The following is a 54447-nucleotide window of genomic DNA, read 5'->3' as shown; positions in this document are numbered from 1 at the left end:
CAATGTTTTTGATAACTTGTGCTCGAAAATCTGCTGAGTAGGTCATCTTTTATATTTCTCTTTGCTTGGTTTAAAAGCATTGTACCTTTTCTATTTTGGACTGACTATAGGTTAACTTACCCTTCAAATATCTAATAAGAAAGTCAAATATAAAAATTATTCCAATTAACTATAAATCCAATTTTCAACATATAAATAGATTGAAATTTGAATTGAAAGTAGCGTTATTATATTTTTGTATTGTATATAACTGGCAATAATATTACTGGATAATTTTCATTTGTAATAAAAATGTATCAATGCATTTTATAGTGTTTGTTTTAGCACAGTTATTATTGCTTTTCCAGTAATTAGTAAAATTATGTTCGAACTCATTAGTATCACAAATAGCTGTTCTTATTTATTAAAGGTGTAACTTCAACTTTCCTTAATACTTGAATTATCAGCTTTCTTAAGTTTAGTAAATATCTTACAGTCGTTCCACCGCGTTACAATTCACTATATAATAATATGACGATTACAATGGTGACTGCTATGACAGCTTCTAGACATTTAAGAAAAATCCTCTATTTATTCAGCGTACTATTTATCGCAGCTTGTCAGCCGTCACCTGTAAATGAATCGACTGTTACTGACACTGAAGCAGAGACCGCTGACACGCCACTTATCATCACAAGTGATAGTGTCACAATGACGCCAGAACATATCTTGAGTATCAAACCTTCAAGGTATCAGCCAAGTCTCGGATTACAAGGTAATATCGAACCTATCAAGCAGACCACATTTGTTGCGGTACATCCGATTCGTATAGAAAAAACACTGGTTAGTGAAGGTCAATGGGTAGAAAAAGGCACGCCATTGCTTGTCTTTAGACGTACGGGCACGGCTAGCAAAGCTGAAGATTTGAAAAAGCCTGAACAAGGTAATTCAGAATCAGGGGGTACTAATCAAAACAATCAAGAAGATACGCAAAACTTCGATGCTAAATCTGCACAAGCTGCGCCAGACGCAGACACTGCTGTTGTAAGAAAAACTGATAGTGAAAATGATAAAACATTAGAAGCAAATTCTGCGATAGATACTGATAGCAATACCTCTACTAATCAGGGTGCAGACGTTAATACTGCTAAACAAGGTGCACCGTATAATTCGATTACCATTCATGCCAGCTTTTCGGGTCGGGTAGAAAACTTATCTGCTGATGCAGGACAACAGCTAGCGGCGCGCGCGTCTCTACTACAGATCAGTGACGAGACCAAACTGCACTTTATGGCTACCCTGCCTATACAAGCCAAACCACAGCTTTCCGTTGGCCAAACAGTCAATTTTACCGCCGAAGGTATCTCAGACAAGTTTACGGGACAGGTCAGTAAACTGGTATCGACCAGTCAGCCCAAAAAGCTCTTGGTCTATGTTAATGTCATCGACAATGAAGTTAGTCGTGATAAGTTACTGCCAAATATGAAAGTCACAGGGCGCGTCAACTATGGTCAAATAGATGTAGGCACTATCGTACCTAAGCGCGCGCTACATGATGTTGATCTGACAGAGTTGCAAACTCCTCCTTATATGCCGCTACAACCATTGACTGCTAATGTTTGGATTATAGGTCAAGATCAGCGTTTAACACGCCAACCTATTGAGGTAGTTGAATACGACCCTACTACGCAGCAGTATTTGATAGCAGGTGTGAGTAATGATAGCTTAATTTGTTTGGCTGACTTACCTGTAGATTCTAAAGGTAAAAAAGTTATTGTGTCGTAATAGTTTACGTTGACAGTTACATTGCGTAGAAACATTAACAAAGCTTCTCTTGTTTTGTAACAGCATAATTAGGCAATATGACCCTACTATATATAGCATTATCCGAGTATTAAAATACGACTCACATTTAATTATGCGCTATTCTGTATATTTGAAAACGTAGAGGCTTAATAGTTTAACTATTTATCATTACCAACAACTCGTTATTACCAGAAACGTTATACTTTTTATAAATCACAATAACAATTAGAGGACACTCCATGAGTAAGCAGATTTTATTGATTGAAGACGATCCAGATTTGGCTGAGCTGATCAGCGATTATTTGACCATGAACTATTATGATGTGCATCATGCTGGTCTTGGTCAAGAAGGTCTCGACTTATTAGACACCAAAGAGCGCGATATTGACTTGGTTGTATTGGATCTTATGCTACCTGATATGGACGGTATGCAAGTGTGTCAAAAGATTCGTGGCAACAAGAATAACATGACCAATAAAGTACCTATTATCATGCTGACCGCAAAAGGCGATACAACCGATCGAGTGTTGGGGCTGGAGATGGGTGCTGACGATTATATCGCCAAGCCTTTTGAGCCACGTGAGCTATTAGCTCGTATCCGTGCGGTTATTCGTCGTCATGAGCAACCAAATCAAGCCGATAGCCAATCAGACAGCTTAACTTTTGGTCGTTTGAGTGTGTTCCCTGATAGTCATGAAGTCACTATCGATGACCAACCAGTACGTTTAACCACGCATCAGTTTCAGTTGTTACACTACTTTGCCACTCATTCTGGCAAGGTGTTGAATCGTGAGCAACTCTGGCAAGCGATGCCAAATGATGACAGCTCAGACAATATTGACCGTGCAATTGATGTACATATTTCGCGTCTACGTGCTTTGATCGAGGACAACCCACGTCAGCCAAAGCGTATTATTACCGTACGCGGCGTCGGCTATCAATTTGCCACTGATCAGGTGTAATCGTAAAGGATGCCTAATTAGCTGACTCATGGTGTAAACTCTGTACTATGAGTCGGTACAAGCGTTTAATAATAGAGATCGTTTAATGCAGCAATTGGGTTTTCGTTCCGTATTTGCCAAACTATTTGCCAGCGTTATGCTGGCACTTACTTTATTTGCAGTGGCAATGGTGCTGTTGACCCAACTTGTTCATGATAAAGACGCTGGTATTCGCTCAGAAATATTAGCCACACAGATTCTGGGTCAAATCGATCCATTCCTGCACGAATTAAATATCTCCATCAGTAAAGACAATCGTTTGCAGTCTCGTTTTATGCTGGCTGTCGTTAAGAAAAGTTTCGATATTTTTGATGAATCACTGCAAGCAAAAATGGGATTGTATGACAGCGAAGGTCGGCTACTCATGCAAACTGACAATAGCGATCTTCCCCTAGAGCTTCCCCCTACCCCGTCTTTGTTCTCGCGCGTTTTTCCATCACTTGCAGACACGTCACCTACCAAGCAAGCCCAAGTGTATAGCAGTACGGGTTACACCTTATTATACGAATCACGTCTAACGCCTAAAAAACCTGTCCTTTCTGCAGCCTTGAACTTGTTCACTGGTACGCTACTACTTTTGCTCATTATGGCAGGTGTACTATGGTTGATTGCACGGACGATGACATGGCGTATTGACCAGTTAAGCCAACAAATGACTCAATTGGGTGATGGTGATTTTACGGTGCGAGTGAATGCGCGTGGTAATGATGAAATCGCTGCATTAGCACGCGGATTCAACCAAGCGGCACAAAAAATTGAACACTTAATTGATGCCAATAACTTGCTACTGGCACATGCTTCTCATGAGCTACGCACACCTATTACGCGTATCCGTCTACAGATTGAAATGATGGATATGTTGGCTGGTGCACTACCAACTGATACCAAAGCAAAGTTTGATAAACGGGCACAAGCGATCAATAGAGACTTATCAGGTCTTAATGACTTAGTAGAAAGCATATTACTGGTTAGCCGTTTGGATGCGGGACATGCCTTACAGCAAGTTGAAAACCTCGATTTATACGATTTGGTAAATCAAGAACGTCAGCACTATCCTGAAGCTACTCTGATTGGTGAGCACATCGTGATAGATGGTCAGTCATCAATGTTGACTCATTTGATTCGTAATTTACTTACCAACGCTATGCTACATGGCAAGCCACCTGTTACGGTATTGCTATACGGTGTTCAGAGCATGGAAGAAGCTGGAACTGTGCCCGACTATCTATTACAAACAGTGCTATGCAGCAGCTTTGTCGATTACAACAGTTTAGACTTTGACGATTATGAAGAAAACGCTGATGCTAAAGTAATTGAGCACCACACTGCTAAACATGAAGCCACTAGTGCAGTTGATAAAAATAAATCAGAAACGACTGACTCAATAGCAGAGCTACCAACGCCGACTATCTATAAAAACGGTGAAGACATAGCTGCTCGCCACGAGAGCAACGAGAGCAATGATGAAGTCAGTATTGATAACGGCCTTTCAGATGAAAGCTTGATAGACAGTGCTAGCAAACCCCAACCCACTACTAGCGAATCATCACTACTTGCTGACTATTACAGCTTTACCAGTGAGTTAACTGACAGAATTAAGAAAGTTATTTGGAAAGCTGTTCCAGATTCTACTGAACCTGCTAGCGACACTGATACTACTAACAACGCTAGCTTGACTGAAGTAGCATCAATAAGATCTATAAGCAACGTAGAAAGCGAGAATACTGGCACTCTTATCGAGAACAGTGTTCAAAAATCAGATAGTTCTATTACTGATGCCGCTACTAAAAATAATGGCTCAAACAATACGAAAGATGACGCCAAATCTAACAGTTCAAACCATGAGAGCTCAGGCGCAGTTGTGCGTAAAGAAGGCTTATTTGCCAAGCATATGAAAAAAGCCAAAACTGAACCTGAACGTCCTCTGCCAAAATATGCCGTGCTGGCTGTAATCGACGAAGGCACTGGTATCCCTGAAGGCAAACGAGAAGAAGTCTTCAGTCCATTTGTACGTTTGCAGCAAAAAAATAAAGGCTCTGGATTAGGGTTATCGTTAGTCTCACAAATCGTTACCGCTCATCAAGGGCGCATTATTACAGATACGCTAAATGGTCATACTAGATTTTTGGTAACCATCCCAATTCATCATGACCCTCATTACAACTATCACGAGTAATCAATCCCCATCATTATATAGATAGCTATCACGCTGTCACCTTCAAATTTGCCATTTTAACTGCTTATTCTTAATAGCTATTAATCATAAGCCGGACACGTATGTGCATATCCAAAGTGCCTGATAATATGCTATATTACCGCCCCTTATTATACGGTTATTGACTGTTGTCGTTTTGACGAGCTTCTTACATATTGAAAGAGGCCTGATGACGCGTTTTTGACCATTAAAAAATTTATTAAATTTTGAGCCCTCCATGAATGACATGATTGTCTTAAACGATGTGACCAAAAGTTTTTTAAGCGACCGATCAATCAAAGACAAAGACGGCAAACCACATTGGTTTACCGCTGTTGAGCCGACATCTCTGACTATCAAACAAGGCGAAATCTTTGGTCTAATGGGTTATTCAGGTGCAGGTAAATCTACCTTATTGCGCCTAATCAACATGCTTGAACGTCCAGATTCGGGTCAAGTCGTGATAGACGGTACTGACCTAACCACGCTGTCTGCCAGTGAGCTGCGCATTGCCCGTCACAATATCGGTATGATTTTTCAGCAGTTTAATCTGATGTCTAATCAAACTGTTTTTGACAATGTGGCATTTAACTTAAAAATCTCTGGTTATCCAAGTCGCGACATTCATAAGCGCGTTATGGATTGTCTTGCGATTGTTGATTTGACCGATCGTGCTGGTCACTATCCTGCGCAGTTGTCAGGTGGACAAAAACAGCGTGTGGGTATTGCCCGCGCGATTGCCCCTAGTCCAAAAGTATTGTTGGCCGATGAGCCAACCAGTGCGCTTGACCCTGCAACGACCCGTAGTTTGCTGACTTGTCTGCGTGATATCAATGAGCAGCTTGGCGTGACTATCGTCATCGTGACCCATGAGATGAGTGTTATTCGTAGACTTTGTGATCGCGCAGCGTTATTGCATCAAGGACAACTATTAGAAGTTGCGGATGTGCGAGATGGTCTGATTCAAGCAACCACCCCGATTGGCAAAGGCTTAGTCGTTGAGGACTAATGAGGCAGGAGAAATAGATATGTTAACTGGTACTGAATTATCCGCCTCTATAGACAAGTTGCTTGCCCTACGCAAAGAGATCGTGAGCGCGTTTATTGATACGTTCGTGATGCTTGGTATTTCAACTACGGTCGCCATCCTTATCGGTGGGCTCTTTGGCGTATTCTTGTTTTTGTCTAGTGATCGTCAGTTTTTGCAAAACAAAACACTATATGGCGTACTCGGCGGCATTACTAACTTTATGCGCGCCTTCCCTTTCGTTATTTTGATGATTGCGATGAGTCCATTTACCAAGGCCATCGTCGGTACTGGTATTGGTCCGATTGCCGCATCGCTCGTACTGGCGATTGCAGGTTCATTTTATTTTGCGCGTTTGGTCGAGCAAAATTTGCGTGAAGTGCCGCGCGGTATTATTGAAGCGACCGAATCGATGGGCGCCAGGCCTTTTACTATCATCAAAGTGCTGCTCAATGAAGCGCGCTCAGGGTTGGTACTCTCTGTCACCATTTTGTGTATCAGTTTGCTCTCTTACTCAGCGGCGGCTGGTATGATTGGCGGTGGTGGTTTGGGTGATTTGGCCATTCGTTATGGCTATTATCGCTATCAGACCGAGGTAATGGTTTTTATCGTGATTGTACTATCCATCATGGTTATATCGATTCAAGCCTCTGGCAACTGGCTCGCCAATCGTTTAGACAAACGTTAAACCGCTTTAGAGAATACTTGACATTGCGAGCGACTAGGTTTATTTTTGGCAACACTCAACCCTTATCTCAGCGCTCATAAAAAGCAGCATTACTATTTATAATGTTGCTTTTTTAATGTTCAGACGATAAACGTTTTACTCAACCCCATTCATTATTAAGGACATATTATGAAATTAACAGATATCAGCCGTCAGTTAGCTACCGCATTTGCTGCTGTTGGTGTATCAGGTCTAGTCTTAGTTGGTTGCAGCAATTCATCAGCGCCAGAAGCGACTAAAGAGCCAGTAACCGAAGGTGCCACTGCAGAAACTGCCGCTAGCGATATCGATCCTGATCATACCAAAATCGTTATCGGTACGACTGAAGGCGATTTTGCTGATATGGTTCGTAACCAAGTAAAGAGCACGCTTGAAGCTCAAGGTTATGAAGTTGAGTTGATTGCATTTACTGATTATGTTCGTCCTAACCTTGCTTTGGCTGAAGGCGATTTGGATATCAACATCTTCCAGCACAAGCCTTACCTTGATACCTTCAAAAAAGAGAACAACCTTGATCTTGTTGAAGTATTCCAAGTACCAACCGCACCACTTGGTATCTACTCAGGTAAAAAATCTAGCCTAGATGAAGCATTTAAAGGCATGAGTGTGTCTGCACCGAACGATCCAAGTAACTTTGCTCGTGCGTTGGTCATGATGGACGATCTTGGCTGGATTAAGCTAAAAGACGATATCGATCCATTGACAGCATCAAAAGCAGATATCGCTGATAACAGCAAATACGATATCGAAATCGTTGAACTAGAAGCTGCTCAATTACCACGCGCGCGTGATGAAGTTGACTTCGCAGTTATCAACGGTAACTATGCTACCGACTCTGGTATCAAATTGACCGAAGCCTTGTTCCAAGAGCCAAGCTTTGCTTATGTAAACTGGTCAGCGATCAAATCTGCTGATACTGGTAAAAAATGGGTTGAAGATGTGACCAACGCTTATAACTCAGAAGCTTTCAAAAAGTATGCTCATGAAACGTTCCCTGGCTACAAGTACCCAAAAATCTGGGGTACTGATCATAGCGCACATACGGACACTGCTGCTAAAACTGAAAGCGCTGACGCTCCAGAAACTGCAGAAGCTGCTGCTCAATAAGACTTTAAATCAAAGTACCTAGTTTTTTAGGTGTTATGATTAATAGAAACGCCCTTTACTTAGAGTGATGGGCGTTTTTTTGTCTTTTATTCTAGGAATGCTGTTTTCCAATAGGTTATCAAAAGACTAACTGTGCATTGAATAACTATCAAAAATCACGTTACAGCCTGTTTGCCCTTTGTAGGAAACCGTCACTCACGCTTCCACTTGTCTTTAGTTTTTCTTATAGTGGACAGGCTCAATAGTAATTTACTCGTTAGACCATACTATTGATAACATTTAAAACGAATGAAAATTATAAGATACACATAACAAGGATAATAATATGAGCGCTAAAAACTATAATATTCGTACCGCTGGACAAGCAAATATCCCAATCCTAGGGCTAGGTACTTGGCAGTCAACTGGACAAGATTGCGTAGACGTGGTCAAAAAAGCGTTAGAAATGGGTTATGAGCATATCGATACCGCTCAAGCTTATGGTAACGAAAAAGAAGTTGGCGAAGGTATCAGACAGTCAGGCGTGGCTCGTGATAAGTTCTTTTTGACTACCAAGATTTTTCCAGATGATATGAAGTTTGAGCCAGAAAAACTGGTCGCAGCAGCAAAACGTTCTTTGGAAGATTTGGGTACCGATTATGTTGATTTATTGCTATTGCATTGGCCTGATGACCGCGTGCCATTATCTGAGACCATTCCTGCGCTGTGTGAACTCCAAAAGCAAGGCTTGACGCGTCATATTGGTGTTTCAAACTTCAATATTGCTAATATCATTGAAGCCAAGAAATATGCTGATGTGCCTATCGTCGTGAACCAAGTAGAGTTTCATCCGTTCATTAAGCAAAACACATTGCAGACCTTTTTGAATAATCATCATATTCTACTAGAAGCCTACTCGCCATTAGCACGTGGTGATGTATTTGATAACGAAGTAATTAAAGAGATTGCAGATAAGCATAACGTAACACCAGCACAAATCTCACTAGCTTGGATCTTGTCAGACAAGCATCGTGTAGCCATTCCAAAAACGTCTAATCCTGATCACTTGCAAGGCAATCTAGATGCCATCAAGGTTGAGTTAAGTGCAGATGAGTTAGAAAAAATCGGTAACCTAGCCAGCTCTGACGGTCGTAAAATTGAACATCCTGACTATAGCCCAGTATGGGATGACTAACAGGGTTAATAAGTACGATTAGCTGATTAGCTAAACACAGCTCAATAAAAAGCCACCGATAATCGGTGGCTTTTTTATATGGTATGAAAGCTCAAAATCATTACTGTTGTAGCGTTTCGGTCTCATGAATCTTTTCAGCAGGATTATACTGTTCAGAAGTAGGTATCGCTCCGCTGCGATTATTTTCTTTCATAGATTTAGCAACTTCTGGTGGCATATAGTTTTCGTCATGCTTAGCCAGTACTTCCCCAGCAACGAAAGTATCGCCCTGCATTTTACCCGTAGCCACGACACCTGAGTTTTCAGCAAATAAGTCTGGCAGGATACCTTGGTAAGTCACTGGCACGGTCGATTGAAAATCAGTAATCGCAAACTCAACATTTAATGGATTGTCTGCTGCACGCTGCACACTACCGGCAACCACCATACCACCAGCACGAATACGTTTGTCTTGAGGCGCTTCACCTTGGGCAATCGCAGTTGCATCAAAGTAGTAGTCAGTTTGCTGCCCGATGGCATAGATAACCAACATAACTGCTACTGCCGCACCTGCCAGCGTAAACATAACCCACGTCAGTTTTTTCCGACGAACTGCATTCATACCACTACCCCATTAATGAGTCACTGTTTTATAAACCATTATCAATCTACAAAACAGAAAATTTTGAAGAAACTACCATTAGAAAAACGTTCTAAAAATGTCTTTCTAATCGTACTCTTCTAATTGCTATATGGTAGCATTTTTCAGACAAATCAATAAGCCTCATCACTGCCTATAAGGTCATATTTTTGTCAGTGTAAGGATACGGTTTCTTACGCTAAAACCATGATATTAAGATGATTTTTATTCAGATTGCCTAATCACAGAAGTCACAGGCGTTGAGGTTTTGGTCGTCCGTTGTGCTTGACGCGCTTGCTGGATGGTCAGCTGTTTGATAAGTGACTGTCGCTGTCTGCGGCTATAGATAATAAATGCCAACATCACGCCGATCGTTATCGCCCAGCACGACCACACAAAAACCCCATGCTTACCCATGGCGAAAAACTCAGATACGCTATAAAAGTAAGGCTGCATAGTATTTTCCTAGCCGTTATTTGTGTTGACCACGAATGTATTCTTTAACCCACGCTTTGCTTTGATCACGGTATAGAATCAGCGTGTTGGTACGATAAATCGCTAATGTCGCAACCAGTAAATAGCTGCCGATAATCATCAGTAACAATGGCATCCACATATCTGCCGACATCTTCGGTGCGGCGGTCAAACTAAAGGTCGCGCCTTGATGCAAGGTATTCCACCACTCTACTGAGTACTTGATAATAGGTAGGTTCACTGCACCCACGATAGATAAAATAGCAGCTGCTTTACCACGATTGGCCGTATGCTCAAAAGCAGCAAACAATGCCATCACGCCCGCGTACAAAAACGCCAATATCAGCATTGACGTAAGACGTGCATCCCATACCCAGTAAGTACCCCATGTTGGCTTTGCCCAGATAGAGCCTGTAAGCAAACTGATGACACACAGCAAAAACCCCATCGGAGCAAGTGCCTGCGCGACCAGACTGGCCGTCTTAATCTTCCACACCAAATAAATTACCCCCAAGACCGCAAGGGAAAAATAGATAGAAATGGCAAGACTGGCCGCTGGCACATGGATAAATATAATGCGATAGCTATTACCCTGAAGATAATCAGGCGGCGCAAAAGCAAGGCCCCATACGCTACCAATGAGCAAACAGAGACTGGCTAGTATCGCTAACCACTTGACCCAAGGGCTAAAGATACGAAAAAACTGCTTGGTACCCACAGTGGTCAAGAAACCCTGCCAAATGCGCTGCCACAAGCTAGGGGATGAGACGTTATTCAGGTTGGGCATGGGAAGAAACCTATTACACAGCTTACTGGCGATAAAGGATGCGGTCTATAAAAGCACCACTATCAACTCACCTGCTGGCGTTAAACACTGGATAGAATCTACAAAGAGCTGTTTACGTATTCAATTGACTATTATAGCAAAATTGCCAGTTTTCACCACGATGTTAATACATGTGATGCAGATAACTAGATTTCGATGGCTATGCTTAGATAACTAGATTTATATAACTGGGTTTAGATAATCAAATTTCGAAATCTGGATTTTAAGATTGCAACAAGCAAATCGTTTAATTAAGCCATGACATCTTTAAAGTGGTAGCAATCACCCAAGGCATAACTAGGACAGAAACAATACTTCCTGCTAGTAATAAAGCTAAGATAGGCAAACCATTCAGCCCAGAGGCAAATAAATCAACCGCACCCGTAGCAAAAATCAAGACTGGCAACTGCATCGGTAAAGCAATCAAAGGCACTAATACTGCCCCATTCTTTAACGATAGCGTCAAACTACTGGCAATCGCGGATAGCATTAGGAGCATTGGACTACCTGTCACGATAGACGCCATCAATATCCACGCTTCAAACCAACTGAGCTGAAATAACGGCACGGCAAGCAAGCTAAGCGCTGCCACAATACCACTACTAAAAATCCAATGAATGACCAGTCTAATAAGAACCCATAGCGGTAATGACGCTTTGGCCACGACCAATTGCGCCAGCGTACCATTATCAAGCGCAGGCTTGAACAATCCATCAACGCCCATTACCAGTGACAGCAACGCAGCAATCCACACTGCTGATACGCCCAGACGCTGCAATAGCGCAGGCTCACTACCGACTGCCAACGGAAACAAAGTAATAATCACTAAGAACAGTACTAACGGATACAACCATTGTACCGCTCCTTGCTGCTTGACTTGCCATTCACGGCGCCACAGCTGCATAAACCCAATACTGCGAGGCACTGCGACAATAGCATTTGGACTTTTATTCATAGCGGCTACTGATCCTACTTGTATTGGACTGTCTGTCATTATTTGTCCTTGCACGTATACTGATGGTACTGATAGCAATCAAACTTATACCATATAATCTGACAAATCGAGTACCTGATTGGCGACCCCGACTGCCTGATGACTGGTCATTAGTATCGACCCGCCAGCCTGTGCAAAATCGCATAACCGCTCTTCCATACGTGCCACCATATCGACATCTAGCGCCGTGAAAGGCTCATCAAGTAACCAGAGCGGTGTCACGTCAGGAGTTAACAAGTACAATCGTGCCAGCGTGATGCGCCGCGTTTGCCCAGCGGACAGATGACTTGAGCTGATCGTTTCAAACCCTTGTAGCCCAACCCATGTGAGCGCATTATCAATATCAGCAGCGCTTGGAGTAATACCATATAAGTTCAGTAGAAACGTTAGGTTTTGTGCTACTGTCAGATTCGGATGGATGCCCAACTGGTGTGAGACATATAAGGGCTGGATAGGCAGGCACGATTGTCCTTGATAAATAACTCTACCTGACAAAACAGGTAACAATCCAGCCAATTGCATGAGTAACGTGGTCTTTCCCGTCCCATTTGCCCCGATTAGATGGCAAATACTACCCGTAGATAGCTGCAACGCAACTCCTTCGCACAGCGGTATCTCACCGCGCTGAACCGTCAGCTCATCAAGTGCAAGTAAAGGCGTACCCAAAACCGTCATCAAAACCTCTGGTTATTTATCAAGCAGCAGTCAATATTCATCACAAACAAAGGCCATGTTCGTGGCATAATACCCTATGCTCGCTACAAACACACAGTATAACAAATTGTCGATTACTCTGACTTCAAAAAGTACGACCTCAAAAAAATACGACTTTAAAATATGACTTCAAAACCTATGCCGACTTCACAAGATAGCCAAAAACATAATACTGCTGCAGAGACTGATACAGAGACTGATAACGCAGACACTAACTTGTCAAAAGAGCTATCAGCCAGCTGTTTGACAGTAGATAGCTTGATTGATGCTCAAGTCAACTTTATGCAGCAGTGGTTGCACAATCAAGCTGAGCCACTAGCGATGGAAGCTTGGCAATGGTTTGGTGCGCAGCCTTTAAGCAAATATATTACCTGTGACCATTTACAGCAGCTGATGAAAGACTGGCTGTTAAATCAGCCGATGACTGAGGTGGTGCGTACTGACATCCGTGATATTTTGCACACTATTATTTATCATCCAGTCAATGACAACGTGCCTTTGTCTGAGCTGGTCGATGATGCTCAAGTTGAAACGCTGGCCAACTATATCGGTAGCCATGAGCAGCAGCGTAATATATTGATTCATACGCTGGTCGGTAACGAAACCTTTGCAGATTTATTGACCCAAACACTCTATCACGCTATCAATGACTTTATGGAAAGCACCCTCGATAAAGCAGGTGGCGTTGGTAAATTGATGAAGCTTGGACGCAGCTCTTTTGAAAAGGCGACCAACAGAAACCTCGATGAAAAACTACAAACTTACTTGCATCGCAATATCAAAGATTTGACGCGCAAAGCCGAGGCCAATGCCCAAGAACACTTGTCAAACGAAGAAGTGGCGCGTCTGATGGTTATGGGCTGGGATCGCATCAAAGACCAACCGATCAGCGAGATACAAACCTACTTAAGCGATGAACCCGGTAATAGTAGCATTGACCATATCGAAGCCAGTATCCAACAAAGCTATAACCGCCTGCGACTGTCACCGTATCTGCACAGCTTAGTCTCGGCAAGCATTGACACTTGGTATGCCAATCATCAGTCTGACACGATGGCGACCATTGCGGCGAGTTTACACATTGATGAAGCGGCCATGAAGCAATGTAGCACTACACTACTGCCTATCGTGTACGATGCTCTCGAGACGCCTTGGTTAACAGCTCATATTCGTGAAATGCTAGCAGCGTTTTATGCACAGCCTGCTATCAAAGAAGGCTTGGCATTCACTCACGATTAATTTATAACTCTTACTTGTCAGCATACTATTATGAGTCAACGCAATAAACTCAGCTTGTGGCAAAAGATCAAACGGTTACTGACTGCTGCCGCCCCGCAGTCAGTCATCGATGGTGCAAGCGAGCAAGGACATGCATCACTTACTGATAGCGAGGTTAATAATACAAAAAATATATCAGCTGATATCTCTCATGAGTTAGAGGCGAAACAAGGCAATGAACAGGATAACACTCAAGCACAAGCAAATACATCTCAACTCAAAACCGATAACTTAAAAACCGATAGCGCAAGTGCAGAGTCTCAAAACCAGAGTGACACGCCTATCGTCGACTGTTTAAAGCAATACTTCAATGACAAACAGTGGCACTACACGCATTATCGACCCAAAACCAACGATAGCCAAAAATCGCATCATTTATCCTTGAGAATGCGTCATAAGCAAATAAACTGTGGCTATCTGTTTCGGGTGCAAGAAAAAAACAAACTACTGGCCATCTATGGCATCTTACCATTTTTGATACCAGAAACTTATCAAAGTGCCGCGATGCTACTCATCACCCAAATCAACTATGACATGCTAGTCGGTAATCTAGAGATGGATGTCAACGATGGTGAGATACGCTACAAAAATGCTATCGATGTCGAAGCAGTTGGTATAGATAATGAGATTATTGAGCATTTACTGCAAAGCGTGGTTGCGATGACCACGGTCGCCAACGAGCTTTTTGGCAACTTGGTTAATAATCAAGACCCTGCCGAAGACATGCAAACGCTACTTGTCGAGCTACGTCAACAATCAGACGCGCGCACGTTCTTTTTACCGACTCAGTTTGTTCAATAGCTCAGTTTGTTCGATAACTCAGTTTGTTCAATAGTTCAGTTCATCCGATAAACTGGTTTTTCAGTCAAGCCATAATCTACGATAGCGGATACTTATCTCTTTATTTTTCTATCCAAAAAACAATCAATACTAAGCTAGAAATCTTATGCTAAAAATTGCCTACTCTGACGTCTTTCGATATTCCGTGCCAGAAAAGCACCGCTTCCCCATGCAAAAGTACATCATGATTCCTGAGCGTCTAGTAGCAGAAGGGACTATTAATCAGGATAACTTCTTTGCCCCTGCTCGCTTAAGCGAAGATGAGATTTTGACCACGCATACCGCAGAATACTGGTATCAGCTTAAGACCCAAACACTGCCGCGCAAGGCCGCACGTGCCATCGGATTTGAGATGACCCCGCAGTTGGTCGAGCGCGGTCGTTATATTGCCCATGCAACGTATGAGTGCGCGCTATATGCTCAGCAATATGGCGTGGCTATGAATGTTGCAGGCGGCACCCATCACTCTTTTGCTGGTCATGGAGAAGGGTTTTGTGTCTTCAATGATGTTTGTATCGCTAGCAGCTTACTACTAAATCGTGGACAGGCAAAGAAGATTTTAGTTATCGATTTGGACGTTCATCAAGGCAATGGCAACGCCAGTATCATGGCAGATGAGCCACGCGTTTTTGTCTTTAGCATGCATGGGGCAAAGAACTATCCGTTTCGTAAGCAAGTATCAGACTTAGATATTGAGCTAGACAATGATACCGGCGATGCTGAGTATTTACAGATATTAGAAGATACACTGCCACGCTTAATCGCTGAGGTTGCGCCAGATATGATTTTTTATCAGTCTGCCGTCGACGTGCTCGCTACCGATAAGCTCGGCAAACTTGGCTTGACACAAGCAGGGTGCAAGGCGCGTGATGAATACGTTCTGCAGCAAGCAAAAGCCGCCAATACCCCTGTCGCTATCGTGATGGGTGGCGGCTACTCAGAAGATATCGAAGACGTGGTCGAAGCGCATTGCAATACCTTTCGTTTGGCACAGCAGATATTTTTTGAGGAATTGGCCTAATAAAATATCGCTGAAAGGTAAAGGCGATTTCAGAATTGGAATGGCTTGTATAGTTTAGCTATAACAATGCGGTAATGCCTTGCCAACCCACACGTATTCCAAGCACGATTAAAATCAATAAAATAAGCTGACGAAAACGCGCTTGCGGTAAATAGCGACGCAAACGGATTCCAACCAAAAGAGTCACTATAGACAGCACACTCAAAAAAGTAATCAGCTGCCACTCACCACTGCTCAGTGCCATGATGGGCTCACGCAACACGATAATTTGAGCAATCTTTCCCAAGAAATAGCACATGTTACCGACTTTGGCGATGGTGTTTTTATCGTCACTAGCAGACAATAGATACATCATCAGGATAGTCGACATCGCATTGGTCGAGCCCCCGATGACGCCTGCACCAAAGCCAACGGCAATCAACATAGGCTTGGTGTTTGGTAGACGGATTTGTTTGCCGAGTAAACTACTCACAACGTAGAAGGCAATGACCGCGGCCAACAATAAGAGGATATAAGCGCTATCGACCCATAGCAATAGTTTCGCACCTAAAATGCTACCCAATAGGCTAGTAAGCGCAAGCAACCAATAACGTCTGCCGTAGTAGATAAAGTTTTGCCAAATGGTGCGCTCACCGCCTACTAGCCATGTCATCACATTAACGACTAGCGAGGGGAAAATCACTAGCACAATAGCGTGTTGCAATGGGTACATACTAGCAAGCGCAGTGGTCGTCACTAGCGTTGCGCCAAGTCCGCTAATGCCATGCAGCAGTGAGGCAAGCGCAAAAATGATCGTCAGCACTAGCATCTGAGTGTTATCGTTACCAGCTATATTCATCATATCGGTCACACCATTTGAGGCTCAGCGTCCATATCTACACACTATCTACATGCTAGCTATCAGATTTAGCGCCTGTAGCTCTAACTCTCTTTACGTTGACCGATTGCTTGACCAATAATGCTAGCCAGTTGCTCAGCAATTTTATCTTTACTGGTCTTCTCAAGTGTTACCGCGTCACGCTCATAGCGCTCAGAGAAAAACACCTGCATCGCATTGTCATCACTAGCAAAACCGATATCTACACGTGAGACATCATTGCAAGCAATCATATCCAAATCTTTTGCTACCAACTTACCACGGGCATAACGCTCGACATCTTGCGTCTCTGCGGCAAAACCAACGACAAATAGCTCCGGATGCGCAAGAGAAATCGTCGCTAGAATGTCAGGGTTTTTAACCAGACTGAGCGTCATGGCATCTTGTGTCTTTTTGATTTTTTGCGGTGCGGCTTCTTCTGTACGATAATCTGCCACGGCTGCGGTCGCGATAAAGATATCTGCTTTTACAAATTGGTTGTCATCATGAGAATGTAGCAAGTCATTATGGTCATGGTCGCTTACATCGTCATCACCGCAACCACAGTCGCCATGATAATGCTCTTCAGAATGGGAATGGTTATGAGAATGACCATGCGTGTGATCATGAGAATGGTCGTGCTCTTCTTCAAGGACAAATTGAAGCTCGCTATGCGTGCCATCTACACATTGCTGCGCCGCTATCAGCATATCTTCAGCAGACAGCACATCGATCCGTGTGACATTAAGCGGCGTGGGCAATGCCACTTTACCACCAGCGATTAAGACAACGTCTGCACCAGCAGCCACACAGGCGCGCGCCAATGCAAAGCCCATTTTTCCTGAAGAGTGGTTAGATAAATAACGTACAGGATCAATCGCTTCTACGGTGGGACCTGCGGTAATGACCACTCTTTTGCCTGCCAGCAATTGCGGCGTTGTGTTCATCGCTATGAACAGTAAAACCTCACCCAATAACTGCTCAGGCTCAGGCAATCGCCCTGCTCCGACATCACCGCACGCTTGCTCACCGCTAGCTGGCTGGATAATCTGATAATTCATATCGCGCAAGGTTTGCACATTTAGATTGACCGCTGGATGCGCCCACATCTGCTGATTCATGGCAGGAGCAATAATGACAGGCGCTGTAGTGGCAAGGCACACTGTAGTCAATAGATCATCAGCCATACCCATGGCCAGACGCGCAAGCGTATTGGCTGAAGCAGGTGCAATGACGATTAAGTCGGCCCACTTGGCCAGCTCAATATGCCCCATGCCTGCCTCTGCCTGCTCATCGAGCAACGACACGTGCACCTCGTTACCCGTCAACGCCTGTAGAGTCAGCGGTGTGATAAATGCTTGTGCACCTGTCGTCATGATAACGCGCACATCAAAGCCTGCCTTAACTAACAAGCGGGCAAATATAGCAGATTTATAAGCGGCGATACCGCCAGTAATAGCAAGCACAATATTGGACATAAGCGTGGCATCAACAAAAAAGTGAAAAGATAAAATTGCGCTTATAGTAACAATTATGAGATAAATTGGGTAAGATTTTCCGTATCTATCTCAGATAACAAGTATCAACCCATTTTCAAGGAATGACCATGGCGATCAAAGACTGGCATGAGGATGACAGGCCACGCGAAAAACTTTTAAAATTTGGTGCAGCTCATTTGTCTGACGCCGAGATACTGGCCATATTTTTGCGTACGGGTACTCAGTCTCAATCAGCGATTGAATTAGCGCGGCATTTGATTGATCAGTTTGGTAGCTTAGCCGAGCTATTAGCCGCCCCTCAAAAGACGGTTCTTGCCTGCCATGGTATTGGCCCTGCAAAATACGCCCAAATATTAGCCTCACTTGAGATGGGTACGCGCTATCTGGACAGCCAACTCAAAACCGGGCAAGCACTCGGCCGCTCCCAAGCAGTCAAAGACTATATCAGCACTCAGTTGCGCGGTGAGCATCGTGAAGTGTTTGCGGTACTCTGTCTGGATAATGCCCTCAACCTTTTAGACTTTGAGATATTATTTACTGGTGGTATCTCATCATGTTCTGTCTGTATCAAGCACGTACTGCGGCATGCGCTAAGCCACGCTGCTAGCCAACTTATCATCGCGCATAATCATCCTCATACCGATGCCAAGCCATCAACGGCAGATAACTTACTGACCTATGAGCTAAAAAAAGCCTGCGACCTATTGGATATCTCGCTTGTCGATCACATCATTGTCGGACGTAACGACACTTTGTCTTATGCCGAAAGCTGCCTTGCCCCTTTTGGTTAGCTCTTTGACAAGTTTTCGATAATGGCTAGCTACGTGTTTCGACTAGACATATAACTAACCTGTAAACAATTGTGTTTGATACATATCATCGACAGAGCGTAGCATTTTGGCTCTTGATAGTTATCGACAACTGTTTCATATTAGTAGCCATTCTTGTCATTTATTTGTCAGTTACTTACTAGGCCATTAATACTGATATTTAAAAGACGTAGAACCGAGCATTTAGAGATTAACAAATCATTCGACATATTTATAAGACAGTAAGTGGCAAGACAAAAAATAATTATAGTTAGCTCTTTCATTTACGTACTTTTCGCATTTTTTATTCAGCGTTTCAAAGGAGATAGTCATGGCAATTGGCTTGTTTATTTTGGCAGTCATCATTCAGTTAGCCGTGGTCTTGGCCATCCTTTTGTTGTCCTTATCACGGGTCACCGGTAGCATCGTCGCCCTAATTACGGTTATCGTCACCGCAATTATCAGCCCATGGTCGCTCATTTTGGGTATACCAATGGCACTACTGTGCTTGGTCTTACTCGTTGCACCGCTTCGCCAATCGTTAATCACTAAGCCTGTCTATAAAGCGCTGGGCGGTACGATGCCGAGTATGAGTGATACAGAGCGTGAAGCGCTCGATGCAGGTACTAGTTGGTGGGAAAAAGAGCTGTTTATGGGTGCGCCGAACTGGGATACCTTTGCCAATTATCCTTATCCGCAGCTTTCAGAAGCAGAGCAGAGTTTCATCGATAATGAAGTAGAAACCTTATGTGCCATGCTTGATGAATGGCAAATCCAGCATAAAGATAAAGACCTATCACCTGAAGCATGGCAATTTATCAAAAGTAATGGGTTCTTAGGTTTAATCATTCCAAAAGAATTTGGCGGCTTAGAATTTAGCTCTTATGCGCAAAGTCGTGTAATGAGTAAAATCGCTTCGCGCTCGCCGACTGCCGCTGTGACCTGTATGGTTCCCAACTCGCTCGGCCCTGGTGAGCTATTGATGCATTACGGTACAGACGAACAAAAGCAGCGCTGGTTGCCAGGTCTTGCAAAAGGTGATGAAGTGCCTTGCTTTGGTTTGACTGGGCCTGAAGCTGGCTCTGATGCAGGCGCGATTCCTGATACAGGTGTGGTCTGTTACGGTATGCACGAAGGCGAACAAGTGCTTGGCCTGCGCATGAACTTCTCTAAGCGCTGGATTACCCTAGCACCTGTCGCTACTGTTGTTGGCTTAGCATTCAAAATGCACGACCCTGAAGGTCTGCTTGGTAATCCTAAAAAAACCGATTATGGCATTACTTGTGCCCTCGTTCCAGCTAACCACAGAGGTGTCGTAACAGGGCCACGTCACAATCCAATCGGCTCACCATTTATGAATGGTACGGTCGATGGCAAAGACGTCTTTATTCCATTAGATTACATCATCGGTGGTGTCGAAAACGCTGGTCGCGGCTGGCGTATGCTGATGGAATGCTTGGGCGTTGGACGTGGTATTTCTCTACCAGCTCTATCGACATCAGCCAGTGAAATGACCTATCTATCTGTCGGCGCATTCGCCAAAGTTCGCGAACAGTTCAAGATATCCGTAGGTAAGTTTGAAGGTGTACAGGACGCTACTAGCCGTATGGCGAGTAACACTTATATGTTAGAAGCGTTCCGTCATTTGGTCACTTGCGGATTAAACCAAGGTGGCACGCCATCTGTTATGACGGCCATGGCCAAATACTATGCGACTGAAACCATGCGTAGCGTCGTCAACGACGGTATGGATGTGGTCGGTGGTCGTGCTGTGCAAATGGGTCCGCGTAATTTCTTAGCGACACCTTATCAGGCGATTCCTGTCTCTATCACTGTCGAAGGCGCCAACATTTTGACCCGCTCACTCATGATCTTTGGCCAAGGTGCGATGCGTTGTCATCCTTATTTATTCGACGAGCTTCAGTTACTACAAAGCGAAGACAAAGCGGCGGCCACTGAAAAATTTGATACCCTTTTCTTCAAACATTTGGGCTACACGTTTAACCGCGGTGCAAAAGCCTTTGTCGCAGGTTACATCGGTGGTAGCGATAAGGCCCCGAGTTTCGCAGACGCCTTTACCCGTCCCTACTACAAACATGTCAACCGTTTAAGTGCGAGCTTTGCCCTAACTGCTGATATGGCATTAGGACTACTAGCAGGGGACTTAAAGCGTAAAGAAATGCTATCTGGTCGCTTAGCAGATATTCATAGTCATCTATTTATTGCGACTGCTATTTTGCAGTTTTATGAGCATGGTAGTAAGTCAGAGTCTGAGCGCTTACATGCCGAAGTTGCGCTACAAAACAGCTTGTATACGATTCAAGAAGCCTTCGTGTCATTCTTCGCTAACTTCCCGAATCGTATGGCAGCAAATGTGGTTAGCTTTGTGACTTTCCCAAGTGGACGTATCTTTACCCCAGCAAGCGATGAGCTAAAACGTCAATTGGGTGACACTTTCATGGATGATTTTTCAGCTAATCCATTCCGCGATTATCTGAAAACCATGGTTTATTACAATACCGATGCAGACGATGTGACTGGTCGTATGGAACATACTTATCAGACGTTGGTCGAAATCGAACCATTGTGGCAGAAATTCAAAAAGGCAGAGCATCAAGACAGCTTTGAAGGTCTAACCTTTGAAGACCATGTGGTACACGCCAGTCAAAATGGCAGCATTACCGAAGAAGAAGCAGAAGTGCTGATTCAATATAACGCCATGCGTTTTGATTCATTATTGACTGATACGTTTGACGAGCATCTATCGGAAGCGCTAGAACGTGACAATCCACATGCGCTCGAAAATGCGGTTCATCAACTGACTGATTACGCACAGCTAAAAAGACACGCTCAGAGTAAAAACGGTATCGCTGTGGATACTGATGCATCTGCCGTTGAGAAGCTAGCCACTAACGAACCAACTATTAATGATCTAGACAGCACTACAAATATAGACGACCATACTGGCGATGCCAATCCTAATCATGGTTATGAAAGTGATGGCGATGTAGAGTTGGTCAGTGAGCAAGATACTGTCAAAGAAGTAAATTCGCAGACAGATTTTGAAGAGTCAGAGCCTGAAGTAGAGGCACTCGATCATCGACATCGTGATGCTGAATCACATCTTAACGAGCGTATGGGCAATAATCATAATCGTCATATTACACCACCTGACGAGATCAATACTGAAGCAAGTGATAATAATATCAAACCTTTAGAACGCCAATCATCCTTATTACGTGAAGAAGACGATAAGGTTTAACGGTCTATGCTGTTTTTAATATTGCTATTAGAAACTCAGTATTATTAGATTTTATAGTAAAACTTTTACTTTTTATTAGCCAGACTATTTATAAACGATAGTCTGGCTTTTTTTGGTCTATTGGAAATTTTGAGCTTAATTAATCATATGAGTCTTATTCTTTTCTTTGCATTTCGATAACTTGAAATCAATGGTTCAATATCAATAGTTTGACATATTCGCTTACTCTAAAAACTCTTTCATAAATATTTTGTTTCATATGGGAAACAAACTGTTTAGAATAAATATTGACTATATTATGGGCACATAGTTGTAACGAGGAATGTACATTTAGAATAAAATCAGAAAAAAATCTTGCAGTGCCCTTAGCTATTCTTTTATATTGTCCACGAAAATGTGACATCGAGCGACAATCACGGGAACTTAATAGTCATAACAAGCTTTGTAGTAAGGCTGATAAGTACAATCATGTTGGCTAATGAACACTTACTATAAAGCTGTTATGCACACAAAGGATATGAATTATGTGGAAGAATTTGGGACTGACGGGCAAGATCATTGTTGCCATGGTGCTCGGTATTGGACTGGGCCTATTTCTAAACTACTCAGGATTGAACGGCGAAGGTAGCTTTGTTAATACTTACATCACCAATGGCTTCCTTGCCATTGTTGGTAAACTATTTGTCAACTCGCTAAAAATGTTGGTCGTACCTTTGGTGCTTATCTCACTGATTTGCGGTGTATGCGGTATTGGTGATATTCGCCTACTTGGACGTATTGGTACCAAAACGTTCATTATTTATATGATAACCACTGCACTCGCTATTGCGACTGCAATTGGTCTTGGCTCGCTATTCGGTATCGGTAAAGGCATGAATATCGGAACGGAAGCCGAGTTTGAAGCTGCGTCAGCGCCGCCTCTACTTGATGTGTTCTCTAACATTATCCCATCGAACCCCATCAGCGCGATGGCAAATGGCGATATGTTATCGATCATCTTCTTTGCTATTTTGATCGGCGTCAGTATCTTGATGGTCGGTAAACCTGCCAAAGGCTTAGTGCAGAGCCTAGAGCTAATCAACGAAGTTATCTTAAAGATGGTCACGATCATCATGAACCTTGCACCATATGGTGTATTTGCTCTATTAACCAAAGCAATGGCAGAGCTAGGTTTAGACTTGATTTGGTCACTACTCGGTTATGTTGCGGTATTGGTCGGTTCATTGGCCTTCCACTTCTTTATCACCATGATGATTGTACTTAAAGTGTCTTCAGGCCTGTCTATCAAGACGTTCTTGGCAAAAATGCGTGAAGTACAGATCTTTGCTTTTAGTACCTCAAGCTCAAACGCGACGATTCCTATTACCTTGCGTACGGTTACCAAGCGTATGGGTGTAAACAACTCAGTTGCGTCGTTCACTGTTCCTTTTGGTGCTACCATCAATATGGATGGTACGGCTATCATGCAGGGTACTGCGACCATCTTTATTGCCAACATTTACGGCATTGATTTGGGCGTGACCGAATACTTAACCGTCATCTTGATGTCAGTACTGGCGTCTGTTGGTACGGCTGGTGTGCCTGGTGTTGGTCTAATCATGCTATCTATGGTATTTGCTCAAGTGGGTCTACCAATCGAAGGTATTGGTCTAATCTTGGGTGTGGATCGTATTCTTGATATGCTACGTACTGCTGTAAACGTCGGTGGTGATGCTGCTGTTACTACTATCGTGGCAAAATCAGAAGGCAAAATGGATCTGGCTATTTACAACGATCCTAACGCTGGTGCAAAAGATGTATTTGATGGTCATATCGATGAAGACAATGAGCGTGAGTTCTCTGAAGTCTTTAGTGATGGCATCATGGGTAGTGAATACGATGATGTCGATCGTCGCCGCTAACCCACGCTTGCTAGATAGAAGTGCATAAAATAAAAAACCTCAGTCAAATTGGCTGAGGTTTTTTTATGATCAATAATCAGTAAATAATAATGGTTGATACGGTTCTATCAACAACTAATTAGCCAAACACGTACTTGGTCAACATTGCCAGACAGACCAGTACAATCACTGGACGAATCAATTTGCTACCGCCTTTAACTACCATATGTGAGCCAAAATAGGCACCGATGGTTTGTCCAACCATCATCGCTAGCCCCACTTTCCACAGTACGTTACCACCCAAAATAAAGAAAATTAGCGAGCCAATATTGGTCGATAAGTTCAATACTTTTGCCGCACCTGTCGCTTCGATAATTTGACGACCACGTAATGCCACATTGCCAAGCGCAAAAAACATACCAGTACCTGGACCAATATAACCATCATAAAAACCAATCAACGGTGCCACGACTTTTTGCCACTTACTCTCTGAGATACGCGGTGCAGCCTCTACTTCACCTAATCTAGGGGCAAATAATGTATAGATACCGATAGCCGCGATTAAAAACGGAATCACCTTTTCAAGCAAGTCAGGTGGCGACATCTGTACAGCGATGGTACCGATAACGGAACCAATAAAAGCGGCAATGATAGCTACTTTGATTCGTTGCGGTTTGACGACTCCTTTTCTAATCATAGTAATAGACGCCGCTAGTGCGCCTGATGCCGCTTGCAGTTTATTGGTACCGAGCGTCAATACTGGCGGGATATTGGCCAGTAGCATAGCGGGGATAGTCAACAACCCGCCGCCGCCAGCGATAGCATCAATAAATCCTGCCAATGCGGCCACCGCAGTAAGCATTAAAATAATCTCTAACGAGAAAGTTAAGTCCATGACACTGACCTGCAAAATATGATAAGAAGAGAAAAAGGAGTTATGAGATAAGGCTAAAATATCATTATCGATAAGCTGACAGCTTACCAGTGCTAGCAAAAGAAATAATGACACGTCGCACAGCGCTGCTCATTATAAAGATAAAACCATAAAAAAAGCCAAAAACGTAACAAAGTCTGCTAAATTTGTCTAATAACGTTCTAAATATGCTCAGCCGAATAGCGACTGATTAAAAAGATGTAACGACTTACAACTATTGTGCTCGTCAAATCCTCTTTATAATATTGCTATTGTGAATATAAAAAAGTAGACCGTTGGCACTGGCTCAACGTATTTTGTTGTCTATATTGATAAGAGTATGAGAAACTGTTTCTGTCTATTTGCTACCTCAAAATTATAGGTAGCGCAGACATTGATGGATATTTGAGGTTATTTAGTAAATTGTATTTAGCGAATGAGGATGATATGGCAATACGAAGGATTAAAGCATTTTTTGAATTTGAGGCAGCAGGCGGTATCGTCTTAGCATTGGCTGCCATTGCTGCAATGATCATTGCCAATTCCCCTCTTAATGTTTGGTATGAAGGTTTTATTCATGCACCAGTCGCCATTCAGATTGGTGAGTTTGCGATTGCCAAAGACGCTCATCACTGGATCAACGATGGTCTGATGGCGGTTTTCTTTTTCTTGGTTGGATTAGAGCTTAAGCGTGAAGTACTCATCGGTGAGCTGTCCAACGTCAAGCAAATAATACTGCCAGCAGGGGCTGCACTTGGCGGTATGATTATGCCAGCGATTGTCTATCTGCTCTTTAACTACAATGAGCCTGAGTTTTGGAAAGGTTGGGCCATTCCTGCTGCGACAGATATTGCGTTTGCACTCGGTATTTTGAGTCTTTTAGGTAACCGTGTACCTAACTCTTTGAAGGTTTTCTTAGTCTCTATTGCTATCTTCGATGACATCGGTGCGATTCTGATTATCGCTTTGTTTTACACCAGTGAGTTGTCGCTAGAATCATTAGCAGTAGCTGGTCTATGTTTGCCGTTCTTATATGTTCTTAATCGCCGTAACGTTACCAACATCACGCCCTATCTACTCATTGGTCTGATCATGTGGATTGCCGTACTCAAGTCTGGTATCCATGCAACATTGGCAGGTGTGGTACTAGCACTGTTTATTCCGATGTTCGACCGCACTGATCCTGAGCACTCTCCGCTTGAAGAGCTAGAGCACGATCTACACAATACCGTCGCCTTTGGTATTTTGCCAATCTTTGCTTTTGCCAACTCGGGTATCTCGCTCGAAGGCGCAGGTTTTGCCGAATTATTCCACTCAGTACCGCTAGGTATTGCCGCTGGTTTGTTTATTGGTAAACAGCTAGGCGTCATGATTATGTGCTGGCTAATCTTTAAGCTTGGTATCTCAACCATGCCAAAAGGTATGGACTATAAGCAAATCTACGGCGCAGCCCTATTATGCGGCGTCGGCTTTACCATGAGTTTGTTCATCGGTGGCTTGGCGTTCGCTGGCGACACCACTATGTTTGATGAGCGCTTGGGTATTATCATGGGTTCAATCGTCTCTGGTATCGCAGGTTACATCATGCTAAAAATGAGCTTGAAAGACAATGCTAGCGGTACATCGGTCGATTTGACTCGTCCACATTAATGAAACGTAGAGTAGCTTATAATGGTACTGCTTAATGTTGATGCCACTTATAAGCTGCTCTATTTTGTTTATATATGCGTTAACGAGATATCTGTAAGTGTCCTAACAATCAATGACAAAGCTGCATAATGTGATTAATTGCTAGCATCATTTATTTGTGTTCATAGTTATTATCGTTATCATAATTATTACAGCTATCGGAGCTAACCATGTACCGACCTATACACCGCGTTGTACGTCAACTGGCATTAGGGTTATCTGTGTTCGGTAGTATTTATCTGCTAGCAGGCTGTGCAACACTCTCCAAGCAGGAATGTCTCGTCGGTGACTGGCAGGCTATCGGCTATAACGATGGCGTAGCAGGTTACCATTCAGACCGCTTAGCATCTCATACAAAAGCCTGTGCCAAAGCCAGCGTCGCCCCTGACTATCAAGCATGGGAGCGCGGTCGTAAACTTGGTCTGCAACAATACTGCACCATCAATAATGCCTATAACATTGGCAGACGTGGTCGTCAGTTAAACAATGTTTGCCCGATCACTATGGCCAATACATTGCAAGCGGCTAATCAAAAAGGGCTAGATTATTACACCTTAGACAGTCAGTTAGACAAAGACAATCGCCTCCTAGATACTTATCAATCAGAATTCGATAAGCTAGAAAATGGTGAAATGCTAGACTTTTCTAATGAAAAAGAAGCCCGTGCACGGCTGCTATCTCTATCTGATGAGATTCGTGATACCAAACGCCGCATCCGAATAACACAGCAGCAATTAGATTTATTGAACCAATCCAGTAATTTTTACGAATAACTGGGGTGCGAAGCTGACGCAATGCAAGTTTTACGCGCTAAGGCACGTTCTAACTCTGAAAATGGTACTTGATAACTATGGATAAGAAAATCATCAATACGGCAAGTACTCCAACTGACAAACCTGACTTTCAATCATCGAATGCTCAATCATCGAATGCTCAATCATCGAATGCTCAATCATCGAATGCTCAATCATCGAATGCTCAATCATCGAACGCTTATCAGCGTCATGGACGTACCACTGCTATCGATGACCATAGTGATTTGCAGGTTTTAAAACGCATTAAACGTTATCTATTGCCAAAAGATTTTACGATCTCGCCTGCTCTACTTGATGAGATAGTGGCAGGTTATGATATTGGCGATCCGCTTGCAGACGCGCTAGCTGCTCAAAGTATAAAGTTTGCAAAGCCTTTACAGCATACTATTCTTGGCGATAGTTTAAACAATAATCCTGCAAGCAATTATCTTGTAAACAAGGACCTTGTAAACCATCCATCATTTAGCGCGCTCACTGAGCAGTTTAGCAGCTATCCTGACTGGTTCGACCCAAAGCTTGCTCAGATAGGCGCGGTTGCCTATCGGCGCTATCCATTGATGCTCATTTGGCTATTGCGTAACGTTGCTCTAATGGCAGGCTATAGCATTCCTGCCCTCTCGTTACCGCTCATTCAGACGGGCGCACTGATGCACGATGCGCTACCTCGATTGATGCGTACTTATGCCTATATCTTGGCTGTGTCTGAACACCCCTCCTCTAATATGAGCACAGTTAATCAGAATAAACCTATTGAGCAAGTATTAGCTATTGGCTCTGAGGGCTGGCGCCAATCGATCCAAGTACGTCAGATACATACTTTGGTACGGCAAAGCTTACTCAAAGGTAAAGGCAATGCTGCTACAGGCGTGATACCAAACGCCGAGCAACATCATAACCCTGACGGCAGTTGGAATACCAACTATTGGGGCATCCCTATCAATCAAACCGATATGATTGCCACCCATTTGCAGTTCTCGTTACTGATTATGCGCGGTCTACGATTGCTGGGCGCACGTATTAGCACAGAAGAAGCCGAGGGTATCTTACATCTATGGAATCTTGCCAGTTATTGGATGGGTGTTGATTTAGATCGCTTACCAAAAGATGAGGCCGCGTGTTGGGAATGGCTCTATACCTATCTATCGATACAGCAGCTAGACTTTAAGATGGGTCAGCCATTGGCAAAGGCATTGCATGATTTACCGCGTCAGCTGATGGGTGAAGACAATCGCCGTGGACGTTTTGTCGAAATGGTCAATGCAAGTGTCACCCGTACCTTAGTTGGTGATGATATAGGCGATGGGCTGAACTTACCAAAATCGAAGATACGCTTTGGTGTATTGTCTTCGGTGCCGATTCTTTTTGCGCTCGATACTGCACGGCAGCATAATGCGTCCGTAGCCCATAAGCTAGAAGCATTTCGTGCCAAGCGCCAAGACAATATGAACTGGTGGCTGAAAAAGAACGATGATTATTATAAGTAGATGATTATAGTCATCCCACTATAAAAGCATTACTGTGTTAACCTCGTTTGAAGTATCACATATACATCTACACTCGGTTGCCTTGTACTACTTTTAAATTGAATCGACTATATTATTAATAGATGACATTTATCAGCGTTTGTTTTCGACGCGGTAATACCACTCTAGCTGTCGATCAAATCCTGTTTCTAATAGGTTAGCAATTACCCGTCCTGTTAGCCCCCATACTGTCTCACCATCGACCTGCCAGCTCGGCGTCAGTATGGTAGCCATTTGCTCTTGCATCTTATACTCAATTTCATACTCTACCGTTGGTTGAGTAACTAACGATTCTAAATCTGCCCAAAAGATGCGTGATATTTCTCCCGCTTCAGGTACGAGTACCAGGCCAGGAGCGATGAGTGCCACGATTGGGCGTACGCTCATACCACTTTTTGAAGTTTGAATAGGTAGCTGACCAAGCAACTGGACTTTATTGGGCGGTAGCGCTGTTTCTTCACAGGCTTCACGCAATGCGGTAACGACATTATTGCCATCGCCTCGATCATGTTTACCACCCACACAAGACACTTCACCCGCATGACTATTCATATGGGCGGCACGGCGTGTTAATAATAGTTTAGGCCTGCGCTCATGAGTAATAGCGACCAGTATTGAGGCATCGGCAATCGGTGTCTGATATAAGCTGTCCAAAATACGCGTACTTTGTGAGTTGTTGCCACTCTCGTACATCGCTGGACTAGTCAGCGCATTTAAGGTCTCGTGTTGCACTCGTTCGGCTAATTGACGAAGCGTCGGATGACGAATAAAAGTAGGTACAGCAACTGACAGGTTATCGAAGCTTACAGCCTCCGGTGGGAGTAACATTATAATTGCCCTATATTTTTATCGTTATTAAGCGGTATCACCAGCATCTTTCTTATTTTCTATTATTAAAATCGCGACTAGTAAATAAAACCAACAATCTATTTATTGTTCTCGGCCACGCGACTTGTCAGCGGCTTTAGTATCAATAATTACTGAACACTCACTAGACTAGCGCAATATAATAGTGGCTGCATGCTATTTATGTGACTGATTCATTGCTTATCAATGCTCAATAACGGCCTTGTTGACCAATAACAGTAAGCCTATCTGTGAAATGATGCGTTACTGTTATCGTGATTCTGTCCGTCGATAATATGTGCTATCTTAAGACGATAGCTGCTCTTTAGAATAATATCTTATATAAGTCAGGTACGTTTAAGTTAGGGTTATTTCAGGTCTACACAGTCTACGGATCGTAGTACCTGTCTCATCATCCTTATGTCTAACTTATCTCGAAACGATGACAGCAGCACTTAAAAATATAGGTCTTATAACCTATAAAAAACATCATACACAATAACTTTTATAACAAGGTAGTTGATATGCGCTATTGCCTCCAATGCGGTCATGAAGCAGAACGAAAAATCCCACCTACGGACAATATGCCGCGTTTGGTATGCCCCAATTGCCACTATATCCACTACGAAAACCCAAAGGTTATCTGTGGCTCGCTAGTCGTACACGAAGACAGAGTGCTACTCTGCCGCCGTGCCATTGAGCCACAATATGGGCTATGGACGATACCTGCAGGTTTTATGGAAAACGGCGAGACCATGGCTGAAGGCGCAGCACGCGAGAGCTACGAAGAAGCTGATGCCATCGTACTGAATCCGCATCTATACTGCATTTATGACTTACCAGATATTGGACAGATCTACTCTATCTATCTAGCCGATCTAAAAGATGGCGCGTATGGTATTGGCTCAGAAAGCCTAGACTGTGCACTGTTTAGCGAAGAAGATATCCCATGGGATACACTGGCGTTTGAAGCCATTCGCCGTACTCTAAAAAGTTACTTTGCTGATCGTAAGCAGTATAACGAGTTGTCAGAATTTCCGATTCATCAAGACAAAATTGGCAAAGATTTGAGTATCAAGCGATATTAATCAATTACCTAACCACAAAAAAGCCAAGCATGATGCTTGGCTTTTTTGTGCTTAACTTTTAATCAAGAACAAACCTAATCGTCTTAGCTCTTAATTCTACAAACCTCAAAGCCAAGACCTTTTACTGCCTCTTCTTTGTCGTAAGGCGCTAGCACTGCACGCGCATGCTTTTGCCCTTGCAGATATTGCTTGGCAACGCGCTGTAAATCAGCAACCGTCACGGCTAATATTGACGCACGCATTTTACGCTGCCAATCGACACCGCGATGATGCAGGTTTGCAAAGCACGCTTTGATCGCCTCACCTGCAGGAGAGCCCGGCTTATCCATACCCGAAATAATACCTAGGATCGCTTCTTCCAATTGCTCATCGGTTTGTGGCTCGTTTAATAGCCATTCGATACTGGCGTCAAAGTGAGCAAAGGTCTCAGCGCATTGCGGATCACGATAGCTAAAGAACTTAAAGGCACAAGCGTTGGCATCGTAACCTGCGCCGCCGCCATAGGCACCGCCGCGCTCACGAATCGCACTGTGCAAATAGCCGTTACGTAAGTAAGGCGCTAATACCATTAGTGCAGCGGTATCAGGATGGTCAGCAGCAGGTACAGTATAAGCACTGGCATTGTGATAGACGTTGGTTGGTACTAGCCATGCTAAATCTGCAACATCAAGCGCTACCCCGTTTTCTAATGCTTTGACTGTATCAGTCGCACCATTTAACGCAATATCTAATTGCAGATTTGCAAACTCACTTGGAATATTTGCTACTGCGTTCGTTAAATCATTAGAAGCGGTCGTCGCTTGGCTATCTTTCCAGCTATCGACGATTAAGCTACTCAAGCGTTCGGTTTGCTCTGCTTCACAGATAATAACGGCATGCTTAGGCAAACTGATCAGACGTTGATGTAAATCCATCAAGCTCGTAGCCAGTTGATCCCACTGAGCATCATCTGTATTAGCATGTGCCAAGAAATCCTTAAGCGCATTCAATGCTGGCAGACCGCTGCGCACATACTCTAGCTGTGCTTGACGACTCATACCGCGACTGGCCGTTTGCATGGCATAAGAATGCCCTGAGCCTGCTAGGTTTGACTGCCAACCTGCTTGACGCTGTTGCAAAATTTCTTTGATACGGTCATGCTCAGAAAAGATACTGTGCTCCATGACTTCTTTGAGCAAATCAATCGCTTCAGGCTTGCGATTCAGCGCACGCGTTGCCACAACGAAATAACTGCTAATCGCTTGACTGTCATCGACGTTGGTACGCTGGCTGATACGAGCGGTCACACCAGAAGAATGCGCTGCTTGCTTGGCTTGCATCTCATGAGCGCTAAGCGAGTCAGTACCTAGCTCAGACAGTAGGCTTAAATAAATAGGCAACAATGGATGATTGATCACATCATTGACTGGTAGCGCATCCGCGTTCGCATTACCAATCGCATCGGTCAACGGTATGATCACCTGATAGTAATAGATGCCATTGGTACCCGCTTCATACTCAAATAGCGTGCTGTCTTGCCCGCTCAAACGCACCTGCTTTTGGGTGCCTTCTTTAAAGCTGATATCCGTTGGTACGTCTTCTAGACCTACTTTTGGTAATAAGCTCAAATCATCTGGCGCAGCTTGACGTGCAGCCAAATCTAAAGCTTGTTGTTTTAAAATAGCTTTGTCATCAGCGGTCAGATCCATCGCGATAGTATCTAGACGAGTTTGTTCAGCTGCTGCCAAACGGGCTGTTTTTTCGCTATCAGGGGTCATCGTTACGCGTACACGATGCTGATTGTCCAACAGATGCGTTTTAATCAAGTTCGGTAGCCATTGCGGATCGACGACTTGCTCGCGTAGCCACTGTAAGTGCTCATCCACTTCCCACACGTCGATAGGGTTGCCATCATGAATGGCGGTACTAAAGCCCTCTAGCATAAGGTTTAGACCATAAGGAATGCTATCGCCGCCGATATGGCGCTGATCAATTTCAATCTGATGCAGAATGGTTTCGATCGTCTCATCGTCGACTGGTGAATTTGCCACTTCGGTCAGCAAGTCGATAATACCCTGCTCGACCGCTTCGGCATGTTCAGGGTTGGAGCCGCGCAGTCCCGTATAAAAGACCATCTCATAATGGCTATCATCAAGTCCCAATAGTGGACTTGGCGCTTTACCTAGTGGATGGCTGTCAAGATAAGCACGCAATGGCGAGCCTGCATGCTCAATCAATACGCCTTCTAGCAGACGTAACGCTAAGCGCTGCTTAGGATCGGTAATCGATGGTAGCAACCAAGCAACCACATGATGCGTCTGATCTGGACCGGCTTCGTCAGCAGTATAAGTATCAACCGCACTGATTGGTGCAGACAAACGTTGCTCTGGACGCGATACATGCTTCTTGCCTGCTTCAAATTGAATCAAAGCATCTTCGTGTATTTTCGCTTGCGTCTCGGCAACAGGAATATTACCGAAGCTCATGATGACGCTGTTTGACGGATGATAATGGCTCTGGTGGAACTCGGTCAGCTCAGTGTGCGTCAAGTCAGGGATATCGGCAGGATCGCCGCCTGAATTATAGTGATAGGTCGTCGTTGGGAACAGATGATGAGCAACCCTATGATATAGCTGATCAATCTCGCCACTCATCGCACCTTTCATTTCATTAAAAACGATACCTTTAAACTGCGGCTTATCATTTTCATCAAGCTCCACACGGATGCCTTCTTGGGCAAAATCGAGCGGATGGATATTGGGGAAAAACGACGCATCTAGATAGACAGCGAGCAAGTTAAAATAGTCGTTTTTGTTTTGCGTCGCATACGGATAGGCCGTCCAGTCGGCTGCAGTCATCGCATTCATAAACGTATTTAACGAGCGTTTAATCATTGAGAAGAACGGATCACGTACTGGAAACTTATTCGAACCACATAATGCCACGTGTTCTAAAACATGCGCCTCGCCTTTTGAGTCCATTGGCTGGGTGCGAAAACCGACCAAAAATGCATTTTCATCACTTGGGTGTGCCAGATGATAATGCATCGCTCCTGTTTTTACATGCTGACTGATCAGCACATCCATCGATAGCGCCTCAATATGGCGATGCTCAATCAGCTCAAATGCTGGATGCAGCGTTAAATCAGCAGTAAATGGCGTGTCCGTCATAGTTATCCTTATCGCTTATTATGCGTATAGTGCCCTGACTGTCAGGGAAAATAGAGTAATAAATTGGCTAAAAAAGAGTTGGCTTAGCGCTATTAGTGGGGCTGCGACATGGATAAGTCAAGGCGGCAGTCACGCAATAATCCACCACATAATCTACGTTCTTATCAACTTTAGCTATTAAAGCCTTAAAGTTACAAATCCATCAATATCCACAATTTTATTATGGATTTATCACTTAACAAAGATGATTTGCACTGCTACTATAAAGTTAACTATTAATAGGAGTACCTTATTAGCTACCAACACGTTTTATTGGTCACTGACTTACTATCCGATGCGGACAAAGTGGCGCTAAAAACCAAGCGTATCCTCGCAGGCTCTCCTGAAGCCAGGCTGTCTGTCTTGCATATAGTCAAAGATGACATGGTGCGCTTTGGTTATGAGCTCGTGCCTGCCTCTAGTCTCTCGGGTGATGTCGATAATGAAAAGTGGCAAGAAGCACGGGCGAAATTAGCGCAATTTTTGGCACGTAATGAGCTGGAAGCAATCAACTCTGAGATCACCGCTGCCATCTCTAATAGTAAAGGTATCATTAATTACTGCCGTGAAAAAGACGTCGATTTACTTATCATTGGACGTCATGAGCGCCATGGTATTGCTGCTTGGTTGGTAGGAGCCACTGCCGATAGTATCTTGCCAAATGCTCCTTGCGATAGCTTAGTGGTGAAGCTTGATCAGCCTGTCTTGGAATAATTGGCATTGCTCCAATCCGCTGCTAAAGACGACAAGCTTTACTTAACAGCGCCCTAGAGTAGTGCTATAGTAAATACTATCTGATATGAGGAAGACGCTATGAGTTACGAACATATTTTACTGGTCACCGACTTACTCTCTGATGCAGATATAGTCGCACAAAAGGCCAAGCGCATCGTCGAAAACCGTCCAGGCTCTAAGCTATCTGTTTTGCATATTGTCAAAGACACCATGGTTGGCTTCGGCTATGAGCTGGTGCCTGCCTCTAGCCTATACGATGAGATTGATGATGAACGCTGCCAAGAAGCGCGTGCAAAGCTGGCGCAATTCCTTGAACGCAATCAGCTAAATGCCGCAACGTCGGAAGTCACGACTGCCATCTCTAGCAGTGAAGGTATCGTCAGCTACTGTCATAAACACGATGTCGATCTATTGGTTATCGGTCGTCATAAGCGTACGGGTATCGCTGCATGGATCAGTGGCGCGACAGCAGATAATATCTTGCCCAATGTACCTTGCGATAGCTTTGTGGTGCGACTGGACAAGCCTGTTTCAGCATAACTATATGCTTTGATTGTCTTATATTATCTAAAGCATATCCTAAACAGAAAAGCGCAGCGTAACTTTTAATGCTGCGCTTTTTTATGGCTAATAGATTTTAGGTTCATCCAGACTCATCGCTTAACCCTGTTGAATAATATCTATAAAGGTTTGCCAAATGGGGCTTTGGTGACGGGCTTTATGCCAGACTAGCCACCATGTACGCGATAGATCAATTCCCGCCACGTTCACTTGTACCAGCGTCCCTGTCGCCAGTTCTGTCTCAATCACATGCTGTGATAGACAACCAAGACCAATATCTGCACTCACCATGTGCTTGATGGCCTCGGATTGATGTATCGCCTTCACCACTTCTGCATTAGGTAGATACTTAAGCAATTGCTCATCGATAATCTGCCGTGTGCCTGACCCTGCCTCGCGCACCAGTAACGGCAACTGCGCTAGCTGATTGATACTTAGCTGATAGCAGTCCTTATCTTGGCTATAGGTAGCTATACCCTTTAGCCACTTGCTATCACGCTTGGCAAATATCATTAGCGTATCGGTACGCCATTTGTGCTGCTCAATAACTTTCATATCTACCGGACGCGGCATTCCTTCTACCAGCGCGATATCGATATTTAGTTGCTCAACCTCACTTACCACTTCTTGGGTATTAGCAATATACATATCGACATTGGCATCGGGCAGCGCCTCATATAGCTTGCCAAGCAATGATGGCAGTACGTAATTGCCAATAGTGGTACTAGCACCGATATGAATCTGTCCTGCTTGATATTGATGATAATGCTCAAGCGTGAGCGACTGACCCAAGATAGCCTGAGCTTGTATATAAATAGGATGGGCATTAGGGTGTTGATTGAGCCTGCGACCGACGCGCTCAAATAGCGGCATCTGTAGTCTAGACTCTAGCTCTGTCAGCGCGTTACTGACCGCTGATTGCGATAAGTGCAGCTCCTCACTGGCGCGACTGGTGCTACCTGTCTGATAAATACTGACAAAAACAGCAAGCTGCTTAAGTGTAATCTTTGGCACTGTCTGCACAGATTTTTTCATGATATTAATAATACCTTATGTCAGTTTTCAGCCTGTCTTATTCTTAACGTTTGTCTTTTTTGATGCTTATGCACGATATATCTATTTCTATTATAAACTTTAACCTAAAAAATCGATAGTTTATATCTTATTAATCTGTTTTTATTATAAATGTAGCGGGCATATACTGTCTATTCATAAGCTTATGCTTATCTTAATATAAGTAATAGGATGCCGCATCATGCACACACTCGTCCAATCAGTCAGCAACTCCGTTCACAACTATACCCCCAATCACCGTCACTTGGCGGGATTGGTAGTCGTTCTGATTGGTAGTTTATTTTGCTTATGGTTGGACAGTAGTCTGGATGTATGGTCAAACGGACGTATCGTTGGACTATCCTCTTTAACGCTCGCGATTTTGCTAGGCATGATCTTGGGCAATACCGTCTATCCTAAATTCGCTGAACGTTTAAACGGCGGCGTTTGCTTTGCCAAAGGGCAAATCTTGCGTTTAGCGATTATGTTTTATGGGTTTAAACTGACCATGACGCAAGTTGCGAGCGTCGGTATGCCAGCGATTATGACTGATGCACTGGTACTGACGTCAACCTTTTTGCTGACCTATTGGTTAGGTACTAGATGGTTAAAAGTCGATAAAGAAACGGTGATTTTGATTGGCTCAGGGGCAAGTATTTGCGGTGCTGCTGCCGTCATCGCCGCAGAGCCAGTGGTCAACGCGCAAGCTCACAAGGTCACTATCGCCGTGGCAACTGTGGTGGTGTTTGGCACTATCGCAATGCTGCTGTATCCTTTTTTATATCATCTTGGTTGGTTACAGCCTTGGCTCAGCGCCCAGCAGTACGGCATGTACACTGGCTCAACCGTTCATGAAGTGGCGCAAGTCGTGGTCGCAGGTAATGCAATCAATACTGAGATTGGCGATACTGCGGTCGTGACCAAGATGATACGCGTTATGATGCTTGCACCTTTCTTACTCGTGTTGTCTTTTGCGCTAACCAAAGATAGCACCGTAAATAATACCGCTATAGAAGATAAAAGTAGTAAAAACGAGACAGCGTCATTTATGACCCGCGTCAAACAAGTCAAAGTGCCATGGTTCGCATTTATTTTTATCGGCATTGTGTTGATACATACTTGGGTGCCGATGTCTGAGAGTATCGTACGCAGTATGGTGATGCTAGATGATGTGTTACTGGCGATGGCTATGTTTGCATTAGGTCTGACCACGCATCTAAGTGCGATCAAGCAAGCTGGCGTTAGACCGCTTATCTTGGGTGCTATTATGTTTGGTTGGTTAATACTGGGCGGTGGTCTGATCAATATCGGCATTAGCTTTATATAATAAGCTAAATGTCCATTCTTAACTGCTGATGTGATTGCACAACATAAAAGGCCTCTAGTTATAAATAGCTAGAGGCCTTTTTGCATTAGTCGCGGTCTAATATGATTAGTTAAAACCTTTCAAATAAGACTTCTACTCGCTTAAGTACTCATATCTTAAATATTCAATCGCAGACGAAAAAAAACGAACCCGAAGGTTCGCTTTTCTACATCTATTCATCTATCTGTCTATAAAGACAAATTAGATAGCAACGATGTTATGTGCTTGTGGGCCTTTTTGGCCTTGAGTTACAGTGAACTCAACTTCTTGGCCTTCAGCCAAAGTTTTGAAACCTGAACCAGTAATTTCGCTGTAATGAGCAAAAACGTCTGCGCCAGTTTCTGGAGCGATGAAACCAAAGCCTTTAGCTTCGTTGAACCACTTAACTGTACCTTTTTGAACGTCTGACATAGTATAATCCTACTTTTAAATTTATTAATGGTCTAGTGACCGGTAACGCTTGCAAATAGCTACTGAACGATAAATATTAAAACGAAGGATTATAACTAATACTACGAGGTAATGATTTGGTGCAGAACTGCTCTTAAGCTTGGGCGTATTATAAGGGGTACATCCCAGTATCGCAAGTCTTATCTCATGTTTCGTGTAACCAGAGCCGTTTATTGGCTGATTTTGGCGCAAATTGCAACGGATTTAAGCATTTGGTAAACGGAACAAATATATCGCTACCCCACTACAGACAGCGGCTACCGCCCATGCCATCCACATCATATCGGCAGGCAAACGATAAAATAACATAATTGTCGATGCTGCCATCATAATCGTCGCTAAACACTTGGCATAAAGCGGAACGGCATGATTCTCTTCCCAATCACGGACGAATTTACCAAAGTATTTATGATTAATCAGCCAAAAATGAAAGCGTCGAGAACTACGCGCCCAGCAGCCTGCTGCTAGCAGAATAAAAGGCGCTGTAGGCATCACTGGCAGCAATATACCGATAATACCCAAGATAAAAAACAACCAACCAAGCGTCACAAAGGTCCAACGCAGCATTGGGCTGTTGGATTGATCAGTCTTGGGTCGGTAATAGAACGCTTTTTTATTGTCGGTCATATAAGTTGTCGGTCGTGTAAGTTGTCAGTTATGCCAAATGTAAATTGTCTAGAGTAGCGCCTATTATATAAGCAGCGGCATAGAAGGCTAATCATGCAAAATCGCCCGTCTGCGCTCAAGACTATTTATATAAGGTTTTTGCTATTGATAGGTATGTTTGGTTAGTAATTGGGTAAGTACCAATAATAAATGCTGCACTCTTTTATTAATACATTGATTGAAAGCGCTTATAAAAAGCCGTGATAAACAACAGCTATCATAAAGAGCGGTTAACGAACACCAGTCATCACCTGCCATCGTCTTTCCCGATACGCTTGCATCACGTCTCGTAAGTCGTCTATGATGACGCATTAGCTATCGATAATAGCCATTCGCAGTACTGATCAAAAACAGCAGTACTACTCAGAAATAATGCAATACCAATCAATCTTGTCGGGGTGCTTTGATTTAACGCTGTAGACACAGCCCACATCATCGCTGAGACACACCCGTGAACCTGAAACAGTTAGCACTGACGTAGGAAACAAGCATGACACGCCCTCAGAGGTCTATAAATAAGCGCAGTCTATAGATGATGTACTGGTAATAACCATATCAAACGCCGAGCATCTGATAGTTAGCATCGAGACTTTACCTTTCTTATTTGGCCTTTCTTGTTTTACCTTAATCGTATCAGTCTGATTGTTTTCCATACCTAAAAAGGAAACAACCATGCAGCCGACCACCAAACTTACTCTGACCCTCGAATGGTTTTTAAACCCTGATCACCTACCCTTTATCGCTGGTGTGACCACGGGCGCATATGAGCAAGCAGGGCTTGATATCACCATTGTCGAGCCAGATGACCACTATGATGGCTTTGCCGAATTACAGAACCAGAGCATCGATCTGCATATAAATGAGCCGATTCATCTGTTTGAGCATTACGCGCCTAATCTGCGTGCGCTTGGCTGTTTTTTTGAGACCGATGGCGGCATATTGATGCAGCGCGCTAGCATGGACAAATTAAAAAACAATCAACCAATCCGCATCTGCACCCCTGCCGCTGAAGAAAAGACCAATCGTATTGGCTTTGAGATATTGGCTCGCTATGCCAAAAAAAACGGCTTTACTATCAGCCGTGATAATGTGACCTTTGTACAAAAAGACTTTTATCATATAAAAAACCTGCAAGAAGACCCAAGCCTCGATGGTGCATGGCTGTGCTTTTATAATTTTGAAGGCGTGGAAGCGACTCATGAAGGGTTGGACTTTACGTTTATCGATCAGCATCTGTCACCTTATCCAAACTTTTCAGCGTTAGAGATTCTCACGACGGATGAGATCTATAGCGCGAAAAAGGATGCGATAGATGCCTTTATCCAAGTGACCAACCAAATGACAGAACTGTGCAAAAACGAGCCAGCCACCGCTCACCGTATGTATTACGACTATAGTAAAACCGAAGCAGATACACTGATGGATGCGATCATTGATAATACGCTGGGTAGATTAATCACGCCAATCAAACCAAGTGCAAGTAAGTGGGAAGAGCTGCGTGAGATGCTGGTCGAAATCGATATCGTGACGTTGACTGATGAGCAGTATCAGTCGCTTTGGGCGCTGTAGACATTTTAGAAGTTACAATATTTTGAATAATAAAAAACCGCTATAGCATTTGCTGTGGCGGTTTTTTATTTAGCTGTAATCGAATTATAAAATTATTGCTGTACGATACCAAGCTGCTTGGCTTCTTTTAGCCACATTGGGAACTCTTCTAGCATGTTTTCATACAAGGCTTCTTCGCTGATATCATCCAAATCATCGAGTTCAAAAAAGTCGCAATTATCAATCACGCGCCCTGTCATATCGTCTAGTTTTTTGAGGATGCCATAACCACGACCACCTAAGCCCACAAATTGCCAAAATATCGGCAGTTTTGCGGCTTCCGTCATGACTCTGGTGATACCGCGATTGTCATTCACCCCGCCATCACTGATAAATAGCACGTATACGGGCACATCCAAGCCGTCCTTTTGATAAAACTCCGTCACGGCTTTCATGACTTCTGCTTCATTATTAATGCGCGGGCCAAGTGCCCATTTGCGCCAGCCACCATGAGCATTATTGATAAAACCGTCATAGTTGCTCAGTCCAATCTCGCCCAAATACTGCGGATCTCGGGCAAACGCCCAGCAGTCTAGTGCTTGGTCGTCATCGAAGCTCACTGCCAATGGCAATATGCGATTGACCACCTCTTGCACACGGCCTTTTTTGTACTGTCTATTCATTGACCCTGAGGCGTCTAGCACCAACGCCACTTTTGCCGTTAATTGTTGTAATTGGCGTTTCTCAAGCGATATTGTGGCTTTTTTGGCCAGATTGACCAGTTTTGGCGCTTTGTCTAGTATCACCTTTTCTAGCGATGGCTTTGTTTGAACTGGCGTGGCGGTCTCTTCTACTGTAGAGCTACTCTCTTCTACGTCACCACCGAAATGCTGCACGATGGCGGCAAGTCCACCATTAAAGCCTTGCGCGACGTTGGATACTCGCCAAACGCCACTTTTACGATAAAGCTGCATTAGCATACTGGCTTGCTGCTGGGCAAAGTCTGCTGCTTGATACTCTGCCTGTACTTTTTGCGACTGCTGCCAAATGCCAATCTCTAATGATTGAATTTGATTCAGCGGCGTGTCGGCTGATAATACAAAAAACAAGCTGTCTATATCAGTAGCCAGTTTGGATAAATTAACTTCAAACTCGGCTTGGATGCCTTTATTCGCCGTTGGCTGCGACTCGTAATGGGTGAGCTTGATTTGCTCGCACGGTGAGGTTGGCTGATTATAAAACACCATGTAATCATCATTGATCAGTTTGCCCGCTGCATCTAAGGCAAAGCAGCTGATGTCCATCTCTATTGAGCTTTGGCGAGTGAATTTGAGCGTGATTGGTGCGGTATCGTCAATAGCAAGGTTGCTTAAAGGTGCGCGTTGTCCGACGGTGAGATGGTTCATGGTATTCCTCTTATTCATACAAAAGCTCTTCAGAAGCCTAAGTTTTATCGTTATTTTTAATAGTCAGCTTGCTCTGCTCCTAAAGACCTTAAACCTTCATAAATATAAGTTTTTGAAGTAGGTGATTTATCTCTAATAATTCTTATCAACTCTTCGTCTGATTCTTTGCTCATATGTTTTAGGTGAAGATTCCATATATCTAGTGTGGTTCTTTTGCCATGGGTATCGCTACCTAGGTACATGATGGAAACTAGCTCTAATAGCTCTTTGCGATTCAACTCTTCTAGAAAGCTAAAATCTGCAGATAAATGATCTATAGCAAATTTAAACAAACTCCCTGAGCCTATAATTCCCCATTCGTTATCATCACTCTTTTCATCAGTAGGCCATTTCTCTAATAATAATAGTATCCTTGGTACATCTAATGAATTCAAATATATATAAAACTCTGGGTCATTTTCCCAAATACTATCATTTTCTAGAAATTGTGGCGGTTCAGGTTTAATATGTACTTCTGAATAAGGTTTTGGATAACAACTTCGAAATTTATCAAAGCCCATTTCTGAATGTCTGCCATCATATGTGGGACGGAATAAATTATATAAAGAATGCCTAGAAACAAAAAGGAAACTACCTTCATATACTCTAGTAACGCTTTTAATTTCATTAGGAATATGTTTTCCTTGCCAGATACCATCATTACGCACTTCACCAAACGTCAAGTCACCATTTTTAAATTCTGTGTACTCTACCACCTTATCGTTTCCATATGATTCCGAATTAATAGGCTTTTTAATTGGTTGCGTTTCAAGAAAAAAATAGCTTTCTGATGGCTTATATAGGTAATTAATATAATGCAGTGCCTTTGGGAGACAATCGTAGATAGCGCCACTATTCATTGATAGCCTTACTTCTCTATTATCTTTAACCTCAGCTTTGAGCAAATCTAGTCCACCCATCCTAGGTAGAAAACAATGATGGACAGCTGTATCATTTCGAACAATTTTATTTAAAACAGAAACAATAGCATCTATATCGTTAAATACTAAGTAATGAGCCTTATATGGGTTTAACTCTTCCTGAAGATTCGTCCATTTTGAAGATATAAGAGCAGCAAAGTCCTTAGTTGCTTCTATCCATTTTATTAATTTGGCTTCAAACTCTTCAATACTTGGTCTTAGATTAGAATTATTTTCTGTAGCTCTCTCAAGTAGTTCATGCAAGCTTTTCAATTCTAAGCGTTCATCTTCTAAAGCTATATCCATCTTATCTTTAGCCCAACTAGCATACTGCCCATCAAATCCATTGTCGTCCTTACTCAGAAACATCCATAGCGTTACACCTAAGGAATAAATATCCGCTGGTCTAAAATCATCATTAATATCTTTGACATACCTCAGTTCAGGAGCGATAGTTGCAAAATTACCAATACTATCTTTAACTTTAGTAATGCGTCTATTTTCAGTTCTTAGAGGAGTTGATATTAAACCAAAATCTGCTAAAAAAAGTTTTTCGTCTAGGCTAAGTATGTTGTCAGGTTTAATATCTCTATGAGCCATACCTTTATTATGAATATACTTTACAGCAGAGACAATATTTAGATATTCATCGCATATTTGTGTAGCATTTTTATTGTTTAATAGGCGAGAAGCAGAATTGCAGATAGGCATTGAGAGCCAACAGTTGGTTCCAGATTTATCATAATCGTAGATAGACATAATTGATTGATGTTCGAAACTTGATTGAGTAGTAACCTCCCTTTCAAACCTCTTCCATTTGTTTTTATTTTTACTTCCACAATTAACAAATTTAATGGCTATCTTTTCAGACTTCGAACCCTCTCTTGAAGCGGACCAAACTACTCCATTACCGCCTGTTCCTATCTGTTCTTCTAAAATCCAGTTGATATCATTTACCTTCATTAAGTTGCCAGCTTCTACATTTTCAAAATTCATTGTTAAAGCTCTTATATAATTAGATACCCTTTAGTATTTTTAGAACATATCATATAGGTTACCTGTTTTTGACATATTTCTACTGATTAGAACAAATTATCTAAATCATCTGAAACAGCTTTATTTCTGTCCTCTTTATAGTTCTCAATATCTGTATCCAACTTTTCCTTCCAAGACCTGCCTCGCTTAATATCTTCTACTTTTTTATTCCAGCCAAGAACATAATATGTGTTCCAACTTTCCTCAGCAACTTGTGTTTTAACCACATTTAATAGCACCCACCCGCACTTAAGATATTCGTTAGCTTCCACACTATCGCTTGTCTCATGCAGTCTTATAAATTTGTTGTAGTATGACTCATCCATAGTAAAGCTCCTTTTTGAATTACATCTGACTAATAATACAACTATACAGATAATTGTAGACTTATTTTTAGAAAAATAAAAAAACCACCATAAAATGGTGGCTTATCTATTATGCTTGCTTTTGCGCGAGGGACGAGCGCCGAGCTAAGTCATTAAAGAGCACCGCCCCATGCATCGCATATTTGCCCATTATTAAAGGACTCCGATGCTGAGGCCATGCTTTCTAATCTTTTGCCTTTTTTACAACGCCTTCAATTGCTCCATCTGCGCCGTCATCGCCGTCAACTGCCCTTCTAGCTCAGCCAGTTTCGCCTTCTCAGCATCGACCACTTCCGCAGGTGCTTTACTGACAAAGCCTTCATTACCTAGCTTGCGCGCGATACCGTCGGCTTGCTTTTGTAGTTTTTCATGCGCTTTGCCTAGACGTGCCAGCTCAGCCGTTGGATCAATTAGTCCCTTCATCGGTACGAGTACCCGTAGCTGACCGACCATACTTGATGACGATAGTGGCACTTCATCACCTTCTTTGACGATCTCTAAGCTCTCGACTTTGGCAAGCGCTTTGAACTGGTTTTTGATACGTGAGAGACGCGCCTCTTCATCGCTAGAGACATTTTGTAGTAGCACTGGCAGACGTACCGCGTTACCCAGTTTCATCTCACCACGGATGTTACGGACGCTCGCGATTAGCTCTTGTAGCCATGCCATATCCGCTTCGGTCTGCTCACTGATTTGGCTGGCATCGGTCTGTGGATAGTCAGCGACTACGATGCTGTCGGTGTTTTTACGATCCAGTAGCGGCGCGATGGTCTGCCAGATTTGTTCAGTCAGATACGGCATGATTGGATGGGTGAAGCGTAGCGCCGTCTCTAGTACGTGCAGTAGTACATAGCGGATTTGCGCTTTACGTTCGTCAGATACTGAGTCATCATTTAGGCTGGCTTTGGCAAGCTCAACGTACCAATCACAGTATTCGTTCCAGATGAACTCATAGATATCTTGGCTGACCATATCGAGACGGTACTGAGCAAAATGCTGATGGATGTCGGCAACGGTAGAGTTCAGACGACTCATGATCCATTTTTCTGGTAATTCCCAAACGTCAGGGTTTGCCGCTTGATCGATAGGCTTGGCACTGCCTTCGCCATCGACACAGTTCATGAGTACAAAACGGCTGGCGTTCCAGATTTTATTACAGAAGTTGCGATAACCCTCGACACGCTTTAGATCAAAGTTGATATCGCGACCCGTACTGGCAAGCGAGGTAAAGGTAAAGCGCAGTGCATCGGTGCCATAAGCTGGGATACCTTCTGGGAACTCTTTACGCGTTTGCTTTTCGATTTTGGCCGCGTCTTTTGGATTCATCATATTGCTAGTGCGTTTTTCTACCAGCGCTTCTAGCTCGATACCGTCGATTAGATCGATCGGATCTAAGACGTTGCCTTTTGATTTTGACATTTTTTGACCATTGCCATCACGTACCAGACCATGCACATAGACGGTCTTAAACGGTACTTGCGGCGTGCCGTCTTCGTTTTTCACGAAGTGCATAGTCATCATGATCATGCGGGCAACCCAGAAGAAGATAATGTCAAAACCTGTCACGAGCACGCTGGTTGGGTGGAAGGTGTCCATCACGCGTGGATCGGCGTTGACGTCTGCCCAGTCAAGCGTACTGAACGTCCATAGACCAGAACTGAACCACGTATCAAGCACGTCATCGTCTTGGCGCAGTTTTACATCATCGCTTAGGTTATATTTAGTGCGCACTTCCGCCTCATCACGGGCGACATAGATTTCACCTGTCGCATCGTCATACCATGCAGGGATACGATGTCCCCACCAGAGCTGACGGCTGATACACCAGTCTTGTAGATCGGTCATCCACGCCATATACATGTTTTTGTACTGCGCAGGGACGAACTCGATGCTGCCGTCTTCTACTGCGTCAATCGCAGGCTTGGCAAGCTCTTTGACCGCGACATACCACTGATCGGTCAACCACGGCTCAACGATCGTGCCGCCACGCTCAGCACGCGGAGCTTTAAGTGCGTAGTCTTCGATGTCTTCTAACCAGCCCTGCTCGCCTGCTTGCTCTACAAGGAATTTACGCGCAGCAAAACGCTCAAGTCCTGCATACTCGCTTGGCGTAGTCTCTAACTCTGGCTCACGTGTTTGCAGATCAGGATAAACTTCCATCGCTGGCAAGATATTAGCGCGCTCATCTAAGATGTTAATCAATGGCAAGCTATGACGACGACCCAATTCATAATCGTTGAAATCGTGCGCTGGGGTGATTTTGACACAGCCCGTACCGAAGTCTTTTTCGACATAGTCATCAGCGACGATAGGCACGATACGACCCGTGATTGGCAAGGTAATGGTTTTGCCGACTAAATGCGCATAACGCTCGTCGCTAGGATTGACGGCGACAGCGGTATCACCAAGCAAAGTCTCAGGACGTGTGGTGGCGACGACCAGATAGTTTTTACCATCTTGGGTGGTTAGGTCTGTATCGGTGAAATGATAGCGGAAATGCCACAAGCTGCCTTTTTCGTCGTGGTTTTCGACTTCTAAATCAGACAATGCGGTTTGGAACTTTGGATCCCAGTTGACCAAACGCTTACCACGATAAATCAAACCATCATCGAAAAGAAGAACGAACACTTCTTTTACCGCATTAGACAAGCCATCATCCATGGTAAAGCGCTCACGCGACCAGTCAACCGAGCTGCCCAAACGGCGAATCTGGCTGGTGATATTGCCACCTGACTCTTCTTTCCATTCCCATACTTTATCGATGAAATCTGCACGCGTCATATCACGGCGCTTGATACCTTGCGCTTCCAGACGACGCTCAACGACCATCTGGGTGGCGATACCCGCATGATCCGTACCTGGTTGCCACAACGTATTGTCGCCATCCATACGGTGATAACGGGTGAGCGCATCCATAATAGCGTTGTTAAAACCGTGACCCATGTGTAGCGAGCCCGTGACGTTTGGCGGTGGTAGCGCAATAGAAAACGATTCGTCTTTATCAAAAGTCGGCTGAAAATAGCCGCTTTCTTCCCAGCCTTGATACATACCTGCTTCGACTTCCGCAGGATTATAGGCGCTCTCTAATTGGCTTAGCGCCGCTTGGATAGACTGGGTCAGATTGGTTTTCGCATTGCTATCAATGCTGGTATCGGTATTAGGATTGCTCATAATAGGGTGATCTTATTGTTGATAATGAATGTGGTCAAAATGAGATAGCGCAAAACGCTATAAAAACAGGAAAAATAGTTGATAGTGTGATTTTAACGCAGATAGGCAGATTTTGTTAGATGGTAAGGCAATTTATAAAGCCTGAAGGCCATTTATTACTCAAATTGTTAATCAATTAACAACAGCAATCAGAAGAATGGGAAATATAATAGAGATTACTTATGCAGCAAAATCATTAGCTTATAACCAGCGAGCCGACCGTGTCCCAAGATACCGAGCATGACCATGATTCTCAGGCTAATCTATCAAACGATGAGCGTACAAATGCGAGTACCACTACTCCTGTGCCTGAAGGTGACAATACGCTAGAAGAAAGCGGCTGTCCTTCTAAAGGCATTGAGGTAGACAAGGACGCAGACGACACTACAAACAGTGACGTAGATGACACTACAGATAATAATGTAGACGAACCTATCAAAGCCACCGAAGACTTAGAAAATGATGACCTGCCAGAAGAAATCAGCGACGAAGACAAAGAAACCATCAAAAAGGTCGCCAGTGACGATAATCTAAGCCAAGCAAAGAGCTACGCCAGTATATTAGTCGAGCAAGTCATCCACGCCAAAGAAACCTTTGAGCGTTCACTTGGCTCGCTATTTACCAGTGCCTTTACGGCTGGGCTAGAGATTGGCATCAGCTTTTTTATGATTTTATCGATGTTTGCCCTACTCAATGATGTGATACCCAGTCGCTATGCGATGGTGCTGTCGTCACTGCTGTATCCAATTGGCTTTATTATCGTGGTGATTGGTCAGTCGTTATTGTTCACAGAGCAGACTTCCCTCTTAAGCTTGCCTGTCCTAAATAAAATCGAACCGCTACATAAGCTGTTACGGCTATGGGGCATTGTCATCGCTGGTAATATCGTTGGCGGCTGTCTGTTTTCGGCATTAATGGTTGGCTTAGGGCTGCATATGCATCTGTTTACAGACCATGCCATTGATGTCTATGCCGAGCATATTTTGGGTTTTGAGTGGTGGGTGATCTTTGGTAGTGCAGTACTCGCAGGCTGGATGATGGGCGTAGCAGCATGGCTAGTAACCTCTGCACGGGATACGCTTAGCCGTATTGTGCTGGTAACCCTAATTACAGGTAGTATCGGGTTTTTGGGCTTACATCATAGTATCGTGGGCAATATCGAAGTATTTTCAGCGCTGCTGTATGGCAATACCGTCAGTCTCTGGCGCTACTTGGTATTTTTAGTCGTGGTACTGGTGGGCAATACAGTCGGCGGCGTGGTATTCGTCGCGGTGCTTAAAAATCGTACGTTCTTATTTGAAATTGAAAAAGTCAAAGAGCAAGCTGCCGAGGCAAGAGCGAAAATGGACAGACGAAGATTCTAGACTTGAGATAAAACTGATTTGAGTTAGAACTGGTTTGGGTTAAAACGAGCACTAAACACAAAAGCCCATAACCTGCTTCATTATACAAAGCGGATTATGGGCTTTTTTACTAAACCATACACTGTTGATTTTCGCCAAGTAATGTCTCAACGGGCGCAACAGTGCGTTACTACGGTTATTTTCAACCTCTTACATTCTACGTGCTGCCAATACACTGTTTTCTATCTCGGTTCTTTTGGCTTTATTATGCTGGGCAGTAAATACTCTGACCATGATACCAGCGGTCAAGAACATGATTAGCGTATAAATGGCTGGCGTCATCGACATCTTATAGTTAGCCAATAGCGTCAGTGCCATAAACATTGAAAGCGTACTGTTTTGTAGGCCGACTTCCATAGTAATCGAGCGTCTTTGTGCAGGATTTAGACCGAACCATTTGCTGGTGTAATAACCAAGCGCCATCGTCGATACATTCAATATTAATGCCACAGGGCCAGTAGCGATTAACGCTTCAACGATAATGTCTCGTTGCACATAGCTTAAGAAAAGTACCAAGAAGCTCAAAAATATCACGCCAAAACGAGACACCATCACCTGTCCCTTGTCTGCCGCGTTAGGCGCATAGCGTTTGATCAACATACCAATACTGACGGGTAAGATAGTCAGAGCAATTAGGCTGATCATGGTCTTGACCACTGGCAACTGAAACTCACTACCCGCACCCATAAAGTATACGAGCGAAAAACTGAGGACGATAGGAATGGTAAATACGGTAATGACACTGGCAATAGCGGTCATGGTGACCGAAAGTGCGACGTCACCTTTGGCTAAATAGGTAAATAGATTCGATGTCGTGCCACCAGGACACAGTACTAGCAACATAACCCCAACGGCATACTCTGGCTCGAGAGACATGGTGGTTGCCAAAGCAAAACCTACGAGCGGCAAAAATATTAGCTGATTGGTCAAGCCTATGGCGACTGCTTTAGGGTATTTGACGACTCTCTTAAAATCATTGGTAACTAAGGACAATCCCATCCCCATCATAATCAAAAAGATACTAATGGGAATGACTTTTGCATTTATAAACGTGACTAACTCAACACCTTCCATAACTACATCCTTGTAGATAGAGCCCTTACACGGGCAGGTTTATGACAACCTCGTCATGCTCAATCAGCCAATCCTGCTGATATCTTGGGTAAAAGCCACCGACGTTGTCAGCTCTTTATATGACACTTTTCCATACAGTCGTGTTTTTAAACCGACAATTTTTGATAAAACTGGTTACTACGAACCGAAATAATAACGGAACGGCAAAATTCAGTATATCGTTGTAAAAGTGTATGGTTTTGATTTTTCTAACTACTCGTCAGTCAATTATAGGTTTTTACACTTGATAAAAAAGTAGAAATGATTTAGGCGGGGATTTTATGATTTATAGCAGATGTAGAGTGAATATGGTCGATACTGATAACAGCTGTACCGTAGGCGATGGCTTCGACCATACTACCTAATTGGTTGACATTGGTTACCTCAAGACGTAAACCGTAGATATGCGTGTAGCCTTTGGCTTTTGCCTCAGTCCGCATACGAACGATGGCTTCGCGGCGTGCACGATCTAGCAAAGTCTCGTAGGTGGTTAAGTTTTTGCCAAAGACACTTAGTACGCGAGCAATAATCATTTTGAAATAATCTTGAGCGATGACGACACTACCAAGTACCAGCTCGCCTTCACTACCCGCTGCTAACTTGGGACAGTATAGACGTTCGCTTGAGACAGTGATATCGCCTAATGCTTGCTCTGCTACTGTTAGCTGTGCCAAATGCTGACGCTCATGGCGCGACCCAAAGAACCAGCCAGCGGCGAATAAGAAGACAAACGGCCCATAATTGATGAGCACTTGCGTGAGTGAATCATTCATAGCACGTTTCTCATCGTAAAAAGCATCGGTGCTTTTAGCATTATAGGATTCGGTATTGTAGTTTTTAGTATTGTAGCTTTCAGTATTATAGGATTAACCAAAAGGATTGAAACGCGGTAAATCATCGGGTGCGACTTGGGTCTGAGTATTCGTATTTTGACTAGAATGGTCGTAACCATCGCTTGGTAGGTTTTGATACTGCTGCTGTGATATCGGCGCGACCTTGACCGCAGTCCCATAGACAAACAGCTCTGACGCACCTTGGGCGATGCTAGAAGTCGAAAAACGTAGACCGACCACCGCATCAGCACCTAACGCCTCTGCTTTGACAATCATGCGATCGATTGCTTCTTGCCGTGACTCTTCTAATAGCTCGGTATAAGCCGTCAGCTCGCCGCCAACGATGTTTTTTAACCCAGCAAACAAGTCTTTACCGACGTGCTTTGAGCGCACGGTACTACCGTACACCACGTCTAGGCGTTCGGTAATTTGATAGTTAGGTAAGTGTTCAAGGTTAGAGAGTTGCACAGTCATAGGATGACCTTATCGGTGACTTATAAAATATATAGTAAATCAAAGCGCTGCGATACAGCATAGACAAGACAGAAACAGCACCGTTAGCAGCGCTGTTTCTTAGCATTATTAATCGTTGGTATGGAATAGTAAGAATAATTCAGTCAAATTACCTTCGATGCTATTGGCCATCTGTACCATTTTGTCTTCGTCTTTACGCATCTCAGACAGCTCTGGATCTTCATCATCGATACCGCTTAGTACGATCATAGGCAAGGTCAATACTGCTACGTCTTCTGCCGTCTCTTCATCTTCGAACCAATCGCTTGCTTCATCACCATACATGGCATCGACAAAACCGATTGACCAAGCAACGATGTCTGACTCGTCAGAGAAATCAACCGCCACTTCTTCGTTACCAGCATCTTCACCAAATGGTAATTCAATAGGCGTCTCATTTTTTAACTCAGCCATGATCGAATCGCGCCAGCGTTTGATACCATCGATGACGTTGTCTGGAATTTCACTTACATGACCTTCGAACAGGGCATCCATCCAGTTAGGCAATGGACGACCGATAACCGTCGCTGTCAAAAAACCATGCGCTGCGACACTATCTAGCACGAACTGGCTTTCTTGATTGTCCAAATAGTCTAGTAATTCATCAAAACTTAGTTGGTTACTCATAATTTGGTTTTCCTTAGCAGATAGATGTCATCAATCGCAGTGGGCGATCGGTTAAATAAAAGAGGACGAGTACTTATTTTAAGACTAAAGGCTGCTTAATTAATCAAACTCAAGCAACCTCTATCAGGTAAGTATTATCGAGATGAACTGGTTGCAAGCAAACCTAGAAAATTAGAAAAGTGGCAAACAGCAGGCAACCAATTCGACTGGCTAAATAATTTTAGTCATTAAAATAGTCACTGCTGTAAAAGTAGCCACTAGAGCACTTTAGTCCACTGAAACGACTGATGCCGACAAATTAAAAATCGTCATCATCCCAATCATCGCCGTCTTCATCGAAGTTGTCTATGTCGTCTAGATCGTCTTTTAACTCTTTAGCCAAACGCTTTTCTTCTAGCAAATTATCGATTAGCCGACGTTTTTCAAGACTACTTAAACGTGTACGTACGCTCGTCTCAGCTTCTTCAACCATCTTTGCATCATCATCGTCGACAAAATCATCATCAAAATCGTCGTCAATATCAGCGTCACTCATGACAAACTCCTATCATTTTTAGGCAAGGGTATTAAGAATACATCAATATATATATGCCTTATAAAGTCTCTATTGAATGTTGTCAATCCTTTTTCGCAATATGGTACATTTCAACTCTACGATTAAGATAGTCCAGTAGGCTATATAACAGACAATTGTAATATAAATGACCAAATACAGTCGGCATTAAATGTGTAGCTCGTCCTCATCTTCAATCATCAGAACCGCGTTGCGCACATCAGCCAAACGCTGAATCAATGAGTCGTTAGCACCGTCAAATATCGCACACTCGCGCTCATAGACAGTGGTTGGGCGCATGATGTTATGTACTTGTACATGGTTGCTGATTTGCTTGAGACCGGCATTTGGCAATAATATTAATAGCTGCTCTTTTTTGCCGATACTCTGGAGCAAATGAGTCATTGGCTCTGACTGCGCATCATCACTGACGCCCGCTTTTGCTGGTAAGGCAAAACGCGACAGCTCAATATGCTTATCGTGAATAATTTTGTTGAGCATTAAATATAGCTTGGCAAGCATCACGCCTGCGAGTGCCACTTTTGCATGGCTATTATCAGCCTTTAGTACCACACTTGCACCATTGTCTTCAAAGTGCGCTTCATTCATCGCACTCACGCCCAGCAGCAATGGTTGTCTTAGCAGCTCGGTCACGGCTTGATTGAGTAGCTGGGTGCAGAGTGCTAGGTACGGAAGACGCTGCGCAGGCGCAAGGCGTTCAAGCATATTGAACTCATCATGGAATACAATTTGAACTTTGACGCTATCAACAGACCGTGTGGCAGACAGTTTAGACGTATGACTGGTAACTTGAGAAGCAACACTATCTGTATCCGCTATCTCGCTTTCGCTACCTTCACTCGCACTCGCTAGATTGTCAGTATCGCTACCTGTCTCTTGGTTTTGCTGAGTTCTAAGGTACTCGTTCACTTCATTATGCACATTAAATTTGCGTGCATTAGTCACTTCGTCATCTGCTGCGTTTGCCGTATTATCCGTCGCTACTTGACTGTCTGCTAAATGAGACGCTGATTTACCCGTTGACTGGCGTTCAAGTTCACGGTCATAGCCGCGTTGATCGACTGGTCTGTATTGGTCACGATACAGCTCTTGGATATCTCGACTTAATGCATTGATTTGCTCTTTGGTCGGACGAGCGAGGTAACCATAAATCAACCAAAGCAGTAAATGTAGCAGCATAGTACCGATGACAAACGGCCATTGCATGGCGATAATCTCGCCTTTGCTAACGTCTTTCAAAGTCAATGCAACGCTACCGATGACTGAATCGCCATTGGTGGCGATTTGACGAATAGTGTCACCTTGCTGCATCGGCGCATTGCCTACTGGCACCAAGATATCGTCGTTGTTGTCCTTAATCAGTATCCGTGTGACGTCTTGCTCGCTGGTATAGCGATTGGCAATAACGCTTAAACTCACACGGTCTTTATTTTCTAAGGACAACCTTGCTTCATCAATCAGCTGGGCGACCATCTGCTCGCCTTTTAACGCACGACTATTGCTCAGCTGTTGATCAGTACTAATGACCAATAACAGCGTCTGCAAACAAAAACTAACCAGAAGAATAATGGCAAACAACCCTTGCCGCGGCGCTAAATACGTCATGATATGTTAAACTTTTTTGGAGAGAAGAAATTAAAAAACGAGGCTACTGCTCATTTTTTGGCTAATTTTTAAACAATTTTGATGTGCGCCAATGGTAGTGCGCACATATTGATAAAGCAGTACTGCTTATTAATGACTATCAACACCATCAATTTTGCCTTGCTATCTTTTGCGAATGCATCGTTAATAAGAAAGCATCGTCAATCAACAGTCAGCTTATCTCATCTACTATATCACCATAATAAGCCTTATAGCGTGAGCGCTTTATAAATTTAT

44 protein-coding genes, 1 pseudogene and 1 riboswitch are annotated in these 54447 nt (G+C 43.5%); of the genes and pseudogenes, 22 read left to right on the top strand and 23 right to left on the bottom strand.

The annotated features are described in order from the left end of the window. Positions 1-534: 534 nt before the first annotated feature. From HCZ91_RS10685 to HCZ91_RS10655, 7 genes are all read left to right on the top strand, one after another. Positions 535-1764: an HlyD family efflux transporter periplasmic adaptor subunit gene (locus HCZ91_RS10685; RefSeq protein ID WP_179799366.1), complete on the top strand. Its 1230-nt coding sequence runs from the start codon at positions 535-537 to the stop codon at positions 1762-1764. A gap of 260 nt (positions 1765-2024) precedes the next feature. Then, positions 2025-2747 (top strand): response regulator transcription factor, encoded by a 723-nt coding sequence (locus HCZ91_RS10680; protein ID WP_057761578.1) that lies wholly within the window; start codon positions 2025-2027, stop codon positions 2745-2747. Between the two features lie 85 nt (positions 2748-2832). Beyond that, positions 2833-4962: a sensor histidine kinase gene (locus HCZ91_RS10675; protein WP_179799365.1), complete on the top strand. Its 2130-nt coding sequence runs from the start codon at positions 2833-2835 to the stop codon at positions 4960-4962. A 256-nt stretch (positions 4963-5218) separates the two neighbouring features. Further along, complete coding sequence (locus HCZ91_RS10670; RefSeq protein ID WP_057761581.1) at positions 5219-5989, top strand: methionine ABC transporter ATP-binding protein; 771 nt, start codon at positions 5219-5221, stop codon at positions 5987-5989. A gap of 19 nt (positions 5990-6008) precedes the next feature. Continuing rightward, the gene (locus HCZ91_RS10665) at positions 6009-6695 is read left to right on the top strand and encodes a methionine ABC transporter permease (RefSeq protein WP_179799364.1); all 687 of its coding nucleotides are present in this window, start codon (positions 6009-6011) and stop codon (positions 6693-6695) included. A 168-nt stretch (positions 6696-6863) separates the two neighbouring features. Continuing rightward, entirely contained in the window at positions 6864-7841 is a 978-nt protein-coding gene (locus tag HCZ91_RS10660) for a MetQ/NlpA family ABC transporter substrate-binding protein (protein WP_179799363.1), read from the top strand. 325 nt (positions 7842-8166) lie between these two features. Then, positions 8167-9015 carry an aldo/keto reductase gene (locus tag HCZ91_RS10655; RefSeq protein ID WP_102091823.1) on the top strand — a complete coding sequence of 283 codons (849 nt, stop codon included), beginning with the start codon at positions 8167-8169 and terminating at the stop codon, positions 9013-9015. A gap of 100 nt (positions 9016-9115) precedes the next feature. On the opposite strand, the gene ccmE is transcribed toward HCZ91_RS10655, so the two are convergent. From ccmE to ccmA, 5 genes are all read right to left on the bottom strand, one after another. Further along, positions 9116-9616 carry a cytochrome c maturation protein CcmE gene (gene ccmE / locus HCZ91_RS10650; RefSeq protein ID WP_102091822.1) on the bottom strand — a complete coding sequence of 167 codons (501 nt, stop codon included), beginning with the start codon at positions 9614-9616 and terminating at the stop codon, positions 9116-9118. Positions 9617-9859: 243 nt separating this feature from the next. Beyond that, positions 9860-10090 carry a heme exporter protein CcmD gene (gene ccmD, locus HCZ91_RS10645; protein ID WP_102094072.1) on the bottom strand — a complete coding sequence of 77 codons (231 nt, stop codon included), beginning with the start codon at positions 10088-10090 and terminating at the stop codon, positions 9860-9862. Between the two features lie 16 nt (positions 10091-10106). After that, positions 10107-10895, bottom strand: a complete 789-nt coding sequence (gene ccmC, locus HCZ91_RS10640; protein ID WP_179799362.1) for a heme ABC transporter permease CcmC — start codon at positions 10893-10895, stop codon at positions 10107-10109. Positions 10896-11181: 286 nt separating this feature from the next. Further along, positions 11182-11838 (bottom strand): heme exporter protein CcmB, encoded by a 657-nt coding sequence (locus HCZ91_RS10635; RefSeq protein WP_179799371.1) that lies wholly within the window; start codon positions 11836-11838, stop codon positions 11182-11184. A 135-nt stretch (positions 11839-11973) separates the two neighbouring features. Next, positions 11974-12603, bottom strand: a complete 630-nt coding sequence (gene ccmA, locus HCZ91_RS10630) for a heme ABC exporter ATP-binding protein CcmA (protein ID WP_179799361.1) — start codon at positions 12601-12603, stop codon at positions 11974-11976. Positions 12604-12765: 162 nt separating this feature from the next. On the opposite strand from ccmA, the gene HCZ91_RS10625 reads away from it, so the two are divergent. From HCZ91_RS10625 to HCZ91_RS10615, 3 genes are all read left to right on the top strand, one after another. Next, the gene (locus HCZ91_RS10625; RefSeq protein ID WP_179799360.1) at positions 12766-13881 is read left to right on the top strand and encodes a hypothetical protein; all 1116 of its coding nucleotides are present in this window, start codon (positions 12766-12768) and stop codon (positions 13879-13881) included. A gap of 30 nt (positions 13882-13911) precedes the next feature. Beyond that, positions 13912-14721, top strand: coding sequence for a YbjN domain-containing protein (locus tag HCZ91_RS10620; RefSeq protein ID WP_179799359.1), 810 nt, complete (start codon positions 13912-13914; stop codon positions 14719-14721). Between the two features lie 145 nt (positions 14722-14866). After that, positions 14867-15781: a histone deacetylase gene (locus HCZ91_RS10615; RefSeq protein ID WP_179799358.1), complete on the top strand. Its 915-nt coding sequence runs from the start codon at positions 14867-14869 to the stop codon at positions 15779-15781. Between the two features lie 58 nt (positions 15782-15839). Here the strand turns inward: HCZ91_RS10615 and HCZ91_RS10610 are convergent, their stop codons facing one another. Both HCZ91_RS10610 and coaBC read right to left on the bottom strand, forming a co-directional pair. Then, positions 15840-16622 carry a sulfite exporter TauE/SafE family protein gene (locus tag HCZ91_RS10610; protein WP_179799357.1) on the bottom strand — a complete coding sequence of 261 codons (783 nt, stop codon included), beginning with the start codon at positions 16620-16622 and terminating at the stop codon, positions 15840-15842. Positions 16623-16747: 125 nt separating this feature from the next. Further along, positions 16748-18115: pseudogene (gene coaBC / locus HCZ91_RS10605) on the bottom strand (bifunctional phosphopantothenoylcysteine decarboxylase/phosphopantothenate--cysteine ligase CoaBC); the annotation flags it as partial. A gap of 128 nt (positions 18116-18243) precedes the next feature. Between coaBC and radC the strand changes: the two are divergent. The 3 genes from radC to HCZ91_RS10590 all read left to right on the top strand — a co-directional run bounded on the left by radC (position 18244) and on the right by HCZ91_RS10590 (position 24108). Next, positions 18244-18927: a DNA repair protein RadC gene (gene radC / locus HCZ91_RS10600; RefSeq protein ID WP_179799355.1), complete on the top strand. Its 684-nt coding sequence runs from the start codon at positions 18244-18246 to the stop codon at positions 18925-18927. A 349-nt stretch (positions 18928-19276) separates the two neighbouring features. Beyond that, on the top strand, positions 19277-22207 hold the full coding sequence (locus tag HCZ91_RS10595) for an acyl-CoA dehydrogenase (RefSeq protein ID WP_179799354.1): 2931 nt from the start codon (positions 19277-19279) through the stop codon (positions 22205-22207). Between the two features lie 524 nt (positions 22208-22731). Continuing rightward, the gene (locus tag HCZ91_RS10590) at positions 22732-24108 is read left to right on the top strand and encodes a dicarboxylate/amino acid:cation symporter (protein WP_102091812.1); all 1377 of its coding nucleotides are present in this window, start codon (positions 22732-22734) and stop codon (positions 24106-24108) included. A 118-nt stretch (positions 24109-24226) separates the two neighbouring features. On the opposite strand, the gene HCZ91_RS10585 is transcribed toward HCZ91_RS10590, so the two are convergent. After that, positions 24227-24982 (bottom strand): TSUP family transporter, encoded by a 756-nt coding sequence (locus tag HCZ91_RS10585; protein WP_101206038.1) that lies wholly within the window; start codon positions 24980-24982, stop codon positions 24227-24229. A gap of 465 nt (positions 24983-25447) precedes the next feature. Here HCZ91_RS10585 and nhaA point away from each other — a divergent pair, with 465 nt between their 5' ends. From nhaA to HCZ91_RS10570, 3 genes are all read left to right on the top strand, one after another. Next, the gene (nhaA, locus tag HCZ91_RS10580; RefSeq protein WP_179799353.1) at positions 25448-26650 is read left to right on the top strand and encodes a Na+/H+ antiporter NhaA; all 1203 of its coding nucleotides are present in this window, start codon (positions 25448-25450) and stop codon (positions 26648-26650) included. Between the two features lie 209 nt (positions 26651-26859). Beyond that, positions 26860-27462 carry a DUF2799 domain-containing protein gene (locus tag HCZ91_RS10575; protein WP_179799352.1) on the top strand — a complete coding sequence of 201 codons (603 nt, stop codon included), beginning with the start codon at positions 26860-26862 and terminating at the stop codon, positions 27460-27462. Between the two features lie 77 nt (positions 27463-27539). After that, positions 27540-28988, top strand: coding sequence for an oxygenase MpaB family protein (locus HCZ91_RS10570; RefSeq protein ID WP_179799351.1), 1449 nt, complete (start codon positions 27540-27542; stop codon positions 28986-28988). Between the two features lie 132 nt (positions 28989-29120). Here HCZ91_RS10570 and HCZ91_RS10565 read toward each other — a convergent pair whose 3' ends face one another. Then, positions 29121-29855: a CoA pyrophosphatase gene (locus HCZ91_RS10565; RefSeq protein ID WP_179799350.1), complete on the bottom strand. Its 735-nt coding sequence runs from the start codon at positions 29853-29855 to the stop codon at positions 29121-29123. 542 nt (positions 29856-30397) lie between these two features. Between HCZ91_RS10565 and HCZ91_RS10560 the strand changes: the two genes are divergently transcribed. Continuing rightward, positions 30398-30961: an NUDIX hydrolase gene (locus tag HCZ91_RS10560; protein ID WP_101206043.1), complete on the top strand. Its 564-nt coding sequence runs from the start codon at positions 30398-30400 to the stop codon at positions 30959-30961. A gap of 83 nt (positions 30962-31044) precedes the next feature. Here the strand turns inward: HCZ91_RS10560 and HCZ91_RS10555 are convergent, their stop codons facing one another. Then, complete coding sequence (locus HCZ91_RS10555; RefSeq protein WP_179799349.1) at positions 31045-34110, bottom strand: insulinase family protein; 3066 nt, start codon at positions 34108-34110, stop codon at positions 31045-31047. Positions 34111-34401: 291 nt separating this feature from the next. Between HCZ91_RS10555 and HCZ91_RS10550 the strand changes: the two genes are divergently transcribed. Beyond that, positions 34402-34863: a universal stress protein gene (locus HCZ91_RS10550; RefSeq protein ID WP_179799370.1), complete on the top strand. Its 462-nt coding sequence runs from the start codon at positions 34402-34404 to the stop codon at positions 34861-34863. A gap of 99 nt (positions 34864-34962) precedes the next feature. After that, positions 34963-35424, top strand: a complete 462-nt coding sequence (locus tag HCZ91_RS10545) for a universal stress protein (RefSeq protein WP_057761630.1) — start codon at positions 34963-34965, stop codon at positions 35422-35424. A 120-nt stretch (positions 35425-35544) separates the two neighbouring features. Here the strand turns inward: HCZ91_RS10545 and HCZ91_RS10540 are convergent, their stop codons facing one another. Continuing rightward, positions 35545-36480 (bottom strand): LysR substrate-binding domain-containing protein, encoded by a 936-nt coding sequence (locus HCZ91_RS10540; protein WP_179799348.1) that lies wholly within the window; start codon positions 36478-36480, stop codon positions 35545-35547. A 220-nt stretch (positions 36481-36700) separates the two neighbouring features. Here HCZ91_RS10540 and HCZ91_RS10535 point away from each other — a divergent pair, with 220 nt between their 5' ends. Further along, positions 36701-37825 carry a YeiH family putative sulfate export transporter gene (locus HCZ91_RS10535; RefSeq protein WP_179799347.1) on the top strand — a complete coding sequence of 375 codons (1125 nt, stop codon included), beginning with the start codon at positions 36701-36703 and terminating at the stop codon, positions 37823-37825. A gap of 240 nt (positions 37826-38065) precedes the next feature. Here HCZ91_RS10535 and HCZ91_RS10530 read toward each other — a convergent pair whose 3' ends face one another. Then, on the bottom strand, positions 38066-38275 hold the full coding sequence (locus HCZ91_RS10530; RefSeq protein WP_045453470.1) for a cold-shock protein: 210 nt from the start codon (positions 38273-38275) through the stop codon (positions 38066-38068). Between the two features lie 243 nt (positions 38276-38518). Beyond that, the gene (locus tag HCZ91_RS10525) at positions 38519-38941 is read right to left on the bottom strand and encodes a YbaN family protein (RefSeq protein WP_114701612.1); all 423 of its coding nucleotides are present in this window, start codon (positions 38939-38941) and stop codon (positions 38519-38521) included. Between the two features lie 423 nt (positions 38942-39364). After that, positions 39365-39481, top strand: a riboswitch (TPP riboswitch). 171 nt (positions 39482-39652) lie between these two features. Between HCZ91_RS10525 and HCZ91_RS10520 the strand changes: the two genes are divergently transcribed. Further along, a complete protein-coding gene (locus HCZ91_RS10520; protein WP_179799346.1) occupies positions 39653-40549 on the top strand; it encodes an ABC transporter substrate-binding protein in 897 nt (298 codons plus the stop codon). A 92-nt stretch (positions 40550-40641) separates the two neighbouring features. Here the strand turns inward: HCZ91_RS10520 and HCZ91_RS10515 are convergent, their stop codons facing one another. The 4 genes from HCZ91_RS10515 to HCZ91_RS10500 all read right to left on the bottom strand — a co-directional run bounded on the left by HCZ91_RS10515 (position 40642) and on the right by HCZ91_RS10500 (position 47464). Further along, positions 40642-41934, bottom strand: coding sequence for a VWA domain-containing protein (locus HCZ91_RS10515; RefSeq protein ID WP_179799345.1), 1293 nt, complete (start codon positions 41932-41934; stop codon positions 40642-40644). Between the two features lie 56 nt (positions 41935-41990). Next, positions 41991-43889 (bottom strand): protein kinase, encoded by a 1899-nt coding sequence (locus HCZ91_RS10510; protein WP_179799344.1) that lies wholly within the window; start codon positions 43887-43889, stop codon positions 41991-41993. 86 nt (positions 43890-43975) lie between these two features. Beyond that, a complete protein-coding gene (locus tag HCZ91_RS10505) occupies positions 43976-44254 on the bottom strand; it encodes a hypothetical protein (RefSeq protein ID WP_179799343.1) in 279 nt (92 codons plus the stop codon). A 240-nt stretch (positions 44255-44494) separates the two neighbouring features. Next, entirely contained in the window at positions 44495-47464 is a 2970-nt protein-coding gene (locus HCZ91_RS10500; protein WP_179799342.1) for a valine--tRNA ligase, read from the bottom strand. A 260-nt stretch (positions 47465-47724) separates the two neighbouring features. Here HCZ91_RS10500 and HCZ91_RS10495 point away from each other — a divergent pair, with 260 nt between their 5' ends. Further along, the gene (locus HCZ91_RS10495) at positions 47725-48867 is read left to right on the top strand and encodes a formate/nitrite transporter family protein (protein ID WP_346342192.1); all 1143 of its coding nucleotides are present in this window, start codon (positions 47725-47727) and stop codon (positions 48865-48867) included. Between the two features lie 189 nt (positions 48868-49056). Here HCZ91_RS10495 and HCZ91_RS10490 read toward each other — a convergent pair whose 3' ends face one another. From HCZ91_RS10490 to HCZ91_RS10465, 6 genes are all read right to left on the bottom strand, one after another. Next, the gene (locus HCZ91_RS10490) at positions 49057-49980 is read right to left on the bottom strand and encodes a bile acid:sodium symporter family protein (protein ID WP_179799341.1); all 924 of its coding nucleotides are present in this window, start codon (positions 49978-49980) and stop codon (positions 49057-49059) included. Between the two features lie 305 nt (positions 49981-50285). After that, positions 50286-50792 carry a heavy metal-binding domain-containing protein gene (locus HCZ91_RS10485; protein WP_179799340.1) on the bottom strand — a complete coding sequence of 169 codons (507 nt, stop codon included), beginning with the start codon at positions 50790-50792 and terminating at the stop codon, positions 50286-50288. A 93-nt stretch (positions 50793-50885) separates the two neighbouring features. After that, positions 50886-51326, bottom strand: a complete 441-nt coding sequence (locus tag HCZ91_RS10480) for a YbjQ family protein (RefSeq protein WP_257020044.1) — start codon at positions 51324-51326, stop codon at positions 50886-50888. A gap of 108 nt (positions 51327-51434) precedes the next feature. Then, the gene (locus HCZ91_RS10475; protein WP_179799339.1) at positions 51435-51992 is read right to left on the bottom strand and encodes a UPF0149 family protein; all 558 of its coding nucleotides are present in this window, start codon (positions 51990-51992) and stop codon (positions 51435-51437) included. A gap of 298 nt (positions 51993-52290) precedes the next feature. Further along, positions 52291-52527, bottom strand: coding sequence for a hypothetical protein (locus tag HCZ91_RS10470; protein WP_057761656.1), 237 nt, complete (start codon positions 52525-52527; stop codon positions 52291-52293). A 186-nt stretch (positions 52528-52713) separates the two neighbouring features. Next, complete coding sequence (locus tag HCZ91_RS10465; protein WP_179799338.1) at positions 52714-54171, bottom strand: hypothetical protein; 1458 nt, start codon at positions 54169-54171, stop codon at positions 52714-52716. Positions 54172-54447: the final 276 nt, after the last annotated feature.

Source organism: Psychrobacter sp. BI730, assembly GCF_013414195.1.
GTDB lineage: Bacteria > Pseudomonadota > Gammaproteobacteria > Pseudomonadales > Moraxellaceae > Psychrobacter.
The sequence above is the reverse complement of the archived record's forward strand: the minus strand, read 5'-3'. Positions and strand labels throughout refer to the sequence as shown.

What these genes read in the sequence shown, in the direction of transcription:
- ccmE (WP_102091822.1), bottom strand. Translation starts at nt 9,616, where the DNA reads ATGAATGCAGTTCGTCGGAAAAAACTGACGTGGGTTATGTTTACGCTG.
- HCZ91_RS10675 (WP_179799365.1), top strand. Translation starts at nt 2,833, where the DNA reads ATGCAGCAATTGGGTTTTCGTTCCGTATTTGCCAAACTATTTGCCAGC.
- HCZ91_RS10635 (WP_179799371.1), bottom strand. Translation starts at nt 11,838, where the DNA reads ATGCAGCTGTGGCGCCGTGAATGGCAAGTCAAGCAGCAAGGAGCGGTA.
- HCZ91_RS10625 (WP_179799360.1), top strand. Translation starts at nt 12,766, where the DNA reads ATGACTTCAAAACCTATGCCGACTTCACAAGATAGCCAAAAACATAAT.
- HCZ91_RS10570 (WP_179799351.1), top strand. Translation starts at nt 27,540, where the DNA reads ATGGATAAGAAAATCATCAATACGGCAAGTACTCCAACTGACAAACCT.
- HCZ91_RS10620 (WP_179799359.1), top strand. Translation starts at nt 13,912, where the DNA reads ATGAGTCAACGCAATAAACTCAGCTTGTGGCAAAAGATCAAACGGTTA.
- HCZ91_RS10670 (WP_057761581.1), top strand. Translation starts at nt 5,219, where the DNA reads ATGAATGACATGATTGTCTTAAACGATGTGACCAAAAGTTTTTTAAGC.
- HCZ91_RS10510 (WP_179799344.1), bottom strand. Translation starts at nt 43,889, where the DNA reads ATGAATTTTGAAAATGTAGAAGCTGGCAACTTAATGAAGGTAAATGAT.
- HCZ91_RS10500 (WP_179799342.1), bottom strand. Translation starts at nt 47,464, where the DNA reads ATGAGCAATCCTAATACCGATACCAGCATTGATAGCAATGCGAAAACC.
- ccmA (WP_179799361.1), bottom strand. Translation starts at nt 12,603, where the DNA reads ATGACGGTTTTGGGTACGCCTTTACTTGCACTTGATGAGCTGACGGTT.
- HCZ91_RS10655 (WP_102091823.1), top strand. Translation starts at nt 8,167, where the DNA reads ATGAGCGCTAAAAACTATAATATTCGTACCGCTGGACAAGCAAATATC.
- HCZ91_RS10575 (WP_179799352.1), top strand. Translation starts at nt 26,860, where the DNA reads ATGTACCGACCTATACACCGCGTTGTACGTCAACTGGCATTAGGGTTA.
- HCZ91_RS10480 (WP_257020044.1), bottom strand. Translation starts at nt 51,326, where the DNA reads ATGACTGTGCAACTCTCTAACCTTGAACACTTACCTAACTATCAAATT.
- HCZ91_RS10530 (WP_045453470.1), bottom strand. Translation starts at nt 38,275, where the DNA reads ATGTCAGACGTTCAAAAAGGTACAGTTAAGTGGTTCAACGAAGCTAAA.
- HCZ91_RS10540 (WP_179799348.1), bottom strand. Translation starts at nt 36,480, where the DNA reads ATGAAAAAATCTGTGCAGACAGTGCCAAAGATTACACTTAAGCAGCTT.
- ccmC (WP_179799362.1), bottom strand. Translation starts at nt 10,895, where the DNA reads ATGCCCAACCTGAATAACGTCTCATCCCCTAGCTTGTGGCAGCGCATT.
- HCZ91_RS10520 (WP_179799346.1), top strand. Translation starts at nt 39,653, where the DNA reads ATGCAGCCGACCACCAAACTTACTCTGACCCTCGAATGGTTTTTAAAC.
- HCZ91_RS10560 (WP_101206043.1), top strand. Translation starts at nt 30,398, where the DNA reads ATGCGCTATTGCCTCCAATGCGGTCATGAAGCAGAACGAAAAATCCCA.
- HCZ91_RS10490 (WP_179799341.1), bottom strand. Translation starts at nt 49,980, where the DNA reads ATGGAAGGTGTTGAGTTAGTCACGTTTATAAATGCAAAAGTCATTCCC.
- HCZ91_RS10660 (WP_179799363.1), top strand. Translation starts at nt 6,864, where the DNA reads ATGAAATTAACAGATATCAGCCGTCAGTTAGCTACCGCATTTGCTGCT.
- HCZ91_RS10595 (WP_179799354.1), top strand. Translation starts at nt 19,277, where the DNA reads ATGGCAATTGGCTTGTTTATTTTGGCAGTCATCATTCAGTTAGCCGTG.
- HCZ91_RS10465 (WP_179799338.1), bottom strand. Translation starts at nt 54,171, where the DNA reads ATGACGTATTTAGCGCCGCGGCAAGGGTTGTTTGCCATTATTCTTCTG.
- HCZ91_RS10565 (WP_179799350.1), bottom strand. Translation starts at nt 29,855, where the DNA reads ATGTTACTCCCACCGGAGGCTGTAAGCTTCGATAACCTGTCAGTTGCT.
- radC (WP_179799355.1), top strand. Translation starts at nt 18,244, where the DNA reads ATGGCGATCAAAGACTGGCATGAGGATGACAGGCCACGCGAAAAACTT.
- HCZ91_RS10615 (WP_179799358.1), top strand. Translation starts at nt 14,867, where the DNA reads ATGCTAAAAATTGCCTACTCTGACGTCTTTCGATATTCCGTGCCAGAA.
- HCZ91_RS10680 (WP_057761578.1), top strand. Translation starts at nt 2,025, where the DNA reads ATGAGTAAGCAGATTTTATTGATTGAAGACGATCCAGATTTGGCTGAG.
- HCZ91_RS10545 (WP_057761630.1), top strand. Translation starts at nt 34,963, where the DNA reads ATGAGTTACGAACATATTTTACTGGTCACCGACTTACTCTCTGATGCA.
- HCZ91_RS10610 (WP_179799357.1), bottom strand. Translation starts at nt 16,622, where the DNA reads ATGATGAATATAGCTGGTAACGATAACACTCAGATGCTAGTGCTGACG.
- HCZ91_RS10505 (WP_179799343.1), bottom strand. Translation starts at nt 44,254, where the DNA reads ATGGATGAGTCATACTACAACAAATTTATAAGACTGCATGAGACAAGC.
- HCZ91_RS10475 (WP_179799339.1), bottom strand. Translation starts at nt 51,992, where the DNA reads ATGAGTAACCAACTAAGTTTTGATGAATTACTAGACTATTTGGACAAT.
- HCZ91_RS10515 (WP_179799345.1), bottom strand. Translation starts at nt 41,934, where the DNA reads ATGAACCATCTCACCGTCGGACAACGCGCACCTTTAAGCAACCTTGCT.
- nhaA (WP_179799353.1), top strand. Translation starts at nt 25,448, where the DNA reads ATGGCAATACGAAGGATTAAAGCATTTTTTGAATTTGAGGCAGCAGGC.
- HCZ91_RS10555 (WP_179799349.1), bottom strand. Translation starts at nt 34,110, where the DNA reads ATGACGGACACGCCATTTACTGCTGATTTAACGCTGCATCCAGCATTT.
- HCZ91_RS10470 (WP_057761656.1), bottom strand. Translation starts at nt 52,527, where the DNA reads ATGAGTGACGCTGATATTGACGACGATTTTGATGATGATTTTGTCGAC.
- HCZ91_RS10485 (WP_179799340.1), bottom strand. Translation starts at nt 50,792, where the DNA reads ATGAATGATTCACTCACGCAAGTGCTCATCAATTATGGGCCGTTTGTC.
- HCZ91_RS10665 (WP_179799364.1), top strand. Translation starts at nt 6,009, where the DNA reads ATGTTAACTGGTACTGAATTATCCGCCTCTATAGACAAGTTGCTTGCC.
- ccmD (WP_102094072.1), bottom strand. Translation starts at nt 10,090, where the DNA reads ATGCAGCCTTACTTTTATAGCGTATCTGAGTTTTTCGCCATGGGTAAG.
- HCZ91_RS10535 (WP_179799347.1), top strand. Translation starts at nt 36,701, where the DNA reads ATGCACACACTCGTCCAATCAGTCAGCAACTCCGTTCACAACTATACC.
- HCZ91_RS10590 (WP_102091812.1), top strand. Translation starts at nt 22,732, where the DNA reads ATGTGGAAGAATTTGGGACTGACGGGCAAGATCATTGTTGCCATGGTG.
- HCZ91_RS10585 (WP_101206038.1), bottom strand. Translation starts at nt 24,982, where the DNA reads ATGGACTTAACTTTCTCGTTAGAGATTATTTTAATGCTTACTGCGGTG.
- HCZ91_RS10525 (WP_114701612.1), bottom strand. Translation starts at nt 38,941, where the DNA reads ATGACCGACAATAAAAAAGCGTTCTATTACCGACCCAAGACTGATCAA.
- HCZ91_RS10685 (WP_179799366.1), top strand. Translation starts at nt 535, where the DNA reads ATGACAGCTTCTAGACATTTAAGAAAAATCCTCTATTTATTCAGCGTA.